42 protein-coding genes and 1 pseudogene are annotated in these 46178 nt (G+C 59.2%); 17 read left to right on the forward strand and 26 right to left on the reverse strand.

Annotated elements, in window-relative coordinates:
• Nucleotides 1-70: 70 nt before the first annotated feature.
• The 3 genes from R4P64_RS33155 to R4P64_RS33165 form a co-directional block, all read right to left on the reverse strand.
• Nucleotides 71-940 (reverse strand): mycofactocin-coupled SDR family oxidoreductase, encoded by an 870-nt coding sequence (locus R4P64_RS33155; protein WP_317824416.1) that lies wholly within the window; start codon nucleotides 938-940, stop codon nucleotides 71-73.
• Nucleotides 941-1144: 204 nt separating this feature from the next.
• Complete coding sequence (locus R4P64_RS33160; protein ID WP_317824418.1) at nucleotides 1145-2671, reverse strand: MFS transporter; 1527 nt, start codon at nucleotides 2669-2671, stop codon at nucleotides 1145-1147.
• A gap of 875 nt (nucleotides 2672-3546) precedes the next feature.
• Nucleotides 3547-5943: a CoA transferase gene (locus tag R4P64_RS33165; protein WP_317824419.1), complete on the reverse strand. Its 2397-nt coding sequence runs from the start codon at nucleotides 5941-5943 to the stop codon at nucleotides 3547-3549.
• Between the two features lie 1547 nt (nucleotides 5944-7490).
• Between R4P64_RS33165 and R4P64_RS33170 the strand changes: the two genes are divergently transcribed.
• From R4P64_RS33170 to R4P64_RS33190, 5 genes are all read left to right on the forward strand, one after another.
• A complete protein-coding gene (locus R4P64_RS33170) occupies nucleotides 7491-7994 on the forward strand; it encodes a DoxX family protein (RefSeq protein WP_317824420.1) in 504 nt (167 codons plus the stop codon).
• Nucleotides 7995-8577: 583 nt separating this feature from the next.
• Complete coding sequence (locus R4P64_RS33175; protein WP_317824421.1) at nucleotides 8578-9069, forward strand: hypothetical protein; 492 nt, start codon at nucleotides 8578-8580, stop codon at nucleotides 9067-9069.
• Nucleotides 9070-9469: 400 nt separating this feature from the next.
• On the forward strand, nucleotides 9470-10195 hold the full coding sequence (locus R4P64_RS33180; RefSeq protein ID WP_317824422.1) for a MarR family transcriptional regulator: 726 nt from the start codon (nucleotides 9470-9472) through the stop codon (nucleotides 10193-10195).
• 221 nt (nucleotides 10196-10416) lie between these two features.
• On the forward strand, nucleotides 10417-10692 hold the full coding sequence (locus R4P64_RS33185; protein ID WP_317824423.1) for a transposase: 276 nt from the start codon (nucleotides 10417-10419) through the stop codon (nucleotides 10690-10692).
• Nucleotides 10693-10873: 181 nt separating this feature from the next.
• Nucleotides 10874-11116, forward strand: a complete 243-nt coding sequence (locus R4P64_RS33190) for a hypothetical protein (protein WP_317824424.1) — start codon at nucleotides 10874-10876, stop codon at nucleotides 11114-11116.
• Between the two features lie 148 nt (nucleotides 11117-11264).
• Here R4P64_RS33190 and R4P64_RS33195 read toward each other — a convergent pair whose 3' ends face one another.
• The 5 genes from R4P64_RS33195 to R4P64_RS33215 all read right to left on the reverse strand — a co-directional run bounded on the left by R4P64_RS33195 (nucleotide 11265) and on the right by R4P64_RS33215 (nucleotide 16209).
• Nucleotides 11265-12035: an SDR family oxidoreductase gene (locus R4P64_RS33195; protein ID WP_317824425.1), complete on the reverse strand. Its 771-nt coding sequence runs from the start codon at nucleotides 12033-12035 to the stop codon at nucleotides 11265-11267.
• 661 nt (nucleotides 12036-12696) lie between these two features.
• Complete coding sequence (locus tag R4P64_RS33200) at nucleotides 12697-13023, reverse strand: hypothetical protein (protein WP_317824426.1); 327 nt, start codon at nucleotides 13021-13023, stop codon at nucleotides 12697-12699.
• A gap of 222 nt (nucleotides 13024-13245) precedes the next feature.
• The gene (locus R4P64_RS33205) at nucleotides 13246-14583 is read right to left on the reverse strand and encodes an amidohydrolase family protein (protein ID WP_317824427.1); all 1338 of its coding nucleotides are present in this window, start codon (nucleotides 14581-14583) and stop codon (nucleotides 13246-13248) included.
• Between the two features lies 1 nt (nucleotide 14584).
• Nucleotides 14585-15049, reverse strand: coding sequence for a Zn-ribbon domain-containing OB-fold protein (locus R4P64_RS33210; protein ID WP_317824428.1), 465 nt, complete (start codon nucleotides 15047-15049; stop codon nucleotides 14585-14587).
• On the reverse strand, nucleotides 15046-16209 hold the full coding sequence (locus tag R4P64_RS33215; RefSeq protein WP_317824429.1) for a thiolase family protein: 1164 nt from the start codon (nucleotides 16207-16209) through the stop codon (nucleotides 15046-15048). The genes R4P64_RS33210 and R4P64_RS33215 overlap by 4 nt, the downstream gene beginning before the upstream one ends.
• Before the next feature lie 408 nt (nucleotides 16210-16617).
• Here R4P64_RS33215 and R4P64_RS33220 point away from each other — a divergent pair, with 408 nt between their 5' ends.
• From R4P64_RS33220 to R4P64_RS33240, 5 genes are all read left to right on the forward strand, one after another.
• Nucleotides 16618-18123 (forward strand): fatty acid--CoA ligase family protein, encoded by a 1506-nt coding sequence (locus R4P64_RS33220; RefSeq protein ID WP_317824430.1) that lies wholly within the window; start codon nucleotides 16618-16620, stop codon nucleotides 18121-18123.
• Nucleotides 18124-18165: 42 nt separating this feature from the next.
• On the forward strand, nucleotides 18166-18489 hold the full coding sequence (locus tag R4P64_RS33225) for a hypothetical protein (protein ID WP_317824432.1): 324 nt from the start codon (nucleotides 18166-18168) through the stop codon (nucleotides 18487-18489).
• Between the two features lie 80 nt (nucleotides 18490-18569).
• Nucleotides 18570-19241, forward strand: coding sequence for an SDR family NAD(P)-dependent oxidoreductase (locus R4P64_RS33230; protein ID WP_317824462.1), 672 nt, complete (start codon nucleotides 18570-18572; stop codon nucleotides 19239-19241).
• Between the two features lie 293 nt (nucleotides 19242-19534).
• Complete coding sequence (locus R4P64_RS33235; RefSeq protein ID WP_317824433.1) at nucleotides 19535-20353, forward strand: mycofactocin-coupled SDR family oxidoreductase; 819 nt, start codon at nucleotides 19535-19537, stop codon at nucleotides 20351-20353.
• A 311-nt stretch (nucleotides 20354-20664) separates the two neighbouring features.
• On the forward strand, nucleotides 20665-23055 hold the full coding sequence (locus R4P64_RS33240; protein ID WP_317824434.1) for a CoA transferase: 2391 nt from the start codon (nucleotides 20665-20667) through the stop codon (nucleotides 23053-23055).
• 460 nt (nucleotides 23056-23515) lie between these two features.
• On the opposite strand, the gene R4P64_RS33245 is transcribed toward R4P64_RS33240, so the two are convergent.
• From R4P64_RS33245 to R4P64_RS33260, 4 genes are all read right to left on the reverse strand, one after another.
• Nucleotides 23516-23920: an SDR family NAD(P)-dependent oxidoreductase gene (locus tag R4P64_RS33245; RefSeq protein ID WP_317824435.1), complete on the reverse strand. Its 405-nt coding sequence runs from the start codon at nucleotides 23918-23920 to the stop codon at nucleotides 23516-23518.
• Nucleotides 23921-23958: 38 nt separating this feature from the next.
• Nucleotides 23959-24135, reverse strand: a complete 177-nt coding sequence (locus tag R4P64_RS33250) for a hypothetical protein (protein ID WP_317824436.1) — start codon at nucleotides 24133-24135, stop codon at nucleotides 23959-23961.
• 474 nt (nucleotides 24136-24609) lie between these two features.
• Nucleotides 24610-25047, reverse strand: coding sequence for a nuclear transport factor 2 family protein (locus R4P64_RS33255; RefSeq protein WP_317824437.1), 438 nt, complete (start codon nucleotides 25045-25047; stop codon nucleotides 24610-24612).
• Entirely contained in the window at nucleotides 25044-26102 is a 1059-nt protein-coding gene (locus R4P64_RS33260) for an MsnO8 family LLM class oxidoreductase (RefSeq protein WP_317824439.1), read from the reverse strand. The genes R4P64_RS33255 and R4P64_RS33260 overlap by 4 nt, the downstream gene beginning before the upstream one ends.
• 127 nt (nucleotides 26103-26229) lie before the next feature.
• Between R4P64_RS33260 and R4P64_RS33265 the strand changes: the two genes are divergently transcribed.
• Nucleotides 26230-26700 (forward strand): MarR family winged helix-turn-helix transcriptional regulator, encoded by a 471-nt coding sequence (locus R4P64_RS33265; protein WP_317824440.1) that lies wholly within the window; start codon nucleotides 26230-26232, stop codon nucleotides 26698-26700.
• A gap of 93 nt (nucleotides 26701-26793) precedes the next feature.
• On the opposite strand, the gene R4P64_RS33270 is transcribed toward R4P64_RS33265, so the two are convergent.
• Complete coding sequence (locus tag R4P64_RS33270) at nucleotides 26794-26928, reverse strand: hypothetical protein (RefSeq protein WP_317824441.1); 135 nt, start codon at nucleotides 26926-26928, stop codon at nucleotides 26794-26796.
• Nucleotides 26929-27015: 87 nt separating this feature from the next.
• The gene (locus R4P64_RS33275; RefSeq protein WP_317824442.1) at nucleotides 27016-28203 is read right to left on the reverse strand and encodes a CoA transferase; all 1188 of its coding nucleotides are present in this window, start codon (nucleotides 28201-28203) and stop codon (nucleotides 27016-27018) included.
• A 91-nt stretch (nucleotides 28204-28294) separates the two neighbouring features.
• On the opposite strand from R4P64_RS33275, the gene R4P64_RS33280 reads away from it, so the two are divergent.
• From R4P64_RS33280 to R4P64_RS33295, 4 genes are all read left to right on the forward strand, one after another.
• The gene (locus tag R4P64_RS33280) at nucleotides 28295-29356 is read left to right on the forward strand and encodes an enoyl-CoA hydratase/isomerase family protein (RefSeq protein ID WP_317824463.1); all 1062 of its coding nucleotides are present in this window, start codon (nucleotides 28295-28297) and stop codon (nucleotides 29354-29356) included.
• 200 nt (nucleotides 29357-29556) lie between these two features.
• A complete protein-coding gene (locus tag R4P64_RS33285; protein WP_317824443.1) occupies nucleotides 29557-29775 on the forward strand; it encodes a hypothetical protein in 219 nt (72 codons plus the stop codon).
• A 129-nt stretch (nucleotides 29776-29904) separates the two neighbouring features.
• Complete coding sequence (locus R4P64_RS33290) at nucleotides 29905-30135, forward strand: hypothetical protein (protein WP_317824444.1); 231 nt, start codon at nucleotides 29905-29907, stop codon at nucleotides 30133-30135.
• A 293-nt stretch (nucleotides 30136-30428) separates the two neighbouring features.
• On the forward strand, nucleotides 30429-31604 hold the full coding sequence (locus tag R4P64_RS33295) for an ATP-binding protein (RefSeq protein WP_317824446.1): 1176 nt from the start codon (nucleotides 30429-30431) through the stop codon (nucleotides 31602-31604).
• Nucleotides 31605-32831: 1227 nt separating this feature from the next.
• Here R4P64_RS33295 and R4P64_RS33300 read toward each other — a convergent pair.
• The 9 genes and pseudogenes from R4P64_RS33300 to R4P64_RS33335 all read right to left on the reverse strand — a co-directional run bounded on the left by R4P64_RS33300 (nucleotide 32832) and on the right by R4P64_RS33335 (nucleotide 40915).
• Nucleotides 32832-33695, reverse strand: coding sequence for an SDR family NAD(P)-dependent oxidoreductase (locus tag R4P64_RS33300; RefSeq protein WP_317824447.1), 864 nt, complete (start codon nucleotides 33693-33695; stop codon nucleotides 32832-32834).
• A 163-nt stretch (nucleotides 33696-33858) separates the two neighbouring features.
• Complete coding sequence (locus R4P64_RS33305; RefSeq protein WP_317824448.1) at nucleotides 33859-34059, reverse strand: hypothetical protein; 201 nt, start codon at nucleotides 34057-34059, stop codon at nucleotides 33859-33861.
• Nucleotides 34060-34135: 76 nt separating this feature from the next.
• Nucleotides 34136-34294, reverse strand: coding sequence for a hypothetical protein (locus tag R4P64_RS33310; protein WP_317824449.1), 159 nt, complete (start codon nucleotides 34292-34294; stop codon nucleotides 34136-34138).
• 191 nt (nucleotides 34295-34485) lie between these two features.
• Nucleotides 34486-34635: pseudogene (locus R4P64_RS34210) on the reverse strand (alcohol dehydrogenase catalytic domain-containing protein); the annotation flags it as partial.
• 136 nt (nucleotides 34636-34771) lie between these two features.
• Nucleotides 34772-35611: an SDR family NAD(P)-dependent oxidoreductase gene (locus tag R4P64_RS33315; RefSeq protein ID WP_317824450.1), complete on the reverse strand. Its 840-nt coding sequence runs from the start codon at nucleotides 35609-35611 to the stop codon at nucleotides 34772-34774.
• Nucleotides 35612-35957: 346 nt separating this feature from the next.
• On the reverse strand, nucleotides 35958-36572 hold the full coding sequence (locus R4P64_RS33320) for a TetR/AcrR family transcriptional regulator (RefSeq protein WP_317824451.1): 615 nt from the start codon (nucleotides 36570-36572) through the stop codon (nucleotides 35958-35960).
• Between the two features lie 246 nt (nucleotides 36573-36818).
• A complete protein-coding gene (locus R4P64_RS33325) occupies nucleotides 36819-37811 on the reverse strand; it encodes an alpha/beta hydrolase (protein ID WP_317824452.1) in 993 nt (330 codons plus the stop codon).
• Entirely contained in the window at nucleotides 37808-39322 is a 1515-nt protein-coding gene (locus R4P64_RS33330; RefSeq protein WP_317824454.1) for an NAD(P)/FAD-dependent oxidoreductase, read from the reverse strand. Before R4P64_RS33330 ends, R4P64_RS33325 begins: the two co-directional genes overlap by 4 nt.
• 165 nt (nucleotides 39323-39487) lie before the next feature.
• The gene (locus tag R4P64_RS33335) at nucleotides 39488-40915 is read right to left on the reverse strand and encodes an MFS transporter (protein ID WP_317824455.1); all 1428 of its coding nucleotides are present in this window, start codon (nucleotides 40913-40915) and stop codon (nucleotides 39488-39490) included.
• Between the two features lie 537 nt (nucleotides 40916-41452).
• Between R4P64_RS33335 and R4P64_RS33340 the strand changes: the two genes are divergently transcribed.
• Together R4P64_RS33340 and R4P64_RS34215 are read left to right on the forward strand one after the other, a co-directional pair.
• Nucleotides 41453-41761, forward strand: a complete 309-nt coding sequence (locus tag R4P64_RS33340) for a transposase (RefSeq protein WP_317824456.1) — start codon at nucleotides 41453-41455, stop codon at nucleotides 41759-41761.
• Between the two features lie 34 nt (nucleotides 41762-41795).
• Nucleotides 41796-41984, forward strand: a complete 189-nt coding sequence (locus R4P64_RS34215) for a transposase (RefSeq protein ID WP_411742756.1) — start codon at nucleotides 41796-41798, stop codon at nucleotides 41982-41984.
• Nucleotides 41985-44193: 2209 nt separating this feature from the next.
• Here R4P64_RS34215 and R4P64_RS33350 read toward each other — a convergent pair.
• From R4P64_RS33350 to R4P64_RS33360, 3 genes are all read right to left on the reverse strand, one after another.
• Nucleotides 44194-44583, reverse strand: a complete 390-nt coding sequence (locus R4P64_RS33350) for a hypothetical protein (RefSeq protein WP_317824458.1) — start codon at nucleotides 44581-44583, stop codon at nucleotides 44194-44196.
• On the reverse strand, nucleotides 44547-45005 hold the full coding sequence (locus tag R4P64_RS33355; RefSeq protein ID WP_317824459.1) for a prevent-host-death protein: 459 nt from the start codon (nucleotides 45003-45005) through the stop codon (nucleotides 44547-44549). The genes R4P64_RS33350 and R4P64_RS33355 overlap by 37 nt, the downstream gene beginning before the upstream one ends.
• 99 nt (nucleotides 45006-45104) lie before the next feature.
• On the reverse strand, nucleotides 45105-46178 hold a 1074-nt coding region (locus R4P64_RS33360), incomplete at its 5' end, for a PucR family transcriptional regulator (protein ID WP_317824461.1).

The following is a 46178-nucleotide window of genomic DNA, read 5'->3' on the forward strand; positions in this document are numbered from 1 at the left end:
ATGGTCGATCAGATTCTTGCCTGGCTTGTCCTTGACCACAATGGTTGTCACACGTACGTCCGGGTATCGGTCACCGTATCCGGCGAGGCTTTCCGCCGTGAGTGCCTGTTCGGTGTCGTGGCGTGCCTCCCAATCGACTTCCCGGAACTTCGAGAAAACAACGTCGAGGGCGATATCCGACCAGGCGTGTACCGCGACGAGGTCGACCCATGTCGGCGGGTTGACTGACTTGATCGGGTAGCGCTCCCATGAAAATGGGGCCCAGCGTCGAGGAATGTTCCTCGACGAGCGCGAACAACTCGGGTGTTGTCATCCCAGTGGCTACGCCGTGTGGATGAACTGTGTTGACCCGTATGTTGTACTGCGCAACTTCGTTGGCGATCGTCTTGCACAAGCCGACGACACCGTGCTTGCTCGCCGCATAGTGAGCGAGGAACGGTAGGCCTCGAAGTCCAGCGACGGAACTCGTGAAGACCATTGCCCCTCCCGTTCCCTGTTCGATCAGGATGGGAATCGCTGCTTTGGCAGTGTGGAATACACCCGTGAGATTGGTATCGATCGTTTGCTGCCACTGCTGTGGGGTGATTTCCCAAGACCGGGACGCCGAGCAGATACCGGCGTTTGCGACTACGACATCCAACCGACCCAACTGTTCGACGCCCGCCTGCAGTGCACTAGATAGGGCATTCCAATCGCGAACATCGGCTTGTACTGCGATGATTTGCCGACCCATGTCCTCTACTGCTCGCACGGTCTCTGCCATGTCGGCTGCGGTGCTTCCGACGTACTGAACTGTGTCCAACGGAGCGCACAGGTCAACCGCAATGATGTCTGCGCCCTCTTCTGCCAGCCTGATGGCCGTCGCGCGACCCTGACCACGTGCTGCGCCGGTGATGAAGGCGACCTTGCCGGCGTATCGATGGAAAGAGTTCTGACTCATTGGGTCTCTTTCGACTTGGGGTGACTGTGAATTTTTGGGCGGGAAGTACGTGGTATGTCGCATGCCAATTGCTGGGCGGTGCCCTGGACTGGCGCCACCGACCCCGGCGGGCAGTTTGCGGAGGACTGGCCGCCGAGGTCAGCAGTTGTATGCTGGATCTGCAGCGTTTGAGAGTGGAAAGTACCGCGCAGTAGGCTTTGACGATCAACCACGCAGAGGCGCCGACTCCGGTGTGTGGGTCATTGGTCCAATTCGCAGGTCATCACTGTCCGTTTCGCGCTTTCTGGACGCGAGATATGCAAGTGCACAGGCGATGAGTGAAACTCCGGCGGCGAAGTACAACGTCGTCTGGATGCCCTGCGTGCCCGGAAATGCGTGGCTGCCGATGTTTACCGCGCCTTGTGCCAGGAATAGTCCGGCAATCGACGAGGCCACACCTTGAAAGGTGGTCCGTACGACGGCTTGCATTCCGACGGCGGCACTGGTTTGCGATTCGGGCACGCACTCGGCGATCAATGTTGGCAGTCCACCGTATAGGAAGCTGGCGCCTATGCCGACAACTACAGAACAGGCGAGGAAGGCTGGCAGTGATGTATGCGCGAGCCATGTCGCGATGAAGCCGAGTGTCGAAATCAACGAGCCGATGATCACTGTGATGCTCGCGCCGAGTCGCCGCGAGATGCGGCCAGGAAGGGGAGAGATCAAGAATCCAACCAAGGCCGACAGGCCTAGAAGAAGACCAGTAGCAGTTGCTGTCAGTCCGAATCCGATCGGAAGGTCGATTACGGTTGCGCTTGTATTCTCGCCTGTGCCGGGAATAGTGATCTCAGTTGGGGTTCTCAAAATGGCAGTCGGAAGGACTTGCATCATTCCGAACGGACCAATGGCGGCGGCGGCTGTCGCGATCATGCCGAGTGTGAACTTGGGATTAGCAAAGCGTCGCAGATCCATCATCGGAGCACTGAAAGTGAGTTCCCATGCGATCCAAGCCAACAGCAGGCATGTACCACCGCCCAAAAGCATTAAGACTCGCTGATCTGTCCATCCCAAGTCCTTGGTTCGAGTAACTCCGAAGAGGATGGTGGCAGTAGTAGCGGAGAATAGAACTGCTCCGAGGTAGTCGATGCGCGATGTGCTTCCGGTGGACGCTTCCGGTGACTTTCCTGGTACCCAGGCCCATACGGCAATGCAGGCGAGGATTGCGACAGTGGATGCGAACCAGAAGATGAGATGCCACTGGAAGTAGTCGAGGATCAGTCCACCGACAACCATTCCTGACGCACCAGCGATAAGTGCTGAGGCACTGACAACCGATATGCCGATAGCTGCTTTGTCCTTCGGGAGAACTTGACGTGCAAGGCCGATCACAAGCGGTAGAACTGCACCGGAGACACCTTGGATCGCACGTCCAAGGATGAGTATCTCGAGATTCGGTGCGAGCGCGCTCACCATGGACCCGATTGAAGAGATGATGAGGACCGTGATCAGAACCTGCTTTCGTCCGAACTGGTCGCCTAGTCGGCCGCATACTCCGGTTGCAGCGGCCGCTACCAGCATGTACGCAGTCACGATCCATACGAGCTTGGTGATGTCCTGTTTGAAGAACGGGTCATCCGCATACAGGAGTTGAATCGCCATTGTTGTTTCGAAGGCGGCAATGGCTTCCGCCACGATCAGGGCGGTCAGGATGAGAAATGTGGGTGTGGCCTTTGTGCGCGAGGGTCTGGGCACTAGAGGTTCCTTCCAGGAAGTAATCGCAGGGATGGATTTTTAGGCGAGTCGATCAAGCGTGAAGTGCCGTGAGTCAGATTGTTCTGTTTCCTCATGATAAGGACATATCCGGACTTCTTGTGCTGCCGATCACAATTCTTTATGTCGAGTCGGTTGTCAATAGTGAAATTCTGGGTTCTAGATACTTGAGAATTAGAATTCCATGGTAGATAAGGCTGTTCCAGTGAATTCCCGGAATGGCCGTCTTTTGTTATGGATCGATGTAATCCCAGTTGGCCGCACCACATAACATTATGCTGCATGGCACATGGCGGATGGTTTTTCCAGTGTTTCTAGCTCTCCGGACAGTTTCTGTGTTGGCGTCAATTTCTAAATGTGATTCGTGTTGCTCGCATCCGTCCGGAGATATTAACGAAATGGCTGGATAGGGCTTCGGATGTTAGTACCCGACTCGACTCGAATGCGATCGATGACATCGCGTGGAGGTGGCTGTACGTCGCTGGACACAGCACTGGGATCCGGAAACACCTTGAGCGGTTCGAGTGGCGGATTCCTCGGCGAAGATCCAGAGCACAGATTTGGCGAATACGAAATTTCAAAGAAGAGCATTTGAGTTTCTTCCCTGTGCGAAGGAAGGCGGGCCGAATCCCGGGAATGCGTTTGAAGGCCGGCGCCACGGAGGAACGGTCCGGGTAGATTGGTCACAGGAGGCTCGGATTCCAGATAGCTGAGGTGCGGTTCGCTCAGAGCTACGAAGCCCTGCGGAGCGGGGTAACGCTGGTGGAGAGCGCAACGGTACGTCCGTCTCGATCTAACAAGGGGTTGTAACCCGTCATCGATTGCATTGACGTCTCCCTTGCATACTCCGACTTCGGTCATAGCCCGAATGGCCGATCGCCCGTTACCCCGCATGCGGCCAGCGCGGCAAGATCTTCATTGCTCAATGCGAGCAGGTGCCCCAAGACTTCAGTCGTATGTTCGCCCAGCAAGGGAGCCGGGCGTCGTGTCCAGGGCTCAGGGTTGCTCCTGAACTTGAAGGGCAACCCAGGAGTGATGTGTTCCCCGGCAATCGGATGCGTGACAGACTCGAAGAAGTTGCGAAACTCTAGTTGGCCGTTCTCCAGCAGGTCGGCAGGCCTGCTGACCTTGGCGGCAGGTACGCCGAGGCCCTGAAGCCAGGAGACGACCTCTGTAACTTCCTTGGATGCAGTCCATTTCGAGATCTCACAGTCGATCGCGTCGGCATGCGCGCGCCTGTTTTGTCTGGTGTTCAACGCTGGGATATCCAACGGCGTCGAGTTCAGATTGAGAGCATGGACGATCGATGTCCATTGCTCGTCGGTTACAACCGAGATGGCGACCCAATTGTCTTCGCCGGTGCATTGGTACGCGCCTTGCGGGGATGACGTGGGACTTCTGTTGCCGTCGCGGGTGAGGGCCGCCCCATTGGCAGAGTGCTCGACGATAACCTCTGCGGCGACGTTCAGTGCAGCTTCGACCATTGGGCACTCGATCATGCCACCCTGCCCGGTCTGGTCTCGCTTTTCGAGAGCGACGAGGGTGGCGAAGACAGCGTGGAGCCCTGCGATCGGGTCGCACGGTCCGCGGGGGATCAACGGCGGGAGGTTGGATTCACCTGTAAGCCATGCCATTCCGCTTGCCTGTTCCATTGTCTGGGCGAATCCAACACGGTCTTTCCAGGGGCCGTCCAGCCCGAACGCCGGCATACGCACAAGTAGCGCGCCAGGGTTGGTTTCATGAATTCGAGTCCAGTCCAATCCGAGATTGGGCATGACTCGTGGAGAGAAGTTCTCGATGATCACGTCGGACGCAGCGACGAGTTGCAGGGCAACCTCGAGTGCTTCGGGCCGCGAAAGCTCGAGGGTGACGTCCTTTTTGTTGCCGTTGCATGAAAGGAACACGGATCCGGTCTCCCACCATGAATCAGTCGACGGAGGTCGACCCCCGGAGTACCGCATTCCATCTGGGCGCTTTAGTCCCTCGACCTTGATGACTTCGGCACCGAGAGCTGCCATCACGAAGGTCGCCGAGGGTCCTGCCCAAAATGCTGTGAAGTCCAGGACTCGAATTCCTTCTAGGGGTAGCTTCGGGTGCCTCGGGGTTGTCGGAGCGTGCTTGTCGGTCGACTCCCATAAGACCGACCCGGTGTGAGCCCCGAGCGATGGTGCAGGTTCTAATGTTGGCCTGGCCGAACTGTCGATGCGGTAGGGCGATCTGGGTTGAGTGAAGCCAGCTGGATTCTTCACGAAGATGTCGCGTATCTGAAAATGATCGATGTCCTCGATCGTGTCAGGAGATCCGATGGGCGCTACCGGGATTCGCATGCTCGAAGCAAGTTCGATGATGTCGTCGGTTGTGCGTCTGGAGGTCCAGCTGCTGACGATGTCCTCGAACTCCGCTCGTCGTTGCATTCGTCCATGAGCAGTAGCCAACTCGGCGTCGTCGAGAAGATCGGGTCTTTCGATCATGATCAGAAAGTCTTGGAACTGCTGTGCCGTGATGGTACAGAAGCCAACCAATCCGTCCAAAGTTTCGACGATGGATGGCAGCTCGATACTGCGAGTGCTACCGGCTACGAAATCGGAACCGAGAACGCTGAGACCCACTGCTGAGAGGCCGCCCATCGTGGATGTCATGCATTCGAGTAGGGAGAGGTCGATCAGCTCGCCTTGTCCAACTGCCCTGCTAGTGCGACTTGCAGCTAGTGCCGCGACTGCGGCGTACGTGCCGGATACCCATTCGCCGATCCGGCCACCTGCTTGCAGTGGTTTGTCGTCAGGCAGCCCTCTGCTTGCGAGTGACCCGCACAGGGCTTGGAGTGTGAATTCGGTAGCGGAGTAACCGAATTCGGCATACGGACCATGCAGGCCGAACGGAGTGATGCAGATGATTACAGTCGAGGGATTGCCGTCCGCGAGGACTGCGATTTCGTCGACCGTGAGGCCGCACTCATTGTCGAGGATGACGATATCTGCCCGGTCGATCAGTTGCTCGACCTCGCGGCTGGTCGGCCCACCAACGACGGATCGTTTGTTTGTGTTCAGGAAGGAGAAAAGTGCGCTGTCAGATTCCGTGGTCGTCCCGGATGATGACCAGGCGCGCATCGGATCACCGCTCGACGGTTCCACTTTAACGACATCGGCACCTGCATCGGCAAGGAGCTTTCCACAGTACGGACCGGCGATTCCGCTTGTCATTTCGACAATTCGAAGCCCTGTGAGGGGTGGGCCTTCGAGGGAGGGAGTTGCCATGGTTGTTGTGTCCTTGTCGTGTGTCGTAGATGAACATGGTGGAAGAGGTCGACCGTGCAACTTTTGCTGCCACTTCGAAGGCCGTCTTCTGGCGGCGGCTGGTCGAGTGCGCACTGACCCGCACCGTCACCCGGTCGTCCTCGCCATACATCCTTGGGCGGAGACGTGTTGAGGTACGTATCTACGCGACCGTGGAGACGATCCTTAGCGTTGACATTTTTAGCGAATACCGAACAATTAGTCTCTATTTTCGATGCAAATTTTTGCGAGATCGGCGTTCAGTACCCCACAAATAGTGGGCCTTCGATCGCCTGGCGTCAATAGGGGCCGATTGAGACCGTGCTTGACACGGACTACTAGTCCGGACTCTAATGGCATACGTCACAGGACGTTACCGTCCAAAGCGTCGAAGATTGAGGGATCGCAGTGAGCCCAAGCATGGTTCTCGAGACGGTGGGTTCACCGGATGGCGATCGGGGCGTGGTCGACTCGTCCAGATCGTGGGTGAAGTCCAGTCACCGTCGTACGGGTGCGTATGAAGGTGTGAAACTCCCGCATGCATCTGGATGTGGCTCATCTGAGAGGAATGCTGCCAATTCCTACTGCTGGAACGAAATCAGCTCTGCCGTAGAAATTTTGAGCCCTGTCGGCCAGCAGAGCACGTTGTCGTCGAGTGGACAGCGGCCTACGTCAGGGGAAACTCATCCCCGAGGTCGAAGGCGAAATTTGCGATCGAGCCGGCGAGGTTCGGTCAATGCGACGCGTTTGGCGCGAATGGATTTCGATGCGCGGTCGACGCCATCCCGTCCAAGATCGCTACATTTTCTCGAAGTCCGCAATGGCGATGCGAACCGCTTGTGGCGGAGCGAACAGAGATCCTCGGAGAGGCGGAAGGTGTTCTCCTTACGGTACCGCTTGTGCGGGCCGAAGTTATCGGCCTGCCGGGTTATTGCTGGGCGACTTGAGGTCGCTGCGATGGCCGTCGAATCCGGGCGCACCGACCGCCGAGGAGATCAGAAGGCTTGGCAGTGCGGGCTTTCGAGGAGGACGCACACCAGATGATGTGTTTCGGATCCAACTTAACGTGAATCCCGGCAGGGAAGGACGTGACGGGATCTGATGGCAGAGCGATCGAATCAATTGGTCCCGAAGTTGTCTGGTCCGTTAGTGCGGATCTTAGAGCTTATTCCGAGGAGTAATACATGTCGATTGATGTATCGTTGAATACCGGCAACCGGCTGATGAGTCAGGTGTGCAACGCCGAAGTAATCATAATTCGTCCAGGGTTGAGGGCTCTCGATCTGCGATGCGGGGGATACGGAATGGTGCCGAATAGGATCGGCGTCAGACAGGAATTTTCCAGGATAGATGAATTTATGACCGGAATGGCCTTGGGGACGAGGTACACGCATCCCTTGGATAGTTCGCTAGAGATTCTTGTGACCAGGCAGGGAGCGGTTTCCTGTCTGACGGCGAAGTCCCGTTGATCTTGAAAGATTGTAAGCCGCTACCTGCGAAAGTTTGATTCAAAGGACTGGTTAATCGTAGTGCAAAAAACAGACATAGCGTTGCTGATTATTCGCCTCATTGTGGGTGTGACGTTGATTCTTCATGGATTGAACCATGCTTTTGGCGGCGGTAAAGTAGCGGGCACTGCAGAATGGTTCGAGAGTCTGGGGATGAAATATGGAAAGCTGCAAGCGCTTCTCTCTATCTTTGTCGAAATATTGGCTGGCCTTGCATTGATTCTGGGTATCTTCACCCCGCTTGCGGTCGCATCGATCATATCGGTAATGCTGGTGGCGGGCGTGACATCCCATCGAAACAATGGATTCTTTGTGTTCAAGGACGGATACGAATATGTCCTAATGATCGGGATCATATGCGTGGCGGTTGGTGTGGCTGGTGCGGGAATGATTTCCATTGATCATTTACTTGGAATGAATTATGATTCCTGGGTTGGGATTAAGATTTCGGTCGGATTAGGGGTTTTGGGAGCCGCTGCGCTACTTGCCATTTTTTGGCGCCCGTTGCAGAAGTCGAAAGGGTAACCTGACAGGGTGCGGACCGGAGTTTATCTCACATGTGTAGAAAACCCTGAACCCGTCGATCACCACCGGAGCGTTCATGCATGCCAAACTCCTAGGTCTAGCTGCGGCGCCAATCGAACTCACACCGGCGCGCCCCCACCCCTTATTGTTCCTGTGGAGCCGCGGTCGGTAGAGGGCATGCTTGTCCCGTTGACTTCAGCGCACGGTGGGCAGGTCGGCTGTGTGCGCATCTGCTCGTTGCCAGGCGCACAGTCTATTTGGATCGTCGAGCTCGGTCCGTCGTTGCCCAGATCTGGGGCGGAGACGATTGATGCGGCAGGCAGGTTACTGCTCCCTTGTCTGACCGATCATCAGCTGCACCTGCATGGCAATCGCCGCAGCTGATCAATCGGCGCGGTGTGGTCGTCCTAATTGCGCGACGGTCGGACACTCGGCCGGACTTCGCCTGCCGCCACGTCGGATGCAAACGGATGGTTTCGAGGGTCGACTACATCGAGACAACCGCCCGAGATCGCGATGCGTGCGCGATCGATCAGATCTAGGCAGAGCGGCCGGTGCGAGTTCAACACCGCAGCGATGCGCTGTGGATGCTCATCAGTGCCGCGATGGCGCCGCGCACCTCGACGAGTCGGGAGACCGCCCGGTGGTCGAACACGAACCGGACGGCAAACCTACCGGTCGTGTCTGGGCTGCGGAAATGCCGGCCACGCGTACGACCGTTGGACCGTGCAGAATCGTGGTCGCTGACTCGAGCCTGCCCATGGTGGACGAGATGATGGCGATGATCGCGCACGACCATTCCAGTGGAAGGCCCGTCGCGGTTCACTGCGTATGCCGTGAATCCCTGCTGCTCCTGTTGGTTGCGTTGGAGGAAGCCAGCTCGCCACCTGGCGATCGGATGGAACACACGGCATTGATACCCGTCGAGATGATCTCGGAGCTGCCGGCGACATCGGCTCAGTGTTGTTACCCAACGTTGTTACCCAACCCGGATTTCTCCGGGACCGAGGTGACGATTTCATTCGGGAACTCAGTGTTGATGATCTTCCAGATCTTTATCGCTGTAGATCGCTGATCGACGTGAGGATCTACCTGCCCTTGTCGAGTGATATGCCGTATGGACCTCTTGACCCGTGGATGGTGATGGCGGCGGCCATCGAGCGAAGCACGTCCGACCGTGGCGGCGTGGCGTTAGGACGACAGGATGTCAGGCTCGCGGTCTATCCTTTCGCCCGCGTCCGATCCGGTTCAGTGCCTACGCAGTAGCGGATCGGCCAGCAGACCGATCTCATTTCTGCTGGATTGCCGGATCCCCTGTGTTGGTATCGCCAGAAGCTGGGGCGGTGAGGTCGACGCCCATCGATGGTTGTCCGTTTTGAGCGGATCCTGAACTACTTCGTCACGACTCTCGGGCCTCCAAACGGACATCTGTCGAGGAGACACGCTGGCCTTGTTTCCGGAGGTAGACTTACTCGGTGTCTGGACAGTCAAACTCGAATACGAGTGCCGAAATCGAAGACGGCGCAGCCCTGCCGGCCACAGCCTACGCGGTCCTTGGTGTGCTCTCGACTCTCAACGAAGAACTCTCGGCTTCGGAGATTAAGGCTAGATGCGATTACACTCTTCGGCTCTTCTATTGGTCGCCAGCCGTCAGCCACATTCGACGTGAGCTTCGACGATTACGAGAACTCGGGCTGATCACCGAGCGTGAGGTTCAGATAGGGCAGGTGCGGCGAACAATGGTGTATCAGACGACAGACAGGGGTGAGGTGGTGCTTCGGCGTTGGGTCTCCGGGCTGCCGGTCGATGAGCCTGTAGTGCTAAAGAATCCAGCCTTGCTTCGGGTGTACCTGGGTGCTGCTACCGGCCCGCATGACGTCGTGAAGATTTTGGATAATCGCTTGGAGCAGTTGCAGCATCAGATCGATGACTTGGTATGGGGCAGGAGGCGTAGCGAGGAGCTCCACCTTGCCGATGCTGAACATCTTCGCTATGCACAGGCCCTTAGTGAGTATCTGCTGAGGTCAGCTCATTTCGAACACGGAAATGTTCGCCAATTGAGGGACCGTATTGCGGATATGGATTCGGACAATCCTGCGCTGGCAGTAACTCGCCCAAAGGGTCCGGTACGCAGACGGAGTGCTGTGCACCGGACCGTCGAACCACCGAACGATCCTGGGGATTCAAGCTCTTCGCCGTGATGCTTCGCGCGACGTGGCCATCTGAAATTTCGTGAGTGTGGGAGATTAGTATTCCGATTCGGACCGAATGGAAAACATCTGTTCGCGGACACGGGAAGATATGAGATAAGTTGTACTCGAATAGATTTCGGGTTTGCCCGGGTTGGCAGGATGCCCATCAAGTGCCCCGCAGGTTATGAGAATCCTTCAGCCCTGATCAAGGGCAGGAAAGGCTACAACTCATGGCTGGAGCCAAACGGCACACGCCCGAACGGATCATCCGAAAACTGCGCCAAGGCGACGAACTCACTGCCAAAGGCCCCGACGTCGAGGAAATCGCCCGACAACTTGACATCTCAGCGCCGACGCCTAACAACTGGCGCAAGCAGTACGGCGACATGAAAGCCGACGACGTCAAAGAGTCCAAGGAACTTGAGAACGAGAGCGCCCAGCTCAAAAGGCTCTTTTCGGAAGCCGAGCTCGAAAAGGCTGCGCTCAAGGAGATCGCGAAGGGATAATTCTGAGCCCGACCGCCAAACGAAACGCTGTCACGATGCTCCAGGAGACGATGGGGCTTTCGGAGCGTTTCGCCTGCACGGTCGTCGGGCAACCACGATCGACCCAGCGCAAGGAATTAGCGAAGAATACCTTGGACGACCCGGGCGTCAATCTTCGAAAGTGGTTGCGAGACTGGGCAAAATGAATGCCCGCAAGGGATTCTGTCGGGCATGGGCGGATCTGCGTGCAGAAGCTTGGGTGGTCAACAAGAAGATAGTTCAGTGTCGCTGGCGTGAGGAAGAACTGCGGTTGAAGGTCCGCAAGATCCGGGAACGGGCCGGCTCCTCGACCGCGACGATCACGGCGGCGGATGCGCCGAAGGTGGTGTGGGCTGTCGACTTTCAGTTCTACTCGGCCGGGAGCTGGCCATTCGAGGCCGAATGATCGAAGAATGCTTGAGCATCAGATTGTTTCATGACACTCAAGCATTCTTGTTTAGGACCTCCGTCCCGGATTCTCGCGGCCCTCACATCTGCGCTGCAGGGAACCATCTCGTTGTGGTTACAGAACGGAGATGCCTTCGTTCTGTAACCTAGTCGCGGAAGGCCTTGCCACCGTCGATCACCCACACTTGCCCGTTGATCCACTCAGCCTCGTCAGATAGAAGGAACGTGACAGCGCTCGCGAGGTCTGATGGTTCACCAAGCCTGGTGCTGTGATTGCGCTCAAGGGCCGCCGACAAGTCCGTTTCGCTCAGAGTCCTGCGGGCGGTTTCTGTGAGAACGAATCCGGGTGAAACCCCATTGCACCGTATTCCGTTTTTTCCCCAGCGGGAGGCAATATGGCGGGTCAAGGTGTTCACCCCGGCCTTGGAGGCAGCGTACGCGGGGCGCGTTGGTTCGCCGACGAAGTAGGCGCCTGAGGTGGTGTTGACGATTGCTCCACCGCCCTGTTTCAGGAAGTGCGGTATAACCTCTCGGCAGGTGCGTGCGAATCCCAGCAGGTTCACTTCAAAGGTTCGACGCCAGACAGCAGGATCCATCTCCAGGAGATCATGGTCCCTGCCCAACGTTGCGGGTGAGAGATCCGCACCCACATTGAACAGTCCGTGGATCGATCCGAATTCGCTGAGGGACCGACTGATTAACTCACGAATTGATACTTCATCGGCGAGGTCGAACTCGGCCGCTATGGCAGTACCCCCAGAGACCCTGATCCGGTCGGCTGTTGCTTCTGCCAGTTCTCGGTTTAGGTCACCGACAACAACCCGCGCTCCCTCCGCTGCCAAGCGTTCGGTCGTGGCGGCTCCGATCCCCGTTGCTCCACCACACACGATGATGGTCTTCTCTGCAAAGCCGCGCATATAGCAATCCTTCAAGTGAGTTCGAAACAATGTATGTGCCCGCGACCAACTGTCGCGGAAGAGGTTCCTGTTTCCAGCAGGCTGGCCGGACCTGAGGTGTCAATGCCGGATCAATGTTCCGCGTTCGTCGGCGATGCGATGTCGAAACGCTCGGCTTTCGCGATCAATTGATCGTGCCCAGGTTTGATGAAATGAGCTATAACGAATGCTGCGACGGCACCGATCCCGATCAGTGCAAACACACGGAAATAGCCAGTTTCCGTACTGAATGCTGTCCCTGTAGCTGTGGATGAGGCCAACAGCATCGCGGCGATTGAGGTGCTGATCGCCTGGAAAACAGTCCGGTGACGGTGTTCACACCGGTTTGCCTTACTGGTATTTTCCGCGGGGACAGATCCAATGACAAGGTTGGGGAGAGCCGAGTAAGAGAATGCAGTTCCGACACCCATGATCGTGACGGACACTAGTATGCCCGGTGCGCTGCTATGGAAAACGCGAGCGCGTCGTGTGGTTTGAAAGTGGTTGTGCCGGTGTGGAATCAGGCAGAAACTTGCCGAGGACCCGTAGATCCCTCACGCCCGTATTTACATCTGTCTGAGCGGGTCGCAGAGTTGGGCTTTGAAGTGGTGATCCACTTAGTGGGTTGGATCTTGCTCGGAGATCAGTTCTCGTCCGCAACCACCCCGAGGTATGTACCGAAGACTGCCATCGCTCGCCCATCGAATTCGACTTCGCCGAGCAGCTGAGTGCGTGATGCTATGTCGTGGTCTCTGGGCAAGATGTCGATTCGAACGTCTACCGGGCGCGAAGTTTCGGGGTCGGTGATATCGATCCAGATCGCGACGGTTTTCTGTTCCGGGTCGGTCTCGACCTTGGTGACCCGGTGCCGAGAGGTGACTTCTAGAACAGTGCTATTCGTTTTCAATTCGAATCGGATGGAGGCGCACAGTTCGCCTTGCCTCGGGGGTATGCACAGGCTGACAGCCATCTACTCTTCTCCTCCTCTAGGGTGATACTTGTTACTGGTTCTACGGTGATACTCGTTGGCGGACCGCCATTCCGAGTACGCCTTGGTCGGACGTACTCGGAATGGGATTGGCCGTAGAGAGGCGCTGCGGTGTCAATACCCTGGCGGATCTTCAGAACTGGACGAGCTCTTGGTTCCTTAGCGGGGTAATGCAGTGGCTGCCAGCTGTGATTTTTAATTCAGTTACTGCCCGGTTTTCCCGAGTGTGGTTGCGCGGCCGGTGATTTCGGCATCGCTCGACTGGGATGCGGCGAATGCGGTCATTCGGGCCCAGGCGTCACGGTCGCGCTGGCTGGCTTGATGTCCAACATGGGTGACGACGTCGACGTCAGTGGCTTGAGATCGCAGGTACCCGGCACGGGCCTGCTCCTTCGGGATGTGCTTGAAGGGGTCGAATGAATACGCCTTCATCGCGTTTTCGTGGGTGATTTTGTTGATTGTGTTATCTGATAGATGTCCCATAGTCTCGATGACATCTTCAGGAGCGAATGGCCAGTTGCTGTCTGAGTGCGGGAAATCTGACTCCCAGAACAGGTGATCTTCGTTGAACCACTCCATGTTCTTCACACCGACCTTGTCGCTGATGAAGCAGGTGTAGATGTGCTTCTTAAATACATCGATCGGGCCGCTGTACCCCTCGGGGAACTTCGCCTGCGTCCAGCCGGAGTGGCGGTTGAGCACATGCTCCGAGCGCCACAGGAAGTATGGAATCCAACCCACATCGCCCTCTGTGAGGGAGAACTTGAGATTAGGGAACTTGTCGTAGAACTCGGCCCAGACCAGGTCCAGGAAGGAGTACATGCTCATCATCGATGAAGCGCTCATCCCGACGCTCGGGGGAGCATCGGACGAAAACATTGGCATCCGCGAAGACGAACCGACGTGGCAGGCCAGCACGGTATTGTTGTCCGAGGCGGCGTTTAAGAGGGGGTGCCAGTAGTCGGTGTGGATGCTCGGCATCGATAGCGCCTCAGGGTTCTCGGAGAAAGTAACCGCGTGGCATCCCTTATCTGCCAATCGACGGATCTCCTTGGCAGCCTCCTCAACATCGAACAGTGGCAGGATTCCACACGGGATGAACCGGCCGGGGTAGGCGCCGCACCATTCGTCAACGTGCCAATCGTTGTATGCCTTGATCATGATCAGATTCAGATCGCGATCGGGTCCCTGGTTGAGAACCTGGCCGGAGAACCCTACCCAGTTCGGAAAGTTCAGCCCCGCCAGCTGGCCACCGGCGTTCATATCACGCACTCGTTCATCGACGTTGAAGCAACCGGGGCGCATCTCGTCATAGCTGCTGGCGTCGATGTTGTACATCTCACGAGGCTTTCCGGCAACTGCGTTCAGACCCATGTTCCGGCCACGCAAGTCGCCGTAGTACCACTGCTGAATGCCCCCTTCCTCCAGGATCACTCGAGGGGCCTGGTCTTTGTATTTCGCCGGGACGTGTGCATCGAACATGTCGGCGGGCTCCGAGATGTGGTCATCCACACTGATCAAGATCAGATCATCTTTTTTCATTTCAACCTCCAACTAGTGGGTCAGATCGATATGGCAGGAATGCTGGTCGTGCTGGCTCGAAGTACGGCAGAACGAGATCAGCACCTACCTTGTGGTAGGCCACCTGCACTGGAAGGTCCACGCGCAGTTGGTCTGACGACGTTCCGATTACGTTGGTGACCATCGTGTAGCCCTCGTCGAGGGTGACGATCGCCGCCGCGTAGGGCGCGGTAAACGCCGGTGTGACCGGCCGCGAGACAACGGTCCAGCTGTAGAGCCGACCGAGGCCGCGGCTGCTCTCCCATCGCTGGTCGAAAGCCAAGCATTCGCGGCAGTGCTCAATGGGTGGGAACGTCGCGGATCCGCATTGTCCGCAGCGTTGGAAGAGCAGCTCACCGCGAGCGCAACCCTCCCAAAACGGTGCCGTGACCGGATTAGGATCGGCATGCGGGAGTTGGCCGGTCTGTGGTGGCAGTTCGATGTTCATGAAGGTTCATCTCCCAGTAGGACAACGGTGTTGAACAGTGCGCCGGCCCCGCCGTTACTGCAAAGCGCGACACGAGCATTGGGAACCTGGAGTGGTCCGGCTTCGTTGCGCAGCTGCTGTACTCCCCGGATGACCCGCTGCAGCATCTGTGGATTCGACCCTGCGTGACTGAAGGACATCAGGCCACCGTCAGTGGTTACCGGGGTGGTCCCGGTGGGTCCGATGTGTCCGTCGGCGACGAATGGTCCGCCCTCACCCTCGGAAACGAACCGAAAGGCCTCCAGCTGTCGAATGATTTCGAATGAGAAAGGATCGTATAGCTCGAGAACGTCGACGTCGCTCCGCTCGAGCCCAGCTTGCGCGAATGCCAGGTCTGCTGCGCGTCTGCCGATCAAACCGTTGGGCACGCGCCCGTCCCGTCCAGCCAGGTCCCAGGTAGGAGGGAACTGGTATGACGGTCCGATGAAGTCGCTACCGGTGCCAAGTACGTGGATCGGCTTCTTGCGCAGGTCATTCGACCGTTCGACGTTCGCGATGACCAAGGCGCATCCGCCTTCTGAGGTCATCGCACAGTCGAGCAGATGAAAGGGATCGGCGATGGGTCGAGACGCCACGATGTCGTCTGGTTCGAAGGGGCCGCGTCCGAAATAGACGGCGTCTGGATTGCGGTGCCCGTTGTTGCGAATCGTCGACGCAACAATCGACAGCTGATCACGAGTGGTGCCATAGATCTCCATGTGGCGGCGTGCGACCAGCGCGAATTCCGCAGCGGTGAACATTCCCCATGGCGCGACGAACTCATTCTCGGGTCGAGTCCACGGGGCTGTCGCGGCATGGTCGGTATAGGCCCCGGCCTGGGCTGCGACGAGGACGGCAACGTCGGTGAGTCCCTGCTCGACAGCGGCGATCGCCTCTTGGACCATGCCGATGCCAAAGTTGCTTCCTTGCCATGCAGGCCCGAGGCGCATGTCGTGGATAAGCGTGGCACCTTCGGGTCCCGCGCTGATGCCGTCGACATCGGACAGCGTCAATCCGGCGTCGTCGAGGGCTCCTCGGATCGCTTCGATGGTGAGGCTGCGGGAGGTAGAGCCGTCGAGGCGCCGAGCCTGGCGGGTGTTGTGGATACCGACGATGGCGGCGGTACGGGACTGAGTGGGCATAGATACTCCGAATCGAGCGGGGTCGACTTCGTCTGAGGTGCGCGGTGCAGGGGGCTCCGGTCGGGAGCTCTGCGGCCACGATCGGCATGTGGTGTGTATCACCGTCGTGTGGAACTATTAGTTCCACATGGAGTGGGTGATGTCAAGTGGCGAATATTCCAAGTGTCAATCGGTCCTATGGACTGCTACCTTTGCCCACGATGGTTGAATGTTTGTCTTAGGGCCTGGCCAAGTGGGAAAATTGGTCGTATCGTAAGCTCTCGACGCAAGTTCCCGCACAATGGTATTGATGATCACCATGTGGCCGTGGCGCCCCTGGAATCCGCGATTTTCGGGGTTGATTCCAGCTCGATTCCCATAAATATAGGACTATTAGTCGCAAGTTTCTTTGACCAGAGAGGAACCACAGTGAGTATTCGACTTCTGTTGGACATGTCGGCGCAGGCATACCCGGACCGGATCGCATTGGGCGCTCGTGAGGGTGGAGTCACATTCGCTGACCTAGCCGGCGTTGCGGATGTCGGTAGCAGGGTGTTGGGAAGATATGGGGCGCGAACTGTCGCCTTCGTAGGGGTGAACTCGCCTGTGGTTCCGCAGTTGTTGTTCGCTTCGGCGACGGCGGGAGTTCCCTTTGCTCCCTTGAATTACCGGTTGTCATCCACTGTGCTGCGTGAACTGATCGGACGCCTCGATCGTCCTCTGGTCGTCGCTGATCCCGAATATGTCGACATCGTGCGTGGGACAGCCGACGTTGTCCTGACTACTGGGCAGTGGGCGGAGTCAGTCACCGCCGAGGCAGTGGGCAATCTTGAGATAGAGGGCAACGTCGAGCGTGACGACGATTCGCCTGCAATTCTCCTTTTCACAAGCGGGACGACGGCTGCGCCCAAATGTGTTGTCTTGCGTCACCGACACTTGCTGTCCTACGTTCTGGGCACGGTGGCGTTCGGTTCGGCCGAGGAGACGGCTTGTGCCCTCCTCAGCGTTCCCCCATACCACATAGCAGGGATGGGTGCAGTCCTGACGAATACCTACTCGGCGCGGAGAGTCGCCTATCTTCCGGATTTCAAGCCGACTGGATGGCTGGAACTGGTCCGAGCTGAACAGGTCACTCATGCCATGGTTGTGCCGACGATGCTGGCGCGGGTGATGGAGCATCTCGACGGAACCGACGCCAACTGTCCTAGTCTGGTGTCAATGGCGTACGGCGGAGCTCGTATGCCATTACCAGTGCTCACGCGGGCGCTCAAGGCATTCTCGACGACTGGATTTGTCAATGCGTATGGTCTCACCGAGACAAGCTCCACGATCTCTGTGCTCGGCCCGGACGAGCATCGGCAGGCAGTAGCCCACGGGCCTATCGGACGGCTTGCGTCGGTTGGTCGTGTCGTGCCCGGCATGGAAGCCCAGGTCCGATCGGAAGACGGAGATGTGTTGCCGGCCGAGGCGACAGGTGAGCTTTGGGTACGCGGAGCGCAAGTGTCGGGTGAGTACGCGGGCATCGGTTCGGTGCTTGACCCAGATGGTTGGTTCCCGACCCGGGACCGCGCGCGCTTTGACGAAGACGGATATCTGTACCTCGATGGACGCTCGGATGACACAATTATCCGTGGCGGAGAAAATATCTCGCCCGCCGAGGTCGAGGACGTTTTGCTCGATCACCCCGCAGTGCGTGAAGTTGCAGTCGTGGGAGTTCCCGATTCCGACTGGGGTGAGCGGCTGTCTGCTGTGGTTGTTCTGCATGACAGCGTCACGGTCACTGCCGAAGAGCTGCGTAGCCATGTGCGTTCTCAACTTCGGGGCTCCCGCACTCCGGATGACGTCGAATTCCGCACGGAACTGCCATATACCCCAACCGGAAAGCTGCTCCGTCGAACGCTGGTCGCTCAGCTCGTCGCTGCAGCAGCCTCCTGACCCACACATATTCTGAATCCATTTACAGTAAAGGAGCTTTCGATGACTCAAAGTGTTCAGCTCACAGCCGGTCTGCGTCTACAGAGTCAAACCTGTTCCACCGAGGTGATCGTGATTCGTCCCGGACGTCATTCGTGGACCTTGATGTGCGGGGGCGTGCCGATGGTGCCGTTTGGGACCCAGAACGAGGCCGCTCACCTCCCTGACCCGGGCCACAGCGCGGGGACCGTCCTTGGTAAGCGCTACACCCTCTCCGGCGACGATTCCGTGGAGATGCTCGTTACCAAGGGCGGGAAGGGTTCGTTGTCCGATGGAGATGTCGCGCTGGTCTTCAAAGAAGCCCGGCAACTCCCGGCCAGTGACTAGTTCCGCCGGGGCGGTCGACGGGGTTTGGGTACTCAGTATCGCCCAGTTGTTATGGGCGGAAAGTAGGAATAGTGACGAACATGGTCGTAGTGACCGGCGCCGCCGGAGCACTAGGCAGCGCGGTGGTCGCTGACTTGGTTGCCCGTGGAGCCGAGGTGGTAGCGATGGACCGGGATTCGTCAGCGCTCGACGACCTCGGGAACACCACCGGCGTACGCACGATCGGCGTGAATCTGGCCGACCGCACTGACGTGGTGCGGGCGTGGGAGGAAGTCGACGAGGTGGGGATTCCGACCGCACTGATCGCACTTGCGGGGGGCTTCACGCCCGGCTCTCTTGCAGACCTGGACGAGTCCGATTTCGACATGCTTTGGTCCGGGAACGTCGCGACGGTGCTTTGGAACGCCCAGCAGTCGGCCCGGAGGATGGCCGCGGCGGGCGGGGGTGCGATCGTTACCGTCGGATCGAAGACGGCGGTCACCGGTTCGGGACCAGTGGCGCATGCGTCAAGCAAGGCCGCGGTCGTTCGCGTTACGGAGCTCTTGGCAGAGGAACTTCGGCCGGCAGGTGTCAGGGTCAACACTGTTCTTCCTTCGGTTCTCGACACCCCGGCAAACCGCACCTGGATGTCGGCCGATCTGGCCTCGCGAGCGGTGTCCACTTTCGCAGTGGCGAAGGTGATTGCGTTTCTCATCAGTCCGGAGTCGGAGCCGATCAGCGGTGCGCGCATTCCGGTTTATGGTCGGAGCTGATGGGCGGTATCGGTTGCAGTCTCAAACCGGCCAGAAGCGTGAAGGTTTCGTCAGAATTGGCCGACCAGCCGACGTCATTTTCGAACCGGTTGTCCACGTGTGACGCCACGTCAGGTTTGGGTAAGTAGCGCCCTCCTCGCGTCTATCGGTTGCGCCCGAACCACTTGTGGGCATGTCGCGCTGGTGTCGATTGACCGATGGAGTCGGTCAGTGGAGAGGTGAAATAGATTTTAGGACAAAGGATCTCGGAATTTGATCCTTCGGTTGTTGGAATTTGGAAAGGACCACGGAAGATGACGGGACGAGTCAGCGGCAAGGTTGCATTGGTAACCGGTGCGGCGAGAGGGCAGGGCCGGGCACATTCAGTTCGGTTGGCGCAGCAAGGAGCAGACATTATCGCTGTCGACATCGCAGCGCCCCTGCCGGGCGTACGCTACGACGCGGCGACACCAGAAGACCTGGCGGAGACAGTACGACTGGTGGAAGAACTCGATCGCCGGATCGTTTCGACGATCGTGGACGTGCGTGATCTCGAGAAGTTGCGCGCCGCGGTCGACCGAGGTGTGGCTGATCTGGGCCGCCTGGATGTGATCGTGGCCAACGCCGGGATCTGCATCCCGGCACCGTGGGACCAGGTCTCGCCGGAAGCTTTTCGCGACACTATCGACGTCAATGTCGTTGGCACGTGGAACACCGTAATGGCCGGCGCTCAGCACATCATCGACGGTGGACGAGGTGGGTCAATTATCCTGACCAGTTCCTATGCGGGCGTTAAGATGCAACCGTTCATGATTCACTACACGGCCAGCAAGCACGCCGTGACGGGTATGGCCAGGGCCTTCGCTGCGGAACTCGGCAAGCACGACATTCGGGTGAACAGCATCCATCCGGGTGCGGTCAACACCCCCATGGGATCTGGCGACATGCAGGCCGCGCTCGAAACTGCAGGGGCGACAAATCCGGCGCTGATGAACATGGGGACACCGTTCCTCCCTCGGTGGGCTGCTGAGTCGGACGAAATCGCGGACACTGTACTGTTTCTGGCTTCAGACGAGTCGAAGTTCATCACTGCCGTTCCACTTTCCATCGATGGAGGTGCGGCGTGGTTCTAGTGGTCCGCAGCTGAGCCCCGACGGTCTCACTGCTTCGTCGTCGAGGGCATCGTCTCTGCCAACTGATGTTGCGCGCGAATGACGTTTTGGCCGAGGTGAACTGAGCACTTCGCTGCTCCGGATAGGTACGGGCGTGAGCTGACACCCCCGACGGATGCCAAGCCAACAAGAAGACGGTAAGGGCTGGGGCCGAATCGTTTCCACCTCCACGTTCTTCACAACGAATACCGAAATCGAAGTAGCGCAACTGCAGTCGGCCAACCCGCGGCGCGGGAGCTGTGTCCACCAACAACAGACATCATGAGGAATACATGACAAAACTCAACCCATACGCCGGACTTCGGGTCCTCGAAATAGCTGAAGGAATCGCCGGTTCGTACTGCGGGAAGATGATGGCAGATGCCGGAGCCGAAGTAGTGAAGATCGAACGGCCCGGCGGTGACCCAACGCGTCGCTGGAGGGTATCGGAGCAGAACCTGGATCAAGGTGCGAGCGGCACGCTGTTCTCATACCTAAATGCAGGTAAGAAGTCTGTCGTGTCCGGAACCGATGTCACGTCCGATGTCGCTGACTTGTTCCATCATGCCGACCTCGTTGTGATTGATGGATCCGCTGGTTGGGACGTACCAGCGGTACAGAGAAAGCTCGGCTGGGACGCTGCGACAGTAGTGGTGTCGGTGACGCCGTTCGGGTTGACCGGACCCTACGTCGACACCGGCATAGACGTGACGGAGTTTGTCCTGCAGGCGATGTGCGGGTCGATCGGATCTCGTGGATGGCCTGACGAGATGCCATTGCAGGCCGGAGGACGCATCGGGGAGTGGGTGGCGGGTGTCTACAGTGCCGTGGCGGCCGCCGCAGCACTCCGGCGAAGTCGCAGGACCGGGCTGGGTGACGTCATCGATGTGTCGATGTACGAATGCATGGTCATTACGATGGGAGGCCTCGGCGCCGTTTCGTCAAGTGTTATGGGCGACGATCAGCCGATGATTGGTCGGAGTATCGAACTGCCTTCCATTGTGCCTACCTCCGATGGGCTTGTCGGATTCTGCACAATCACGGCCCAGCAGTTTGCAGACTTCTTGGTGCTGATCGATCGTGCGGACCTTCTCGAAGATGCAGAGCTTGCCTCCTTCGCTGGCCGTGCGCGTCGGCGCGATGAGTTTCTGGACATGGTGAACACCTGGGCCGCGACGCGGACCACCGCAGAGATCGTGGAACTAGCTGTAGCACTGAGGATTCCGGTGGCCCCCATTGGGACACCGGCCACTGTCGCGGAGATCGATCACTTCCAGGATCGCGGGGTCTTCATCAAGAACTCCCAAGGGCATCTGCAGCCGAGGGTCCCCTACCGCAGCGAAGCCTTCGATACGTCACCACCGGGCGAGGTGCCGGAGATCGGTAGCCACACCGGAACGGTGAAATGGGCGCACAGAACAAGCCCTCCGATCGACGAGCGGATCAGCCCTACCGCTCGTCCGCTAGAGGGCATCCGAATCGCGGATTTCACTGCTTTCTGGGCAGGCCCATCTGCGACCCACACGCTCGCCTCGCTCGGAGCAGATGTCATCAAGATTGAGGGGCTTCGCCGACCTGACGGAATGCGGTACTCCGGTGGCCGCCCCGCAACGTGGGATCAGTGGTGGGAGTGGGGCCCGGTGTTCCTCAGCAGCAATTCCAACAAGCGCGGGCTCACCCTTGAACTCAGCCATCCCAGAGCCCGCGAGGTGGCGCTGGACCTGATCTCGACCAGCGATCTGGTCATCGAGAACTTTTCGCCACGCGTGATGGCCAACTTCCAGCTGGAGTGGGATGACGTCCGGGCCGCGAACCCCCGGGCGACGATGGTTCGGATGCCAGCTTTCGGGCTGGACGGTCCTTGGCGTGATCGAGTCGGATTCGCTCAGACGATGGAGCAGGCCAGCGGCATGGCATGGCTGACCGGGACGGCTGACGGGCCGCCGCTGATCCCGCGCGGGGTCTGCGATCCGATCGCCGGCCTTCACGCAGCTTTCGCTTCGATTGCGGCACTTGAAATCCGTGATCGTACGGGCGCCGGGATGCAGGTGGAATCGATAATGGTGGAAGCCGCGCTGAATGTCGCGGCCGAAGCCTTGCTTGAGGCATCTGCTGGCGGTGAGGGGATGAGCCGCGATGGCAACCGTGGGCCCGAAGCCAGTCCTCAGGGTGTCTACCGGTGCGATGGCGATGACGAGTGGGTCGCGGTGGCGGTGCGGAGCGATAAGCAGTGGCAGGGACTGGCTCGGTTGCTTGGCCGCAGCGACCTCGCGGAGAACGCAGCCACGGCTACCGAGGCTGGCCGCCGCGCCATGGGGGAGGAGCTCGATGCGGCGATCTCGGCTTGGCTACGGGGCATTGAAGTGCAGGATGCGGTCAAGTCCTTGCGTTGCGAGGGGATCGCCGCAGCCCGGGTCAATCCTCCTGCTGATCTTTTAAACGACGAGCAGCTCCGCTCCCGCGGATTCTGGGAAGAAGTCACACACCCCGTGGTCGGAACCTTCCTGACCACTGGGATGCCGTTTCGATTCACAAGTATCCCTGGACAGTGGGTCCGATCCCCGGCGCCGGTCTTGGGCCAACACAACCACGAAGTCTTGGCCGATGTTTTGGGTATGTCGCAGAGCGAAATCGACAAGCTCGAAGAGGACCGGATCATTGGGGTGCGACCGATCGGGCTTTGACGACTGCGAGTGTTGAGGGAACAGGAGCGCCCCGATGCTCGTCGTGATCAGGCCGAAGGGCGCACGTCATCCACTGCCAGGATGCGAGACGGGCACCGTGCCCGCGAACACGAATGATGGTGACGTGTTCGCGGGCTGAGTCGATCAACGCGAATCGACGGGTCCCTGCAGCGCCCCGAGCGAAGTTTTCATAAAACATGACTCGGTGCCCTCAACGGGATACTTCGCGACGGAAATCGCGCGATCGGTGGGCAGCCGATGATCCAGCTAGCTGGCATGAGCAGCGGCATAGCGCATCCGGTGAGGACTCTCGGCACCGCGGTGGGACAACGCTGCCTGCTATTGATACGTATTCCGCGATCCTGCCTTGTGGAGACCGTGCACCGCTGTAGCGCTCCGCCGCGGCCCGCCGCGAAAATCGCGCAGAAGCAGAAAGATTTCATGAACGAGCCAGCCGAAATCACAGTGAGAGAATTGGTGTGCTGAAGTTGTCCGAGCACCTGCCCGTCCCGGCGGCGATTGACATCGAAATCCCTCGCATACTCGACGTTTTGGGAGCCTGCAGAGAGAACCCAGAAACGATTTGAGCCACTGCTCTGCCTCGGCGACGGGTGGCGTCGACCAGTACGCTGAGAGCGTCGAGGTCGACGGCGTGTGTGGGTACACCGATGGCATGTCCGCCGAGAGTGGTCAGGTGTTCGGTGGCCGCTGCGCTGGCGGCAGGCTTGCGGCTGGCCACAACGACATTCGAACTGGAGAGGGTGTACGTCTCGGCGATGTTGAGCCCGATTCCGCGGGTGCCGCCGGCGACGAGGGCTGTGCGGCCATTAAGGTTGAGCAGCCCGCCCAGTTTGGTGCGATCCACTGTCGGTGCGCTCCTTCCGTGCAGCGTGGCGTCGACTACTATGGCCTACGCTTCTGCGTGAAAGCGGTGACGGCGTCAACGAACTCGTCTCCGTCTGTTCCGGCGAGGATCTGAGTGCGGTTCTCCAGCGCGATCGCCGCGCCGGCATTCAGTGCGGCGAATAGTTTGCGATTGTCTGCCGCGCAAGGCCGCAACTCGACCCACGCCCTCGTCATGGCTGACGCGCGAGATCGTTGTCACGCTCCTGCGGCGCTGGCCATCACGGAGCTGTAGAGTCCGCCTGTTAACCCTCCCTTCCGTCAGGTATGTATGCGGCCAATATCGCCTGCCTGGCAACGCGATGTTCTCGTTCAAGCCCATGCACCACCCGATCAATGTCGAGGGCACGATCACGTCCTCTGCACTTCGGCTAGCGCTGCACCTGCCGACTCGAAGGCTGTGGGATCGAACCTGGCACAACCTGTTCGGTATCGCGACAGCCCTCGGCGAACGCCGACAAGCTGACCTCATGCCCCCCGCACGATCAATGGATTCGCTGAAGGCGGCGACTGGTCGCCCCCCGAAAAACCACTCCTAACGGCTAGGGCGGAATTCAGAGCTGTAGCGACGGCGGTGGATCAATACTCATAGATCGCGTTTCCAGTTCAAGATACTGGCGACCAACCAGTGTTGCTTCCGGATCTCGGGTGTCACACCGCATGGGCGATGACAACGCGTTTGGAGATCCGCCAACCAGCCGCAGTCCGCGCAAGAGTGTCGATGTACTGCCCGATTACGACGACCGTCTGGCCACGCTGACTAGGAGCGAGGCGTAGATACTTACTGCGCACTTCGACTTCGTCGCCACCGTCGCGGACAATCTCCGAGTTGGTGGTGTGATGTGACAATCCTGGCCGAGATTCGCGCGGGTCGTGAGCTATCGGATCTTCGGCGGAACCGGTCATCAGTTCGAGAACTTGTCGGCGCCCCCGAACGACCGGTCCTGGATTGCCGGGCCTCCCCGAATGGGTGAAGTCGAACACCACATCCTCGGTCAGGACCTCAGCGAAGGAAACGTCTGCTGAATCGAGCGCGTGACCGTAGCGAGCAATGGTCTGCATGATCTGGAAGTAGTCGTCGAAGTTCATAACGACAAGTCTTGGTAGGCCGCGTCGGGCACGCCGCACCGTGGTGTGAGGCCGAACGCATCTGCCAGTAGTGCATGAGAGTGTCTGCGCTCGCGTGGATCAGCGATCATGTCTTGGACCATCACCTCATCCGCTCCACTTTCTTCAATCATCTGCTCGAGTGTTGCGCGGACCTGCTGCACACTCCCGCCGACGAAGCGGGGCCATCGTCCATCAGTGATGGTGATCGGCTCGTTCCTGTCACCGATGGACAATTCGCGCGCACCTTGTGTAGTCGAGGGCACCAGAGCATTTGAGTCGCCACGGCGGAGGCGTGCGTAGTATGCCTTTGCGGAGGTCGTCAATCGTTCACCGTCGGTAGCTGTGTCCCCAACGCTGACATTGACAGCCAGAATCGCACGTGGTCGCTTCAGCCCGAAGTTGTGAGGTTGGAACTGCTGTCGATATTTTTGCAACGCGTGCGCTGCCGCGATCGGGTTGATGAATCCCGCGAAGGTGTAGCCGATGCCCAATCCCGCTGCAAGGGTCGAGCCCTTCTCGCTGGACCCCAGTAGCCATGTTTGTGGGACCGAGGTGACGCTTGGGATCAACTTCCTAGCTGCGAACGGGTGGTCCGCGGCAAACGCACCGTACAGCCATGTCACTGTTTCGAGTACTTGCTGGTCGTGGTCGTCCACCGGTCGTGACCGACGGTCTCGCTGTAACGCAAGGTCGATCACGGGGCCGGCCGTAGCCCGTCCCATCCCGAGGTCGATGCGGCCCGGGTACATAGCCTCGAGCTGTTTGAACATCTCGGCGACCTTGAGCGGGCTGTAATGATTCATCAGCATCGCACCGGAGCCGAGGCGGATCCCTTTCGTTTGTGCTCCGGCCGCAGCGATCAGCAACTCTGGATGATGTGAGGCGCCCATCGCGCTCAGATGGTGCTCGGCAAACCAAATACGGTGAAACCCTGCGGAATCGGCGTGGCGTGCAGTTGCTAAGGCGTCGGCCAGGGCCTCAGTCTCTCCGGTTTCTGGAGCCACGGTTCCTAGGTCCACTATCGACACACGCATGTCACTTCTCCTCCTGGAACGCCTGATGATTAGTTTGATCAACCCAACTATAGTGGTTTTAGTTGGCTTGGCCAAGCTTGTTATCACCTGGTATCAGTTCTAGGCTGTACTCGTGCATAGAAGAACCGTGGCCACCACTGAAGGCAAGGGATCCACCCAAGGTAGCGAAGGCGCTGGACTGGCAGAGTTTGAGCGCGAGCTAGCCGCGGTAATGCGTCAGCTGATGAACCGGGACACCATCGGCGATGTTTCCCGAAGGTCGGGTTTTGACCTACCGCCAGCATCTTGGGGGCTTCTCGAGCATCTCGACGCACGCGGCTCGATGCGGGTATCGGCTATCGCGGCGTGTCACGGTGTCGACGTATCGTCGATTACGCCGCGGTTGAAGACATTGGAGCAGTCTGGCCTTGTGGATCGGCAAACTCTACCCACCGACGCTCGAGTGTCCATGATTAGCATTACCGCAGAAGGGCGGTGTGCACTGGACAGCGTCCACGCAGCTCGCCGTGAGTTGCTCACCGAAGCTCTTGAAGGTGTCGACGTATCCCAGATTGCAACTGCCGCAAATGTTCTCGCCCAGATTGCGCATCGGATCTGACGTTCGTGACGCGTTCCGCTTGGACGGGAGAGCAGATCGAGGGCATCACCGGACGGTTCAGGTTCGTCAACGAGGGCGAGGTGCTCACCTGGACTAGGGGCCGTCACACTGCGCGGCCGCCCGCTGCTCTTCGGCGATCAAGGCCTCGACATCGCGGCCTGTCAGAGCACCTGGTCGTCGGTGAGCATCTCCCACAACCGCGATCACGCCTTCGGTCTTGTCGCTCAACCGTTTTGCGCCGGTCGGCGGTCGGGGCGGCAATGGTCCTCGTAGCCACTATCGCCGCGGCCCACGCGGCGTGCCGACGGACAAAGCTCACGGAACCTCGATTCCGAGGCTGCGAAGAACTGATTCGGTGTCGGCTCCGGAAGGCGGCGCAATGCCAACACTCGCGCGCTTGCGAGGATGGGAAACGGTCTGGGGGCCGCATTCAGGCGTATCGGCGTGCAGGGGCAACGGGAGTGTGGACGATACGAGGTCTGCCATCGAAATATCCCAGAGATGTCCCGCGCCGGAGGGCGTTTCGGACATTGCGAGTGCCGCTGCAAGAAGTCCGGTCAATGGATCGGCAATCGCGTCACCGACAAAGACCGCAGAACCATCTACGTCGTGTGCGATCAGGCCACTCGACGCCGCTATGTCATCGCCGAAACCGATTCGTGGGGATTCCCGTCCGGCGGCAGTGATGGAAATCCAGGTGGTTCCGGATGAGACCGCTGCGTCTGCATCGAGCCCGAAGCCGGCCAGTGCGCGGGGCCTGGACGCTTCGATCACGATGTCAGCGCGGTCCACTAACTGGGCCATCGCGGACCTCCCTGCCGCGGTGCTCGGATCAAGGACGACGGACTCATGCCCGGCATGCAGAAGGGAATAGAACTCCGGATTTCCGAGCCTGGCGCCATCGGCCCTGGTGGGGATCTCCACTTTTACCACCCTTGCTCCGGCCGCCCCCACAAGGTGTGCGCACAGTGGGCCGGCCCAGAGCGCGCTGAAATCGACGACGAGCATTCCGTCAACGCAGCGGCGGGTAGTCGGAGTGGGAGCCGGAGTTGCACTGCGTTGGACGGGTGCGGCAGCAAGCCCGAGCAACATCGCCCGCTCGGCAAGCTCGGCACCAGGGTGCGCGGATAACCATGCGGTGACAGCGAGCCAAGGATTATCGGCTATATCATGCGATATCAGTGCGCTCAAGAGGCTCGGATCGCTCTCGCGAGCACAGGAGACGGCCGCCCAACCGTCAGAGGTGGGGAGCAGGCGAGTTTTCCCGCCGACTGAGACATTGCCGTTCCGGGTCATTCCGGTGAATGCTGCTCGCTCGGAGAGGAAACGGGCGCCGTCGTCTGCGGTGCCGATGAAGGATCCCAGCCTGTTTGCGATTGTTGCGGCACGTCCCGGGGGAATCAGGGGAGGACCATCTGCTGATCCGGTGAGGGTCGCAATTCCACTGCCCAGCCAATTCCGGATCCGTTCGGTCTCGTCAGTAGTGTCCCGCCAGGCAAACATTGTTCGATGCTACACTCCGAAAATCATTACTGGAACGGCAATCCCGTTCGTGGAGATACTTTTTCGGTTCCCGAATACATGAAGGACGATGATGGTCGATCAGGTTCTCGTGCTGTCCCCGACTGACATTCTCGACGGGGCGCTCGATCATCCGATTCTGGCTGCGGGCGGTGCTCTCGACGACCCAGCGGTGGTTGTCGACCTCGATCGGTCGATGTCCGACGCAACAGCTACGACTGTTGCGGCCAGGGTTCTGGAATGCGATCGCGTGGTTGTCGGGCGCAGCACCAGAGCTCCCGATGCAGCAACCAGAACACTCGCTCAGGCGCTCGATTCCACCGTCGCCTCGTACCAGGGTGCGAGTATTCGGGAGTTCGTGAGCGTCGAAGATCCCGATGCCGAATTGGCAGCTGTCTTCGAACGCTTCCACGAGAATCCGTATGCATCAGTTGTCGCATCCCAGGTACTGAGGTTGGGGGAAAATCTGTCCATCTCTGAGGCCTTGGACGTGGAATCGTTGGCCTACTCGACGCTACTGGGGACCCCGGACTTTCGTCGCTGGCTCGAGGGTCGCGGACCGAGGCCACTACCTCCTCCTGCGCCGCAGGAACCGGTGTTGATCGATCGCCGTGATGGGCTGCTGCACATCACGCTCAACCGTCCCGAACGGCGCAATGCCTACGGTGCGCAGGTGCGCGACGGACTGGTGGCAGCTCTGCAACTTGCACTGATGGACACCAGCATCGAGAAGGTCTTGCTCGATGGAGCGGGTCCGTCGTTCTCGGCGGGCGGCGATCTGGACGAGTTCGGGACCACTCCGGATCTGGCTATCGCACACTTGATTCGGACCCGAGCGGGAGCGGCGCGTTTGATGGCGCGGTTGGCTGATCGAATCGAGGTGCATGTGCACGGAAGCTGTGTTGGTGCGGGGATCGAAGTTCCGGCGTTTGCACACACCATCCGTGCTCATTCAAGTGCGGTGTTCCGGCTCCCGGAGATCGGAATGGGCTTGATCCCGGGAGCCGGTGGCACCGTGTCGATTCCGCGTCGGATCGGGCGCTGGCGCGCCTATCACCTGTTTGTTTCCGGCAGTCCGATCAATGCCGATCGGGCCCTGGAGTGGGGACTGATCGATCAGATCAACACCGAGTAGTTCTCTACCGGCGCAGCCATCTCGACTGGCTCGGGGTGAGGAGGGGCGACGAGTGGTTGTTCTGCGGTCGACTTTTTGTCGTCGAGTGCTCATCTGTGAGGCCGGGCGCGAGCACTCGATTTCGAGCACGAGAAGTGAGTTCGAGCGCAGTCGCACTGTGGCGGAACGAGAATCAGTCGATCTTTTCTCAGAAAGTAGCTGTGGCAGCATCGAAATTGAACATTTCGGAGTTGGCGTTCGCCAAGGACTACTGGGTGTGTGAGGCGTTGCGCGCTGTGCTCGCCCACGCGGGGGATGACCTTGTCTTCACGGGCGGCACCAGCCTCGAGAAGATGCGTCTCGTTCAACGGTTTCCGAGGATCTCGACTTGTTGGTTACCGGCCGGTATGGCAACAAGCGGGCGACGGAACGAGGGTTGAAGGGCATGTGCGAGGCTGCTGCCGACGCAATTCCCGGTGCGGTCGCAATCAAACCTGACAACGGTTCCGGCGGAGAGAAAGCGGCCGAGGGCGCCGACGAGAGTTTCTGGCGCAAGGTCTTCCGTCGAAGTGCCTCTCGCTCCGGAGTTGGAGACGATGGGGATCGCCGATCCGACCCGGATCATGCTCGAGCTCGGTCAGGCCGGGGGACCGACACCGACGCAGGTGATGCCGGTGACCGGTCTGCTCGGACGTGAGCTCGCGTCGGCGGATGAATGTTGTTTGGGGGCATTTCGCGGCGATAGTGCTTGCGTTGTCGTTGATGGCGTCGACGGCCGTTGTCTTGCTGTCGCAGCGTAAGGGCTGAATGCGCCTGCGCGGCCCGCAGTTCGATTCTTGCTTGGGTGATGGGAACCGTTGACAGCTGTGGGCTGCAGCCTAGGTATAGGGGCGCCTGTGAGCGGTGCGATCGATCGTCTGCGGCTGAGTGCGACGTGGTCTAAATGCTGATATTGTTGTGGGGCTGTCTGTTTCGCTAGTTCTGGGACTTTTGTGCTCGGTTGCCTTGCATGCGCTCACGTCTGTTGGTCGGTCACTATCTTCGTTTATAGGTAATTATCCGAAAAAATGGATATATGCCTATACTGTTGGATATGGACCTCGAGTTGAACCCGTTCACCCCCGGATCAGGTCTGCGTCCGCCCGCACTCGAAGGCCGCAACGACCAGATCGAGGCGTTCGATCTTCTTGTCGCGCGCAGCAAACGCCGAAATTATGACCGCGGAATGATCCTCTCCGGGTTGCGGGGCGTCGGGAAGACGTCGTTGCTCAACTATCTGGCCCATCATGCGGACAACCAGGGCTGGCTGACCATCAGCATCGAAGGCCGTCCCAGCACCTCCGGTATCGCGGCGGTGCGTAACACCCTCGCGCAGGAACTGTCGTTGGGTTTGCGTCGCTACAGCCGTAAACAGAGACTCAAGGACAGCGTCGACGATCTGATTGCCCTGGCTCGAAACTTTTCGGTAGGTGTGTCGGTTGCGGGTGCCACGGTCAACGTTTCTGCGCCTCGCTCACAGATAGATTCGGGCGATATCGCGATAGACCTCGAAGAGCTCGTCGAAGCGATCTGCGAAGTTCTGCGTCCTCGAAACAGTGCATTCGGGTTGTTCATCGACGAGATGCAGGACCTTGACCAGGACCTTCTCACGGCGCTGCTGGCCGTGCAGCACAAAGCGAACCAGAGGCAGTGGCCGTTCTACGTTGTCGGTGCAGGTCTGCCGAATCTGCCCGCGGTTCTCGCGGACTGCCGCTCGTACGCTGAAAGGCAGTTTCTGTACAGCACGATCGGGCCGTTGGCGCCCGTAGATGCAGCGGACGCATTGCGGATTCCTGTGCAGGCGCACGGCGGTGATTTCACTCCCGAAGCGTTGGACGTGCTCGTCGAAACGAGTGGTGGCTATCCGTATTTTCTGCAGGAGTACGGCAAGGCGATCTGGAATATCGCGCCAGGCACGCCGTTCGAGCTGGCGGATGCGCTCGGCGCTGTCGAGGTCGGCCGACGGCACCTCGACGATGGATTCTTCCCGTCGCGGTGGGATCGGGCTACCCCGAGGGAGCGGAAATACTTGGCTGCGATGTCCACTCTCGGTGAGGATCAGCCGCGGTCTGCGAAGGTCGCCGCGGCGATGGGATCGACTGCTGCGGGAACAAGTGAGGTGCGGGATTCGGCGATCAAGCGTGGTCTGATCTGGGCGCCTGAGCGTGGACGCATTGCGTTTACAGTCCCGGGGATGGCCGATTTCATTCGGCGCCAGCAGTTGGATTGACAGCAGGCGAGCTGCGCCGTAGGCGGGTGCAGGTCGGGTAGTTCGTGCGGGCTGGAGTCCGGGTTAGGTTCATTGCCGCGGCACCCAGCGATTTAGGTGCTTATCCAATTCGATTCTGCTGCAGTGTATTAATTCGGTGTCTGGACGGGAGGTGCGCTCCGAGCATGTCGCGCCTGGCATGTCCGGTGTCCCGCACCGATGGAGGGGAACGGCATCGAGTTCATACTGGTCGTGAAGGTATCCGAATCCAGCACAGCCACACTCGTGGCGACCGGGTATTGCTGCGCACCAGTCACACTCGCATCCCCGGATTACTGCGCAACCCAGAGCGGCTTCCTCCCGGCCCCAAAGGGCCAGGTTTCCGCCGATAATTCAGCTGAAAAAGTGTCACTCGAGCGTTTCGGCGAGTCCGCTGATTTCGAAACGCTGTTCCGTGAGTACGGGTCACCGCAGATACCGTCGTCCGAGCGGCGTGCCGTTCGATCGCAAACGTGAAGGCCCAACTGTTTCCGGGGAGTAGATAGTCACAGTGGCTAACCCCGTTCTTCTCACCGACGCTGCTCACGCGAAGGACGCAGTTCTCGCCGTGGAGCGGTCGGCTGCGTGACCTGTGAAAGCGTCGCGCTCCGCGCCCCCGCCCGACCACTCGACGCATTCCCCGAAAGTGAGCTCGTCGCTTCGCAGCCGCTCGCTCGCGGCCATCAAGGGGCCAACGAGGCCATGGTGGTTCGCGTCCTCGGTGGCCGCCGATTCGACATGACAGCGACGGGCGGAACGTGCTACCTCGTATTTGAGGCACATCCCGCGATCCGCGAAACAGTCGGTGCGGCGCTGGCAACAGCAGGTGTGACCAGCGATGCCTTTGCCGCCACCCGATGTGTCTCCATGTTGTGGGTGCCGTACCCGCACGCTCTCGCTGACACTTGCGCAGACACCGCAGCCGATTTCGGTGTGAACCGCGAACTTTCGACGATGACCCCGTACTCGGTTCCGCAGGAATGGGCCGCGACATTCGACGCCATCTTTGCCGGGCTTCGGTATCAGATCAGGTTCAGCAGGGGACCGAACCCGTTCTCTGTAGTTGCGCGGAGCCCATACTCACGAAAGAATGAGGCGCGGATAAATTATGTCGGATCCGGGCATACTTCTATGTCTACCACCAGGAGTACCTTCCCTGTTCGTTGCGAAGTTGCTTCAAGTGATTGGTCTACGCCACCTATCTTGGGGTCACAGTTCGAACCCGGCTTGGGCAAAGGTCTCGCGAGGGTGGACCGGATCTCGAAGCTCGGAGAGATGGGAACCCCGAGCAGCCGCGGCACCGCGTCCGATCTCTTCGTCGGAGAACACCCAGAATTGGCCATCGGCGAGCTGATCTGTCATGTGTGCGGCCGCATCGACGGCACTCGGCGCAGAGGAGGATGCATTGACCGACTGCATCCAGTCGAAAACTCTCCGACTCAGCTCATCTGCCGGAGGGGCCGAAGATTGCGCTGCGGTAAAGATTTGACTGCGGACCTGTGCAGGCAAGATGGCAGAGACCTGGATCGGGGCCCCGACGAGTGCAATCTCCTGATGTAGACACTCGGTCAAGGCAAGTACTGCATGTTTGCTGACGATATAGGGGGCTTGCAATCCTGTGGTCGACACGCCACCGACCGACGACATGTTGGCTACGACAGCTGGTGCGGCCAGTTCGATCATTCTTGGTAAAAACGCTCTGACACCGTGAAATACGCCGGTCACATTGATCGACATCACTTGAGCCCATCGGTCGATCGAAGTTTCCCACAATAGGCCCCCGGACTCGATTCCAGCATTGTTCAGAAGTAGCTCGACTGAACCGTGGGTTTCGAAGGTCGTTGCGGCGAGGCGTTCGACCGCCCGGAAATCGGTGACGTCGACCTGGTATGCCGATGCCTGACCACCCCGTGTCCGAATGTCGTGTGCGACGGACTCTGCGCGATCAGCGTCTATGTCGGTGACCACGACATGCATGCCGCGTGATGCCAAATGACGGGCAAAGCCCTCGCCGATCCCCGAGCCTCCGCCGGTGATTACCGCGGTTCCTGAATGAAGTCGTGTGGTGGACATCTAAATTTCCTCTCGTTGAATGGCTTCACGTCAACTGCAGTGCAGTGCTGTGTGTTTGGTCGGTGGACACCGTCATCAGGCAGAGATGACCTCCTTGCTGCGGACTTCCCCGTGCCCGCGACGTTCGAGCGCTGCGGGAAGCTCGGTGAATTCATAGACACTGTCAAGTGCGGGGCGTACAAAGCCCTCTCGTGCCATGCGATTGAGAGTGATGACGGGACATCAGTGCGTGATCGAGATCAAGGAAGGTCCCGTAAGCAGCGCCGATCACCGCGACGTTGCGTAGGAGCAGTCGGTTGACCTTGACCGACGGAATGTTTCCGGCGGCAAATCCGATGACGATGACGCGACCTTCAGGTGCCAAGCCGCGAAGGGCCTCGCCGAGCAGCCAGCCCCCAGAGGGCTACTCCGACGTCCACACTGCGGCCTCCAGCAAGGCGTCACTGAAACCCTTTGTCGAGAACCACGACCTGCATTGCCCCGGCTTCTCGGGCGGAGGCAGACTGAGTTTCGTCGGCGACGCCGGCGATGACATTGGCCCCCAGTCCTGCCACCACCTGTAGTGCCGCAGTAGCTGTTCCGCCGGCAGCTCCCATCACCAGCACAGTCTCTCTGCGATGAACCCGAGCGTGATGCTCGAGCGCAAAGAGGACTGTTTGGTAGTTGACGAGCGTTGCTGCCGCCGTAATGAAGTCGATGTCGTCGGGTATGGGAGCGATAGCATTGACCGGCGCTATGACCGGCTCTGCGAAACCCCGTGCCAGACGAATGCGGTGACACGGTCCCCCACCTATAGATCTGAGGCCAATGTGGTCTGCGAAACGACTCCGGCTACCTCGCATCCAGGAACCATCGGATGCACGGGTTTGAGTTGGTACTGGTCGCGGGTGAGAAGCAGATCGGGATAGTTCACCCCTATCCGACGGACGGTGATCACGACCTCGTCGGGTTTTGGCTACGGGGGATCGATGTCCTTCAAAGCCAGACCTCGGGGTCCGGTATAACTTGGCAGCTCAAAAGCTTTCATGCACGAGGTCCTCGCCAAGTTCGCTGACTGAATCGCTATGTCCCGGGGGTCACAGCGCCGGCACGCTCGCGATCAGTTCCTCGAAATCGGCTTTGATGACCTCGATGATCTCGGCACTGTTGGGAAGGATGTAGAAGGTGTTGTTCAGGATCGCCGCCTTGACCATCTCTCCCACGGCCAGGGGGTCCATGGAGTTGGCCAAGCTGGTGTCGAGGTAGTCCAGAACGCCATTGAGGTCATCGGACAAGTCGGTGTTGGTGTCCGCGATCCGCTCACGCATCTTCGGCACAATGCCCGTGGCAATCTGTCCGGGGCACAAAACGCTGACGTTGATGTTCGTATTCCCGAGTTCGAGGCGCAGTCCACGAGACAGGCCGACCACGCCGTGCTTGGCCACCGAGTAGGGGCCGACAAAGGGCGATCCCATGAGTCCACCGAGTGAGGCGGTATTGACGATGTGGCCTGGTTCGTTGGAGTCGAGCATCCGAGGTAAGAAGGCGCGGACCCCGTTGATAGGGCCCCACAGATCAGCCCCCATCACCCACGTCCAGTCGTCCGTGCTGATCTCCCACTGCTTACCGATCGAGGAGACACCGGCGTTGCTGCACAACACGTTCACGCCGCCGTAGGTCTCAAACGACTTCTGCGCCAGCGCATCAACTGCATCAAAATCGGCGACGTCGGTAACCTGCGCGATGCAGTCGACACCGTCGGCGCGCAGTTCCGCTGCTGCGGCCTCCACCGCATCTTTCGCGATGTCACTGAGGACCACACGCATTCCCGCGGCACCGAAGACGGACGCCATCGCGCGCCCGATCCCCGACGCCGCACCCGTTACAACGGCGACTTTCCCGTTCAGATTGTCCACTTCAAATACCGAACCCTTCATGTAGTGTCTGCCCTTGGCAGATTGCGACGTGGGTCACTCTGTTCATAGTACAGACGCTATGATTAATTGCTAGACAAAATGTCTGACTAAATAAGGTTGACTTCTTGTGCAGGTCCGAAGACGAGCACTGCAGAATCGCTTGCTCAGAGTCATCAAATAGAAGTGCAGAAGGAACCATGCTGCAGGCAGGCAAAAACCGGTAAACGCTTAGTTGCACGGACACCAGAATCCGCACAGCAGGCAGTCGAGGGCGGTAAAACCCTTGAGGCCTCGCCGATTTCGTGCGGAAGTGGGTGCTCGCGCGGTGAGCGCGGTCCCGTTCTTCTGGACTATTGCTATACGGGTATCAGTAGTCGGCCAAGGCCGGTCCCAGAAGATGGCACAGCGCAGATAGGAGAAGCTCGGTGGGATCCGTTCGCGCGTCTCCAGAAAACTCGCCAAACGTAAAGGCGACGCAGAAAGACTCGACATGCAAGACGAAAATGAGACATCTCTGGCGTATTTCCGCGACCGGAAGGTCGCCCCAGCGCTGATCATCGCTGCTCAACATGAGGTCGACATAGTGACTGTGGGTGTCGACGGTACTTGCGCGCATGTGAGATGCGGGGCCGGCGTTACTCAAGGCGCCGATATAACCGATGTGTTCGCGGTAACGACGCTCGACATCGTGCATCCACCACCGGAGACTGTCGCGCGTCCACCTCGGCTGATTTCCGAGAAACCCGTAGACCTCGCTACCGTCGTCGTACAACCGCTGCGCGATGGCCTCTGTGATCTCTGACTTGCTCTGGAAGTGGCTGTACACCGTGGCCCGCGATACACCGGCAGCCTTTGCTACGTCGTCCATGGTGATAGTGAAGGCACCCCGCTCATTGAGCAGTTCGGCAGCAGCATCAACTAGTCGGTTGAACGTCAAGTTTTTCTGAGCATCCCGAAGGCCCAATTTCGGTGCAACCGGCATTGCTACCTCCGTTGTGAATTCGGCTGTTGGTGACAACCGACACGGCCTTTCATGCTTACGAAAAGCCTCGTCAATGTACAAATCACAGTATCACTAGACATTTCGTCGGCGGATGTTCCACTGAGGGATGCGGGTAGGCCGCAGCGCGAAATGGGGATTGTCTATCTCACGGGGCTCCCAGTTCTTGATTGTCGATGCGGCACCCTACCGTGAGTAGTCGAGTGGATCGTCAGGCGTGGGAGGCAGTCAGCTAACCACCCTTCCCGCGTGCCCTTCGCAAGCGAGTAGTTGTCTGATCTCTGTGACGATTTCCCCCAGCGCGGCGAGACTGCTTCCCGGATACAGACCCGGAGTCGAGATGAATCCGTGTGCTGTACCGGGATAATTGGTGACACGGGCATACACACCCACCGCTCTCAGAGCATCACCGTAGGCCGCCCCCTGATCTCGTAGAGGATCATGTTCGGCGGTGATGATCACCGCAGGCGCCACTCCGTGCAGATCGTCCGATGCCAGGGGTGAGATGCGGGCATCGGCGAGTTCGTCGATCGTGCAGTAGTGCCGCAGATAGGCATCGGACTCCTGCACCGAGAGGAACGGCGCCGTCGCATTCTCCGTGGCAGACGGGTAATCGGTCACGAGATCTGTTGGGGGATAAAGGAGTACCTGAGCACGGGGTGCTGTGGCGGCGTCTATGTGTGCTGCTGCGATTGCCACACCGGCAGCGAGGTTGGCCCCCGCGCTGTCACCGGTGACGACCATACGGCAGGGGTCACCGTTCCACGCACCCACATTCTCGGTCAACCACGAGTACGACTCGACGGCGTCGTTGTACGCGGCGGGAAACTGATGCTCGGGTGCAAGCCGGTAGTCGACCGAGATGACGAGTGCGTTGAGTCGCCAGGAAAGTTCGCTGTTATACCATTCTTTGAGTTCGGGCCTTCCGATAACGAATCCGCCACCGTGATAGTCGACGATCACCGGCCTCGGCGCAGTCTGCAGGGTGTTAGGCACGTAGGTTCGAAGACGGAGAGTCCGTCCAGGGAGCGCGATGTGCTTGTTCTCGATGACGACAAGTTCGGAAACTTTTCCAGTGATGAATCCGGTGATTCCACTGTTGCTGGTCGTCGTGCGTTCGCGCAGTTCCGGTATCTGTTCTGCCGTCTTGCCGATGATGGAGGACTGCGTTGAGCGTGATTGCAGTCGGGCTACGACTCGGGCGTGGAGAGGAATCTTCATGCTAGTGCCACGCTCTCATGAGACGGTGTAACCAACTTGGGTGCAACGGATTTGATATTGTTCACGAGGTGATAGGCGTCGGCGTCAAAGGTCCGCGTCCGCAGTTGATAGGAAGCGCTCCATGTAGGCCACATGACGACGTTGTCACCTTTGCTGTTGAGATAGTAGCTAACACACCCACCCGTCTCGTAGACCATTTTGGTCGACAGCTTGCGGACCCACTTCGTCCACTTCGCTTCGGCGCTCGCTTTGACCTCGAAAGTGGCGATGTCACGGGCGGAGATGGTCCGGAGTGCGCTGGCAATGTACAAAGCCTGCGCTTCGGCGAAGATGAGCGATGAGCTCACACCGCTGGTGGCGTTGGGTCCTTGCATGACAAAAAGATTCGGGAACCCCGGTACTGACACACCTTTGTAAGCGCGCGGGTTGTCACCCCAATGATCCGCCAGAGTCCTGCCTTCGGCATCGTGGACTACACGTGCGATCGGGCTGGTGACGCCGATATCGAAACCGGTGTTGTAGATGATGGTGTCCACCTCGACTTCCTCGCCGTTACCGGTGATCACGCTGTTGGCGCGAACCTCGGTCAAGCCGCCGGTATGTAGTTCGACGTTGGGGCGTTGCAGTGCTGGATAGAAATCATTCGATACCAACGGCCGCTTGCACATGAACTCGAAGTCCGGGAGCAGCTTTGCGCGCAGCTCAGGATCCGGCACCTGCGCGTTGAGGTGATTGAGACTGACCTGCTGAAATTTTCTACGGATTAGTTTTGCGCGTCGAGCCGACGAAAACACCTCCGTGATGCCGTAGAAGGCAGCCCGCTCGAGTTTGAGCAAAGCAGGGAACCGCGCGAGCCGGCGTTGCGCTTTCTTGGAAATCATGATTTCGTCCTTTGGCCGGACCCACGACGGCGTCCGCTGGACCACATGCAGTTCAGCGACGTCTGGGGCGATTTCAGGTACGAACTGAATCGCCGAAGCGCCGGTCCCGATCACCGCAACTTTGCGGCCGATCAGGTCGAGGTGGTGGTTCCAATTGGAAGAGTGAAACCATTCGCCCTCAAAATCATTGACGCCAGGCACCGCGGGCAGTGAGGCATCGGCGACAAGGCCGGCGGCAGTAATCAGCACTTGCGCTGTGTACGTCCCCTGATCGGTCTCGATTCGCCAGCGATTGGCAGCAGGATCCCAATGCGCCGCGTTGACTGAGGTATTGAAACGAATCTGCCGGACGAGGTCATACCGGCGCGCTACCTGACGGGTGTACTCAAGGAGTTCGTCGCCGCGGGCAAACAGGCGTGACCAGTTCGGATTGGGATCTGTCGAGAGTGCGTAGATCTTCGACGGCGTATCGACGCCGACGCCAGGGTAAGTGTTGTCACGCCAGACTCCACCGACCTCGTCACTGCGTTCGAGGATTACGAAGTCAGCGATGCCTCGCTTCCGTAGTCGCAAGCCCATGGCCAGACCGGAAAAACCAGCGCCGATGACAACAGTGCCGAAGTCTTTCATCTCGTTCCTTTCGTATCGGCGAGCCAGCATGACTCGCATCACACAGATTGTCTGCTAGCTAGACAAACTGTCAAGTCTTTTTGCGAGAAAGTTGTGAGGTTGGTTGAAGAACGTTGTCCGCAGACGGTGAAACGGCTGCTCGTCGGTGTGCGACGAGCACCCGTTTCAGAGTCGGGCTCGGGAGGAATCGAGGTCGTCGGCAATAACAACCAGTGCCTCTTCGGCGCGCTGTGAATGCACCTGCTTCTCTGTTCGCGGAATGCTTAGCGCGACTACCGACGCGGCGATCGCCATCGCCGCGGCCACCAAAAAGACGAGCGTGAACCCCTTGCCGGTGTACGCTGGGTAACCCTGGACAACAACGGCGACATTCTTGTTGAGGATCAGTCCAGATGCCTGGGTAAATGAGCTGGTGAGTACCCCTCCGACCGAACCCATCATCGCTGCGGTGATACCGCGCACAGCAGCGGGAGAGGTCAGCATCAGCAGGCTGGGGCCAGCGGCGTAGACAACCGCGCCGAAACCGGTAATCGAATAGAACACAATGGGCATCCAGGGTTGAGTGGTAAAGAAGGCGAGTCCTATCGCGCCGAAGGCAAAAAACAACGGACCTACGATCAGGAATATTCGGTATCCGAACCGTTTAGCGGTCAAGCCGACGAAAATACCCGACAGAACAAGCAGGATGCCCGCCGGAATGGCGTAGCGAGCGAATCCTGTTGCCGACAAACCAAAACCGTAGTCACCGCCGACACCCCTGGGGGTCTGGAGCATCTGCGGCAGATAGCTACCCATCACGGCAGTAGAAGCCACAGCCAATCCGTATGCCAGGATGATCGAACCGATCGGACGACTGGTGAGCAACGATGTATCGATGAACGGTTCTGAGGTGTGGCTCTCCCACCGCCACCACGCTGCGAGTACAACGACGCCGCCGCCGAGTACTGCGAAGGTTCGGATATCGACGAAATCCCACTGGGAAATCTGTGAAATACCGAGCATGATCAGAAATATGCCCAGCATGAGGCCGGCCGCTCCGACGAGATCGATACGGGCGGTGTTGCGCACCGGTGATTCTGGAACAAGTGCAATAGTGCCTAGGGCTCCGACCAGTGACAGAATGCCCGTGAACCAGAACACGGAATCCAAGGAAATGTTGTCGATCAGGTATCCGGCCAGGAATGGGCCGGCAATCGTCACAACACCGACACCGTTGGTAGCGATGCTGATGCTGAGACTGCGATAGCGCTCAGGAAAGACATCTCGCATCAGCGCAAAGGTAAGAGGAAGAAATGCTCCGCTCACTCCTGAAAGCCCGCGTCCAACAAGTACTATCGCGAATGTCGGCGCGAGTGCAGATACTGCCGAACCTGTTGCGGCAAGGAGTGCGCACGTGATCAAAATTCGACGTTTGCCGTACCTGTCTCCGAGCTTGCCGATGATCGGCGTCGTGACCGAGCCCACGAGCGTGTAGATCGTGATCATCCAGATAACTTGGTCGGTCTGATATTCGGCGCCGAAACCGATTAGTGCTGGCGCAATGAGAGTGAAACCTAGAGCTGTTTGCTCAGTGAGCAAGACAAGTGCAGCCACAGCCGTACCCCATCTTGCCCAAGAGTGTTCTGCTGAAGCATCTTTCATGGCGATCCTTTGATTGGTCGTGTACAACGAGGTCAGCACCAGCTGCAGATACCCATTGGATTGGTGAATTGGACGTGTCTGCTGTCTCCAGCCAGGGCATGTGAGCCCGTTGCTGGACTGGGGCGTTTGAATCCTGTGAACAGCCAAGGCAGATGCGGTGCCTAGCAGCAGGCCGCTCCGCCCTGGGAAGGTCGGAGCCGTCCGTATAACCCGGGGGATGAACATCGCATTGCGATACTGAGGTGTATTCGGCGTGGTTTGTGAAACCAGTTCTGTTCGACACGTCCCATTGAGGCAAATGCTGTGGTCCAAGCCACACTGGGTGTACGTACTGTAGCAATTCGAGACAAAATGTCAATGATTTCATCGAAGTTGTCTCTCGCAGATGAGCAGCTTTCCGGCTGGGCGCGGGCTCTGTCCGCATGGCGGCGCCTTAGAGAGTGTTTTGAAAGCGTTCGATTCGGGCGCGGTAGATCGGCCGGTGGCGGCATGAATGGGTCTGTGGTTGCCCGCAGGAATCGTCGTAAGCCGACACCGTATCCGTCCGATCTGCCCGATGCCCAATGGGAGCTGATCGCACTGATGGTGCCCACGGCGCTGCCGGGCGGCCGCCCGGCGATCCACGATCGACGGCGGATCGTGGAGGCGATCTTCTACGTCAACCGCACCGGTTGTTCATGGCGGCAGGTCCCGCACGACTTCCCGCCCTGGCAGACCGTTTTCGGGTACTTCCAGCGATGGAACAAATCCGGGGGTGGCCGATCGAATCCACGACGCGCTGCGGGCGAAGCTCCGTGACCGGAGCGGCCGGGATCCGATGGCGTCGGCGGGGATGGCTGACGCGCAGGCGGTCAAGGGTGCCGACACAGTCGGCACGGACAGTCGTGGATGGGACGGCAGGAAATGGGTCAATGGCAGGAAGCGACACGTGGTCACGGACTCGCTGGGGCTGTTGGTGACCGTGGTGAGCATGGGGGACCGCGACGGCGGGCGCATGGCTTTGTCCCGGGCAAGACCGTGATGCCGTCGATGACGTTGGTGTGGGCAGACGCCGGTTACGCCGGACGTCTCGTCACGTGGGTCGCGGAGCATGCCGGATGACGCTCGATATTGTGCGGAAACCTAAGGGGCAGATTGGATTCAGTGTCTTTCCACACTGTTGGCTAATCGAACGGATCTGGCGTGGATCGTGCGTTGCCGTCGACTTGACCACGACTACGAACGTCTCCCGGCGCACTTGGAGGCGATAATCAAATGGGCAATGATCGGATTGATGACCCGACGACTTGCCCCCCGCACGCGGACGCCCCTGGCGGTCGGCCCGCGCGCCGTGACACTTTCAGAACACTTTCTCACAAATTTCGACTCCGCGGCGCCGGTCGGACGGCGACAATGATCGACAGGTCGACCGAGGTCACCAGCTGCGTCGGATAGCAGTTCTTCGGTGTAGGGAGCGAACTGGATTTCAGTGCCCGAATTCTTCGTAGAATCCGCCGATGCCGCGGTCTCGGCCGACGAGTTCGCCTGTCCACAATGTCGCCTGTGTCGCTCCGACGGCGGACAATTATCTGTCGTTGTTGGGGCAGGGCCGCAGGGATCGACGAAGGCTAGTGTCACGTTGATTTCGGTCAGTATCTCGGTGATCGTGAATCGTGTGTTCTGGAAGTCACCTATGGGGATTCCGAATGCAGTGCGGCCAAAGGTATTTGCCTTCGTGGAAGCCTCATCGCGTTTCGAGAGAAGCGCGTTGCAGTGTCCAAATGACCTGCGATATCCAGACGCGGTACTTGATGAAACAGGCTCTACTGCAACAGGTACGGAGAAACTAGGTGTTTCGGCACGAGTGACTCGCCGGAATGTTTGTTGCGTGCATTGGGTGGTCGTCAGTCGCTGAGGAAAGCGCTTCAGGATTTTCCCCAATGGCGTCTCATTTCAACTAGTCGGTCGACAACCCGGCACTGAGAAGCGCAAGGGAATTCGCGACTGGAAATGAAAATTTGAACCTCAGCGGCCGAATTAGTCCAGGACAGCAGACCGCATCAGGCTGGTGGTCAGCGTGGATCCCTGTCATGGTTCTTACGGTTTCCATGGGGCACCACACTTCACAATGCCGTAAAAGTATCCGAGTTCCCGGATGACCCCGAATCATCTTGGTTCGCCGGGGGAGTGATCGCCGCCGTCTGACTCAGGAGGGTGACGTCGAGTTCGCCGCCTCCTACTTCTTGAGCCCCGTGCCAACCACCAAGGGCACCTTGATTTTCACGATCGGGTATCCGGAATTCGAAATTGTGCCGACCAGCATAATGCGCTTAGCGCGTCAAAATTTGCCCTGAAAAACGACTGACTACGGTCAGGGGTCGACGAGGGTAACGGTAGCGAGTGGCAGTTGCTCGAGCGGCGGAAGATCCGAGTGCGTCACATGGATACGGCCGGGTGCGGGATCGACCTCGAAATCTACGGACCAGTATGAACTACACGACCATCCGTCGTATGCACGAGCACTTCCGGGCGGCTGCGGTGCTTGGCACGAACGAGACAGAGGACGAACCCGTCGTCAGCCGGTATGGCCTCGAACGTGTCCATTTCATTCGACACCACCACACGCGTTGCATAACCCGTCACCGCAAGCCACGAGATTTCAGGAGGCTCTCCATCGGGTCCTGGCCACCCGATTGTTTGAAGCTCTTCTCCTGCAACCCCATATGGCTGGTTAGGGCTTTCCGTTCCGTCTCCTGCTGTCTCGAACCGATCAGCATGTGGGGCACATGCCATTTTCCGTTTGTGATGTTCGACGATCACCGGGATACGCATCAAGTCGCTTTGCGCGACAACAGCTACGACCCCGTCTCGCTGAGCAACAGCTTTGACTAGGAACGGTTCGGCGCCCAACCGGAATTCACGACGCGATTGCGTTCGAGAGCAGCAAGCGTGAGTTCCACTGCTGTCTGAGTGTTGTCGCTGTCCATTCCGTCACCTTACGAGTTGTTACAAAAAGTAGCCGCCGCTGTACGGCGATCGTCCCTGATTGCGCACGAAGATGTCGGTGTGTCAACGACGGTCGAAAACTGGTTCTTGCGCATTTGCCTTGATGGCGCTCGCGGCGCGTGTCGTTCCGGCAGGAGTGCGAATCGGCGGGCGTAGATGATCGTTCTGAGCCCTTCGGGCTGTGCCGCTTTCGATTTCGGAGAGGAACATCGTCTTGCTGTCGAAGCGGTGTCCGGCTTGCCCGGCTACTTCGTCTCGTTCGGGTGGCTCATGTGGACTTGCTCCAGGAAGACTGTGCGCTCGTGGACGTAGAGCCCGATGCGTGCGGTGCCCTTCGCCGTCGGCTTGTGTTGCAAGCGCTCGTGAATCGTTCCTCCGCGGGAGATTGTGCCGAGTTCGCCGCGGAGGGGGTAGTTCGTCGGCGTCGTGGACAGAGGCGTCCGCGTGAGGAAGTCCCACGCCTCCGCTATCGGGTTGCGGATCGTCGCGACGAGGTCCTGCCAGCCCTTGCGTGCGCCGGGGGTCGCGAACCGGATCTCGTACTCGATTTTCTTCGGGGGACGGGGGACCAGCTCGCCTTTCTTGGTGGCGGCCACGACTATGGACGCTCCACGGTCTCGTCGTCGTCGAGCCATTCGAGGTCGGCGCTGCCGAGACCGGCGGCAATGGCGGTTGCCGTCTCCTTCCATGACGTCAACTCCGCAATCGCGAGGTGTGGCTGGTCGGTGGAGAACGAGGCACGGGCGGCGTCTACGAGGTCCTGAGCGCAGGTCTCCCGGTCCGCCGGCGACAGCGCGAGCATCCAGGGGAAGGCCTTGGTCATGCGCGCGGCGAGTGAACCATTCTCGTCAAGAGTGACGGTGATGAGCTGGGCGGCGAAGTTCAGCAGGCGGGAGCGTCCCTCGGCCTCGCGCTGCGACATTAAAACGAGCGCCTCGCCATCGCGCCGCGTCACCGTCACAGGGTGGTCCTCGGCCTCGGCGAAGACCTCGGCGGAGTGTTTGCTCAGGTCCGAGGAGCGTCGGGTCGCGGCGGGGAGTTCTGCTGCGGTGATCATGGCCCCATCATTTTTGGAACGTGTTCGGAAGTGCAGGTGTCGCCGGGGTTTTCTGGGACACGTTGGCTGATCAATTCGACGGCAGCGACGGAGCCGAGTTTAGTGCCTGCTTGAGTCTGCCCAGGTTGCAAGCGAGAGGAGCAGGAGGCCGTCAGGGGTTCGCGGATCGTGCCCGGTAATGGCGGCGATGCGCATCAGTCGGTAGCTGACTGAGTTCGGTTGCACATGCATTACCACTGCGGTGCGAGTCAGGCTGTGTCGAGTACCCACGTACGCGCGGAGAGTGTCGAGAAGACTGGTGCCACTGGCGTCGTCATAGGCACGCAGGCGCTCAACTGTGCACTCAAGGATGGCCGTCCGGTATTGCGATCGGCGCAAGAGGTTGTCCAGGAGTGACTGTTCAAATCCCAGTACTCGCCCGGGGCTGCAGACCGCGACAGCGTCGACCGCTTCGAGAAAGCTCTTCGAGATTCCTTCGACGCCGATGCGTGCGGTGCCGACGCCTACTGAGAGTGCGTCACCTGTGCTTTCGGCCAGGACCGTTTTCAGTTCGCGCGTTACATCGTCAACTTGTTCGCTGCGACGTAGGGCCGCCACGCAGACGAGTCCATGTGTCGTGACGCCCATCACGGCGGCGCGGCCCTGGCGTGTGCAGACGGAATCGAGGCGGCGCAATATGTCATGCAGACGGTCGTCGGATGAGACGGTTTTGAGGTGACGGCGAACGATGACTGCGACAGCGGGTAGGTCGAGGGGGAAGCCAAGGTCACGCGCAAGTTGGGTCGCTTGATCGACTGGCGCGGGATCGGCAGTCAGGAGCCCGAGCAGATCACGCTGAAGCATCGCGCGCTCGAACTCGGTGCCGGCAGCGAACTCGATGCTGCGCTGGGTAGCGGCCGTTGAGACGCTGTCGACGAACTCCATGACTCGCCCGGCGACGTACATGGTCGCGTCAGGATCGATGTGGGATTCGGCCGCCACCGATTGAATGAGTCGCCAGACAACCTTGCCCCAGGCGCGGTAACCCTGCAGCATCGTCTCGACCGTGATGCCCTGGGTGAACCGTCGCTCCGCTGCTGCGCGGCACATCTCGAGCTGCAAGTCGGTGGCAGATTTCCCGACAGCGAGATTGTCGACGAGGCCGATGAGGATGAGGCGTCCGGTGGCGACGAC

It is taken from the genome of Rhodococcus sp. IEGM 1366 (genome assembly GCF_033142425.1).
Lineage (GTDB): Bacteria > Actinomycetota > Actinomycetes > Mycobacteriales > Mycobacteriaceae > Rhodococcus_F > Rhodococcus_F globerula.

What these genes read in the sequence shown, in the direction of transcription:
- R4P64_RS33210 (WP_317824428.1), bottom strand. Translation starts at nt 15,049, where the DNA reads ATGAACATCGAACTGCCACCACAGACCGGCCAACTCCCGCATGCCGAT.
- R4P64_RS33300 (WP_317824447.1), bottom strand. Translation starts at nt 33,695, where the DNA reads ATGTCCACCACACGACTTCATTCAGGAACCGCGGTAATCACCGGCGGA.
- R4P64_RS33315 (WP_317824450.1), bottom strand. Translation starts at nt 35,611, where the DNA reads ATGAAGGGTTCGGTATTTGAAGTGGACAATCTGAACGGGAAAGTCGCC.
- R4P64_RS33355 (WP_317824459.1), bottom strand. Translation starts at nt 45,005, where the DNA reads ATGATCACCGCAGCAGAACTCCCCGCCGCGACCCGACGCTCCTCGGAC.
- R4P64_RS34215 (WP_411742756.1), top strand. Translation starts at nt 41,796, where the DNA reads ATGGCTGACGCGCAGGCGGTCAAGGGTGCCGACACAGTCGGCACGGAC.
- R4P64_RS33325 (WP_317824452.1), bottom strand. Translation starts at nt 37,811, where the DNA reads ATGAAGATTCCTCTCCACGCCCGAGTCGTAGCCCGACTGCAATCACGC.
- R4P64_RS33260 (WP_317824439.1), bottom strand. Translation starts at nt 26,102, where the DNA reads ATGCGTGTGTCGATAGTGGACCTAGGAACCGTGGCTCCAGAAACCGGA.
- R4P64_RS33320 (WP_317824451.1), bottom strand. Translation starts at nt 36,572, where the DNA reads ATGCCGGTTGCACCGAAATTGGGCCTTCGGGATGCTCAGAAAAACTTG.
- R4P64_RS33155 (WP_317824416.1), bottom strand. Translation starts at nt 940, where the DNA reads ATGAGTCAGAACTCTTTCCATCGATACGCCGGCAAGGTCGCCTTCATC.
- R4P64_RS33250 (WP_317824436.1), bottom strand. Translation starts at nt 24,135, where the DNA reads ATGACGAGGGCGTGGGTCGAGTTGCGGCCTTGCGCGGCAGACAATCGC.
- R4P64_RS33340 (WP_317824456.1), top strand. Translation starts at nt 41,453, where the DNA reads ATGAATGGGTCTGTGGTTGCCCGCAGGAATCGTCGTAAGCCGACACCG.
- R4P64_RS33205 (WP_317824427.1), bottom strand. Translation starts at nt 14,583, where the DNA reads ATGAAAAAAGATGATCTGATCTTGATCAGTGTGGATGACCACATCTCG.
- R4P64_RS33225 (WP_317824432.1), top strand. Translation starts at nt 18,166, where the DNA reads ATGACTCAAAGTGTTCAGCTCACAGCCGGTCTGCGTCTACAGAGTCAA.
- R4P64_RS33280 (WP_317824463.1), top strand. Translation starts at nt 28,295, where the DNA reads ATGGTCGATCAGGTTCTCGTGCTGTCCCCGACTGACATTCTCGACGGG.
- R4P64_RS33230 (WP_317824462.1), top strand. Translation starts at nt 18,570, where the DNA reads ATGGTCGTAGTGACCGGCGCCGCCGGAGCACTAGGCAGCGCGGTGGTC.
- R4P64_RS33240 (WP_317824434.1), top strand. Translation starts at nt 20,665, where the DNA reads ATGACAAAACTCAACCCATACGCCGGACTTCGGGTCCTCGAAATAGCT.
- R4P64_RS33350 (WP_317824458.1), bottom strand. Translation starts at nt 44,583, where the DNA reads ATGGCTCGACGACGACGAGACCGTGGAGCGTCCATAGTCGTGGCCGCC.
- R4P64_RS33200 (WP_317824426.1), bottom strand. Translation starts at nt 13,023, where the DNA reads ATGGCTGTCAGCCTGTGCATACCCCCGAGGCAAGGCGAACTGTGCGCC.
- R4P64_RS33190 (WP_317824424.1), top strand. Translation starts at nt 10,874, where the DNA reads ATGAATGCCCGCAAGGGATTCTGTCGGGCATGGGCGGATCTGCGTGCA.
- R4P64_RS33215 (WP_317824429.1), bottom strand. Translation starts at nt 16,209, where the DNA reads ATGCCCACTCAGTCCCGTACCGCCGCCATCGTCGGTATCCACAACACC.
- R4P64_RS33255 (WP_317824437.1), bottom strand. Translation starts at nt 25,047, where the DNA reads ATGAACTTCGACGACTACTTCCAGATCATGCAGACCATTGCTCGCTAC.
- R4P64_RS33275 (WP_317824442.1), bottom strand. Translation starts at nt 28,203, where the DNA reads ATGTTTGCCTGGCGGGACACTACTGACGAGACCGAACGGATCCGGAAT.
- R4P64_RS33295 (WP_317824446.1), top strand. Translation starts at nt 30,429, where the DNA reads ATGGACCTCGAGTTGAACCCGTTCACCCCCGGATCAGGTCTGCGTCCG.
- R4P64_RS33195 (WP_317824425.1), bottom strand. Translation starts at nt 12,035, where the DNA reads ATGCGCGGCTTTGCAGAGAAGACCATCATCGTGTGTGGTGGAGCAACG.
- R4P64_RS33330 (WP_317824454.1), bottom strand. Translation starts at nt 39,322, where the DNA reads ATGAAAGACTTCGGCACTGTTGTCATCGGCGCTGGTTTTTCCGGTCTG.
- R4P64_RS33165 (WP_317824419.1), bottom strand. Translation starts at nt 5,943, where the DNA reads ATGGCAACTCCCTCCCTCGAAGGCCCACCCCTCACAGGGCTTCGAATT.
- R4P64_RS33235 (WP_317824433.1), top strand. Translation starts at nt 19,535, where the DNA reads ATGACGGGACGAGTCAGCGGCAAGGTTGCATTGGTAACCGGTGCGGCG.
- R4P64_RS33185 (WP_317824423.1), top strand. Translation starts at nt 10,417, where the DNA reads ATGGCTGGAGCCAAACGGCACACGCCCGAACGGATCATCCGAAAACTG.